At 60.3% G+C, this 45,437-nt stretch carries 43 protein-coding genes and 3 tRNA genes (1 of these 46 only partly in view); 19 read left to right on the forward strand and 27 right to left on the reverse strand.

What is annotated here, in order from left to right:
- Positions 1-118: the start of a 3-hydroxyacyl-CoA dehydrogenase family protein gene (locus tag I6E42_RS05460; RefSeq protein WP_235370920.1), read on the reverse strand. 866 nt of this gene lie to the left of the window's left edge; 118 of the gene's 984 nt are visible here — the first part of the coding sequence; the start codon lies at positions 116-118; its stop codon lies off the left edge, out of view.
- Positions 119-476: 358 nt separating this feature from the next.
- On the opposite strand from I6E42_RS05460, the gene I6E42_RS05465 reads away from it, so the two are divergent.
- The gene (locus I6E42_RS05465; protein ID WP_412761286.1) at positions 477-1,298 is read left to right on the forward strand and encodes a carbon-nitrogen hydrolase family protein; all 822 of its coding nucleotides are present in this window, start codon (positions 477-479) and stop codon (positions 1,296-1,298) included.
- Between the two features lie 39 nt (positions 1,299-1,337).
- Complete coding sequence (locus tag I6E42_RS05470) at positions 1,338-2,024, forward strand: D-lyxose/D-mannose family sugar isomerase (RefSeq protein ID WP_235370922.1); 687 nt, start codon at positions 1,338-1,340, stop codon at positions 2,022-2,024.
- A gap of 82 nt (positions 2,025-2,106) precedes the next feature.
- Here I6E42_RS05470 and I6E42_RS05475 read toward each other — a convergent pair whose 3' ends face one another.
- The 9 genes from I6E42_RS05475 to I6E42_RS05515 form a co-directional block, all read right to left on the reverse strand.
- Positions 2,107-2,556: a NanQ anomerase/TabA/YiaL family protein gene (locus tag I6E42_RS05475; protein WP_235370923.1), complete on the reverse strand. Its 450-nt coding sequence runs from the start codon at positions 2,554-2,556 to the stop codon at positions 2,107-2,109.
- A gap of 46 nt (positions 2,557-2,602) precedes the next feature.
- Positions 2,603-3,712: a Gfo/Idh/MocA family protein gene (locus tag I6E42_RS05480; RefSeq protein WP_235370924.1), complete on the reverse strand. Its 1,110-nt coding sequence runs from the start codon at positions 3,710-3,712 to the stop codon at positions 2,603-2,605.
- On the reverse strand, positions 3,700-5,346 hold the full coding sequence (locus I6E42_RS05485; RefSeq protein WP_235370925.1) for an FAD-dependent oxidoreductase: 1,647 nt from the start codon (positions 5,344-5,346) through the stop codon (positions 3,700-3,702). Before I6E42_RS05485 ends, I6E42_RS05480 begins: the two co-directional genes overlap by 13 nt.
- 15 nt (positions 5,347-5,361) lie before the next feature.
- Positions 5,362-6,405 (reverse strand): ABC transporter ATP-binding protein, encoded by a 1,044-nt coding sequence (locus I6E42_RS05490; RefSeq protein ID WP_235370926.1) that lies wholly within the window; start codon positions 6,403-6,405, stop codon positions 5,362-5,364.
- Position 6,406: 1 nt separating this feature from the next.
- Positions 6,407-7,471 carry an ABC transporter ATP-binding protein gene (locus I6E42_RS05495; protein WP_235370927.1) on the reverse strand — a complete coding sequence of 355 codons (1,065 nt, stop codon included), beginning with the start codon at positions 7,469-7,471 and terminating at the stop codon, positions 6,407-6,409.
- A 14-nt stretch (positions 7,472-7,485) separates the two neighbouring features.
- Positions 7,486-8,379, reverse strand: a complete 894-nt coding sequence (locus tag I6E42_RS05500) for an ABC transporter permease (protein ID WP_235370928.1) — start codon at positions 8,377-8,379, stop codon at positions 7,486-7,488.
- 18 nt (positions 8,380-8,397) lie between these two features.
- Positions 8,398-9,357 (reverse strand): ABC transporter permease, encoded by a 960-nt coding sequence (locus I6E42_RS05505; RefSeq protein WP_268841892.1) that lies wholly within the window; start codon positions 9,355-9,357, stop codon positions 8,398-8,400.
- A 158-nt stretch (positions 9,358-9,515) separates the two neighbouring features.
- Positions 9,516-11,129: an ABC transporter substrate-binding protein gene (locus I6E42_RS05510; protein ID WP_235370930.1), complete on the reverse strand. Its 1,614-nt coding sequence runs from the start codon at positions 11,127-11,129 to the stop codon at positions 9,516-9,518.
- Positions 11,130-11,748: 619 nt separating this feature from the next.
- A complete protein-coding gene (locus I6E42_RS05515) occupies positions 11,749-12,213 on the reverse strand; it encodes a helix-turn-helix domain-containing protein (protein WP_235370931.1) in 465 nt (154 codons plus the stop codon).
- 162 nt (positions 12,214-12,375) lie between these two features.
- On the opposite strand from I6E42_RS05515, the gene I6E42_RS05520 reads away from it, so the two are divergent.
- The 3 genes from I6E42_RS05520 to I6E42_RS05530 are packed head-to-tail and all read left to right on the forward strand — an operon-like array spanning position 12,376 to position 13,342.
- Positions 12,376-12,696 (forward strand): hypothetical protein, encoded by a 321-nt coding sequence (locus tag I6E42_RS05520; RefSeq protein WP_235370932.1) that lies wholly within the window; start codon positions 12,376-12,378, stop codon positions 12,694-12,696.
- Between the two features lie 38 nt (positions 12,697-12,734).
- Complete coding sequence (locus tag I6E42_RS05525; protein ID WP_235370933.1) at positions 12,735-13,022, forward strand: phage holin family protein; 288 nt, start codon at positions 12,735-12,737, stop codon at positions 13,020-13,022.
- A complete protein-coding gene (locus I6E42_RS05530) occupies positions 13,019-13,342 on the forward strand; it encodes a hypothetical protein (RefSeq protein WP_235370934.1) in 324 nt (107 codons plus the stop codon). Before I6E42_RS05525 ends, I6E42_RS05530 begins: the two co-directional genes overlap by 4 nt.
- A gap of 142 nt (positions 13,343-13,484) precedes the next feature.
- Here the strand turns inward: I6E42_RS05530 and I6E42_RS05535 are convergent, their stop codons facing one another.
- The 7 genes from I6E42_RS05535 to I6E42_RS05565 all read right to left on the reverse strand — a co-directional run bounded on the left by I6E42_RS05535 (position 13,485) and on the right by I6E42_RS05565 (position 21,680).
- Positions 13,485-14,240 carry an MBL fold metallo-hydrolase gene (locus I6E42_RS05535; RefSeq protein ID WP_235370935.1) on the reverse strand — a complete coding sequence of 252 codons (756 nt, stop codon included), beginning with the start codon at positions 14,238-14,240 and terminating at the stop codon, positions 13,485-13,487.
- 475 nt (positions 14,241-14,715) lie between these two features.
- Positions 14,716-15,651 (reverse strand): aldehyde dehydrogenase family protein, encoded by a 936-nt coding sequence (locus I6E42_RS05540; protein ID WP_235370936.1) that lies wholly within the window; start codon positions 15,649-15,651, stop codon positions 14,716-14,718.
- Between the two features lie 171 nt (positions 15,652-15,822).
- A complete protein-coding gene (locus I6E42_RS05545; RefSeq protein WP_235370937.1) occupies positions 15,823-18,813 on the reverse strand; it encodes a diguanylate cyclase domain-containing protein in 2,991 nt (996 codons plus the stop codon).
- Between the two features lie 87 nt (positions 18,814-18,900).
- Entirely contained in the window at positions 18,901-19,350 is a 450-nt protein-coding gene (locus tag I6E42_RS05550) for a hypothetical protein (protein ID WP_235370938.1), read from the reverse strand.
- A 110-nt stretch (positions 19,351-19,460) separates the two neighbouring features.
- Positions 19,461-20,213: an aspartate dehydrogenase domain-containing protein gene (locus I6E42_RS05555; RefSeq protein ID WP_235370939.1), complete on the reverse strand. Its 753-nt coding sequence runs from the start codon at positions 20,211-20,213 to the stop codon at positions 19,461-19,463.
- Positions 20,214-20,231: 18 nt separating this feature from the next.
- On the reverse strand, positions 20,232-21,443 hold the full coding sequence (locus tag I6E42_RS05560) for a pyridoxal phosphate-dependent aminotransferase (protein ID WP_235370940.1): 1,212 nt from the start codon (positions 21,441-21,443) through the stop codon (positions 20,232-20,234).
- 161 nt (positions 21,444-21,604) lie between these two features.
- A tRNA-Val gene (locus tag I6E42_RS05565) sits at positions 21,605-21,680 on the reverse strand.
- Between the two features lie 179 nt (positions 21,681-21,859).
- Here I6E42_RS05565 and I6E42_RS05570 point away from each other — a divergent pair.
- Both I6E42_RS05570 and I6E42_RS05575 read left to right on the forward strand, forming a co-directional pair.
- On the forward strand, positions 21,860-23,185 hold the full coding sequence (locus tag I6E42_RS05570; protein WP_235370941.1) for a glucose-6-phosphate isomerase: 1,326 nt from the start codon (positions 21,860-21,862) through the stop codon (positions 23,183-23,185).
- 166 nt (positions 23,186-23,351) lie between these two features.
- Complete coding sequence (locus tag I6E42_RS05575) at positions 23,352-23,762, forward strand: hypothetical protein (RefSeq protein ID WP_235370942.1); 411 nt, start codon at positions 23,352-23,354, stop codon at positions 23,760-23,762.
- 631 nt (positions 23,763-24,393) lie between these two features.
- Here I6E42_RS05575 and I6E42_RS05580 read toward each other — a convergent pair.
- Both I6E42_RS05580 and I6E42_RS05585 read right to left on the reverse strand, forming a co-directional pair.
- Positions 24,394-24,478 (reverse strand) — tRNA-Tyr (locus tag I6E42_RS05580).
- A gap of 13 nt (positions 24,479-24,491) precedes the next feature.
- Positions 24,492-24,567: transfer RNA gene (locus I6E42_RS05585), tRNA-Thr, on the reverse strand.
- Positions 24,568-24,855: 288 nt separating this feature from the next.
- Between I6E42_RS05585 and I6E42_RS05590 the strand changes: the two genes are divergently transcribed.
- Positions 24,856-25,089: a hypothetical protein gene (locus tag I6E42_RS05590; RefSeq protein WP_235370943.1), complete on the forward strand. Its 234-nt coding sequence runs from the start codon at positions 24,856-24,858 to the stop codon at positions 25,087-25,089.
- Positions 25,070-25,393, forward strand: a complete 324-nt coding sequence (locus I6E42_RS05595; protein WP_235370944.1) for a sigma-70 family RNA polymerase sigma factor — start codon at positions 25,070-25,072, stop codon at positions 25,391-25,393. The genes I6E42_RS05590 and I6E42_RS05595 overlap by 20 nt, the downstream gene beginning before the upstream one ends.
- A 3-nt stretch (positions 25,394-25,396) precedes the next feature.
- Here I6E42_RS05595 and I6E42_RS05600 read toward each other — a convergent pair whose 3' ends face one another.
- From I6E42_RS05600 to proS, 3 genes are all read right to left on the reverse strand, one after another.
- Positions 25,397-25,996, reverse strand: coding sequence for a LysE family transporter (locus I6E42_RS05600; RefSeq protein ID WP_235370945.1), 600 nt, complete (start codon positions 25,994-25,996; stop codon positions 25,397-25,399).
- A 110-nt stretch (positions 25,997-26,106) separates the two neighbouring features.
- Positions 26,107-26,961 (reverse strand): DegV family protein, encoded by an 855-nt coding sequence (locus I6E42_RS05605; protein WP_235370946.1) that lies wholly within the window; start codon positions 26,959-26,961, stop codon positions 26,107-26,109.
- A gap of 235 nt (positions 26,962-27,196) precedes the next feature.
- Entirely contained in the window at positions 27,197-28,642 is a 1,446-nt protein-coding gene (gene proS / locus I6E42_RS05610) for a proline--tRNA ligase (protein ID WP_235370947.1), read from the reverse strand.
- Between the two features lie 192 nt (positions 28,643-28,834).
- On the opposite strand from proS, the gene I6E42_RS05615 reads away from it, so the two are divergent.
- From I6E42_RS05615 to rpsR, 5 genes are all read left to right on the forward strand, one after another.
- Positions 28,835-29,347 carry a transcription repressor NadR gene (locus I6E42_RS05615; protein ID WP_235370948.1) on the forward strand — a complete coding sequence of 171 codons (513 nt, stop codon included), beginning with the start codon at positions 28,835-28,837 and terminating at the stop codon, positions 29,345-29,347.
- Between the two features lie 114 nt (positions 29,348-29,461).
- Positions 29,462-30,532, forward strand: coding sequence for a PTS transporter subunit IIC (locus tag I6E42_RS05620; protein WP_235370949.1), 1,071 nt, complete (start codon positions 29,462-29,464; stop codon positions 30,530-30,532).
- A gap of 189 nt (positions 30,533-30,721) precedes the next feature.
- Positions 30,722-31,018, forward strand: a complete 297-nt coding sequence (gene rpsF, locus I6E42_RS05625; RefSeq protein WP_235370950.1) for a 30S ribosomal protein S6 — start codon at positions 30,722-30,724, stop codon at positions 31,016-31,018.
- Positions 31,019-31,030: 12 nt separating this feature from the next.
- Positions 31,031-31,528, forward strand: coding sequence for a single-stranded DNA-binding protein (locus I6E42_RS05630; RefSeq protein ID WP_235370951.1), 498 nt, complete (start codon positions 31,031-31,033; stop codon positions 31,526-31,528).
- Between the two features lie 58 nt (positions 31,529-31,586).
- Positions 31,587-31,826: a 30S ribosomal protein S18 gene (gene rpsR, locus I6E42_RS05635; protein ID WP_412761287.1), complete on the forward strand. Its 240-nt coding sequence runs from the start codon at positions 31,587-31,589 to the stop codon at positions 31,824-31,826.
- A gap of 208 nt (positions 31,827-32,034) precedes the next feature.
- Here the strand turns inward: rpsR and I6E42_RS05640 are convergent, their stop codons facing one another.
- Positions 32,035-32,244, reverse strand: coding sequence for a helix-turn-helix domain-containing protein (locus I6E42_RS05640; RefSeq protein WP_235370953.1), 210 nt, complete (start codon positions 32,242-32,244; stop codon positions 32,035-32,037).
- A 91-nt stretch (positions 32,245-32,335) separates the two neighbouring features.
- On the opposite strand from I6E42_RS05640, the gene I6E42_RS05645 reads away from it, so the two are divergent.
- On the forward strand, positions 32,336-32,518 hold the full coding sequence (locus tag I6E42_RS05645) for a hypothetical protein (RefSeq protein WP_235370954.1): 183 nt from the start codon (positions 32,336-32,338) through the stop codon (positions 32,516-32,518).
- Between the two features lie 45 nt (positions 32,519-32,563).
- On the opposite strand, the gene I6E42_RS05650 is transcribed toward I6E42_RS05645, so the two are convergent.
- The 4 genes from I6E42_RS05650 to gpr form a co-directional block, all read right to left on the reverse strand.
- Positions 32,564-33,973 carry an MATE family efflux transporter gene (locus I6E42_RS05650; RefSeq protein WP_235370955.1) on the reverse strand — a complete coding sequence of 470 codons (1,410 nt, stop codon included), beginning with the start codon at positions 33,971-33,973 and terminating at the stop codon, positions 32,564-32,566.
- A gap of 242 nt (positions 33,974-34,215) precedes the next feature.
- Positions 34,216-36,063 carry an asparagine synthase (glutamine-hydrolyzing) gene (gene asnB / locus I6E42_RS05655; RefSeq protein ID WP_235370956.1) on the reverse strand — a complete coding sequence of 616 codons (1,848 nt, stop codon included), beginning with the start codon at positions 36,061-36,063 and terminating at the stop codon, positions 34,216-34,218.
- A gap of 158 nt (positions 36,064-36,221) precedes the next feature.
- The gene (locus I6E42_RS05660) at positions 36,222-36,497 is read right to left on the reverse strand and encodes a translation initiation factor 2 (RefSeq protein WP_235370957.1); all 276 of its coding nucleotides are present in this window, start codon (positions 36,495-36,497) and stop codon (positions 36,222-36,224) included.
- Between the two features lie 247 nt (positions 36,498-36,744).
- On the reverse strand, positions 36,745-37,635 hold the full coding sequence (gene gpr / locus I6E42_RS05665; RefSeq protein WP_235370958.1) for a GPR endopeptidase: 891 nt from the start codon (positions 37,633-37,635) through the stop codon (positions 36,745-36,747).
- Positions 37,636-37,830: 195 nt separating this feature from the next.
- Here gpr and rpsT point away from each other — a divergent pair, with 195 nt between their 5' ends.
- From rpsT to I6E42_RS05685, 4 genes are all read left to right on the forward strand, one after another.
- Entirely contained in the window at positions 37,831-38,094 is a 264-nt protein-coding gene (gene rpsT, locus I6E42_RS05670) for a 30S ribosomal protein S20 (RefSeq protein ID WP_087397759.1), read from the forward strand.
- Between the two features lie 106 nt (positions 38,095-38,200).
- Positions 38,201-39,046, forward strand: a complete 846-nt coding sequence (locus I6E42_RS05675) for a YihY/virulence factor BrkB family protein (protein ID WP_235370959.1) — start codon at positions 38,201-38,203, stop codon at positions 39,044-39,046.
- Between the two features lie 139 nt (positions 39,047-39,185).
- On the forward strand, positions 39,186-43,976 hold the full coding sequence (locus tag I6E42_RS05680) for a nicotinate-nicotinamide nucleotide adenylyltransferase (protein WP_235370960.1): 4,791 nt from the start codon (positions 39,186-39,188) through the stop codon (positions 43,974-43,976).
- A gap of 71 nt (positions 43,977-44,047) precedes the next feature.
- Positions 44,048-45,286, forward strand: a complete 1,239-nt coding sequence (locus I6E42_RS05685; protein WP_235370961.1) for a lactate dehydrogenase — start codon at positions 44,048-44,050, stop codon at positions 45,284-45,286.
- Positions 45,287-45,437 lie beyond the last annotated feature (151 nt).

The raw sequence follows: 45,437 nt of genomic DNA on the forward strand, positions 1-45,437 counted from the left end.
AGGTCTCCTCCGTACGGGAGTACAGGCAGACGGGAAACCCGTATGCCCCATAGGTTGCGGCCATACCGGCTCCCATGGTCCCGGCACCTAACACCGCAATTTTCTGATCCTTCTTCATAATTCCCTCCATTGAACAGATGGTTTGTCCATGCCTGCCGTTTCTGGGGTCGACCCTCCAAGAACCGTTCTCCTCTTCCTGTCTTGTCTTGGTATAAGCATACTTGAAATACTGCTATAAATCAAGGATTTGCCCCTCCGGTTTCTGCGGATTCTGCCTGTCCCAGCCGGTCCACCGCACACATGGCCCGCGTCCCGCAGCTGTCACCGCAAAATTCCCATCCGTCTCCACAGGAGCTTCCCAGAAGGCCTCCTCCCGGAAGGCCCGTTCCCGCTCCGCCCCGTCCAGGCGCTCATTCCAATTCCCGGTTGCGGATTTCTCCCAATGTGCTATACTGAAATAGACAAAAATCAAGGTGGTGGAATGGATGCGCCTTGCCATGATCCAGATGAACGTGGTGCACAACAAAGAGCAGAATTTGACCCACGCCCGGGAGCTGCTGACCCAGGCGGCCCGGAAGGGCACCGACCTGGCCGTGCTGCCGGAGATGTTCTGCTGCCCCTACTCCAACCGTTTTTTCCGCGCCTACGGCGAGGAGGAGGGCGGCCCCGCCTGGTCCCTTCTGTCCCGGATGGCCCGGGAGCTTCGCATCTATCTGGTGGGCGGCTCCATGCCCGAGCTCTCCGGCGGAAAGGTCTACAATACTTCCTATGTCTTCGACCGGGAGGGTCGGCAGATCGCCAAGCACCGAAAGGCCCACTTGTTCGATATTGACGTGGAGGGAGGCCAGCGGTTCCGGGAGTCGGAGACCCTCACCCCGGGGGATCAGGTCACGGTCTTTGAGACGGAATTTGGCAGGATGGGGCTGTGCATCTGCTTTGATTTCCGCTTTCAGGAGCTGGCCAAAGCCATGGCTGACCAGGGCGCCCAGCTGATCCTGGTCCCCGCGGCCTTCAACATGACCACCGGCCCCGCCCACTGGGAGCTGCTCTTCCGCCAGCGTGCGGTGGACAACCAGATCTTCACTCTGGGGACTGCTCCCGCCCGAAACGAGACGGAAGAATACGTCTCCTACGGAAATTCCATTTTGGTGGACCCCTGGGGCACAGTCCTGGCCCGGGCTGGAGCCGGGGAGGAGATTCTGCTGTCTGAGGTCGACTTTGCCCGCGTTCCGTCCATCCGCCGGCAGCTTCCCATCCGATCTGCCCGGCGCCCCGGCTTATACCGCCCCGTTCTCTGAGTTTTCGTCCAAACGCAGCACAAAAGGAGCTGATTGCAGATGAAACGTTCTCAAATCAACAGCGCCATCCGCCGCATGGAACACCTGGCCAAACAAAACGGCTTTGTTCTTCCCCCCTTCTGCCGCTGGACACCGGCGGATTGGACCGGAAAGGGCCATGAATATGACGAGATCCGGGACAATATGCTGGGCTGGGACGTGACCGACTACGGACTGGGTGAATTTGAAAAGACCGGCTTCACCCTCATCACCCTGCGCAACGGAAATGTGAAGCAGCCGGACCGCTACCCCAAGCCCTACGCCGAAAAACTGCTGATGCTGGAGGAGGGACAGTACTCCCCCATGCACTTCCACTGGCACAAGATGGAGGATATTATCAACCGGGGAGGCGGCTCCATCCTGATTCGGGTATACAACGCCGCCCCGGACGAGACCTTTGCGGACACCAACGTCCGGGTCTGTAAGGATGGCTGCTCCTACTGGGTGGAGGCAGGCAGTCAGGTCCGCCTGGATCCCGGCGAGAGCATCACCATCTACCCCTACCTGTACCACGACTTTGAAGTGGTTCCGGGCACAGGTCCGGTCCTGCTGGGGGAGGTCTCCATGTGCAACGATGATCAGAACGACAACCGGTTCTATCAGCCCATGGGCCGCTTCCCGGAGATCGACGAGGATGAACCCCCTTACCGCCTTCTGTGCACCGAATATCCCCCCGCAGGAGAATAGGCGGCTCCGTTTCCCGGCATAGAAAAAGGCCCGTCTGGAATTCCAGACGGGCCTTTTTTACCAAATGATCCCGGTCAGTTGGTCATACCTTGACCTTGAACACGGCCTTTTTGACCAGGCAGGGGCCGCTGCGCTGCACCTTCACCATGTGGACATCCTCGGGATACACGATCAGGATGTCTCCGGGACGCATGGTGACCCAGGCGTCCACCGGTCCCTCGTAGGGGATGAAATCTCCCGCCTCGTCGTAGTCCCCGGCGGTGAGGGCGGCCGCGTCGGTGACGCCGATACGCTCCTCGCCCTCCAGCACCACATGGATGTCGGCGTAATACTTGTGGCCCTCCCAGGCCGCCTGCTCCTCCGGCATGGTGGTGTAATCAAAGCGGTTGATGAACACGTTGTCGCCGTCCACCTCGTTGCGGCCCATTTCCAGCTTGGTCAGGTCGGCGGAAGCCAGAAACCGGAGCGCCGTATCCAAGTTGGGAGAGAGGTGCTCATACCGGGACATTTGATGGAAATTTGTATAGATCACGATCTCGCCTTCTTTGCCTTATTTTATCCGTTTATTCCAGTCAGAATTACTGTATTTTTTGCCGGAAGCAGTTGTCAAATTCGGCCTCGTCCGGCGGGAGGGCACAGGCCTTCTGCGTCCAGTGGGAGAGATAAGTCCCCTGAATGATCTCCAGCGACCGGACTCCCTGGTCAAACGGGCAGGCCAGCGTCTGCGCCCCCGCTACCGCGCCCGCGAAGTTTTCCAGCATCGCCGCCTGCTGGATCTTATTGTCGCTGTCATCAAAGGTCAGGGTCTCCTGGGTGAACGGTACCTTTTCAAAGGGATTGGGACACTGGCGCGCGAACTCCCGCTCATCCTGTGCCAGACGCAGCACCTGGACCTCCCGGTCTTCCACCACAGTGATCCGCCCCCGGGTGCCACAAATCTCCAGCCGGTTGCTCCCGGGGCACTCGTGAGCCGAGGCAATGAAGTGGCCATGGGCGCCGTTGGCGTATTCCAGAAAGAGCTCGGCCTCGTTCTCGACCTGAATATCCCGGTCCACCGTGGCGCAGCGCGCCATCACTTTGACAGGCATTCCGCAGATCCACTGCATCAGATCCAATTGATGGGAAGCCTGTGTCATCAGAAGGCCGCCGCCCTCGCTGGCCCAAGTGCCGCGCCAGGGGCTGGAGCCATAGTAGGCGCATGTGCGGTAGAGATTGGTGATGAGCCAGGTCGCCCGAACCAGTTCTCCCACGGCACCCTGCTCCATCAGTTCCTTGACCTTCCGATAGGCTCCGGACATGCGGCGGTTATACATGACGCCGCAAACCAGGTCCGGATGCTGCTTCAAAAGATCTTCCACCTGATGAACTTCGGGCATATGGATGCCGACCGGCTTTTCCACCAACACATGGAGTCCCTGCTCCAGGGCAGCCTTCGCCATGGCAGGATGCTGTCCGTGGGGCGTACAGATCATCACCGCGTCAATCTCACCTGAGGCCAGCATCTCCTGATAATCGGTAAATTGCTTCGCCCCGGCCAGCGACGGATACGCGCACACCGCCCGGTTCATGCCGGCCGGTGTGCGTCCGCTCATGGCGGTCACTTTCACAGACGGGACCCGTCCATCACAAATCAGTCCCAGATAATCCATGGCAATGGTGCCAATACCGGCAAAGCCTAGTCGCAGCATAGATGGTTCCTCTTTTCTTCACAGAATGGCGCCGCAAAATGGACGCTCAGATTCTCGTGATCTCCGCAAATTTGAATTTGCCGCTCTTGCGCAGGGTCCATTTCCGGGAAATCTTCACGATAATGCGATCCACGGCTCTCTCTGCGCAGCAAAGCCGCCTGCAGCACGCAGCGGGCAGTGACCAGTCGGCACTCCAGCCGCCGTGCCTTGGCTACTTCCAGAGGCTGAAGGGACGGCTGGCCATGCAGTTTTCCTTCCAGTTCTTCCACGGTTCCCAAGGCTCTTCGAAGTCCAGACTCGCAGCGCAGTACCATGGCGTCCCGGAACATCGCTTCCTGGAGCGTCCGGGTCATGGCCGCTTCATCCGGACAGGTCCAGCCCTGGAATTCACATTCCGCCGGAGCATTCGGAGCGTCCTGACACGCCGCCGCGGCCGCACGCCCCGCCTTTCCGCCAAAGGTCAGTCCATTGGCGGTGGACAGTCCGCCGATCCGGTCTGCCCCGTGCATGCCGCCGGTCACTTCGCCGCAGGCAAACAGTCCCGGGACTCCGGTGGAGGTATCCGGCGCGATCTTCACGCCTCCGTTCGCCGCGTGGGCAAAGATCCCGACGTGGATTGGGTCGTCGGCTGTCAGCCCCTTGGCTTGGGCCAACCAATCAAAATATGTGGTGATAAACTCCGGTGGATTCTCCCGCATCTCCTGAGAATATGTGACCTCCACGCCCCGCTGGTCCTCTTGGAACGCCCGGAACAGCGCAATGTCCACCTGCTTAGAATCCAACCGTGAGGTGAAGGGGCCGTGGGTGGACCTGAGGTCTAACAGGCGCTGTGTTTCCCCGTCCTCCGGCAGCAGCGGCCTACCGTCCGCCCGGCGCAGGTTTGTAAAGCGGAAGGTTTTTTCATTAAAAATAGTCTTGGGCGCAGGGTTCAGGTAGCCCGGCATCATCTGCATGAATTCCATGTTTACCAGCGTGCAGCCTGCCTCCAGCGCCATGGCCTGTCCTATTCCAGACACGTCCTCCGTGCACAGGTGATACCGGAAAATACTGCCGTATCCGCCGGTGGCCAGTACCAACGCCCGGCAGCCAAAATAGCAAAGCCCGCCCCGGTACAGCATCACAGCGCCGCACACCCGGTTTTTGGCACGGACCAATTGGAGCGCCTCACAGTGTTCCAATATTTGAACGCCCAGGGCTTCCAAACGGCCTCCGAATACCTGCCGGGCACTGTCAAACTCGATCCCGTTCCAATCCCGGGTCTTGTGGTCGAAGCAGGGAATAAATTCCCGCTGATCCTTTTGGGCCGCCCGCCGCAGTTTCACGCCCATCCCCCGCACCTTTTCGATGGCAGGATGGATCCCCGCAGCAAACGTCTCCACCAGGGGCCGGCTGGCCATCCCGCAGCCCACCTTCTGAATGGTGCGGGCCAGGTCCGGCAAGTCCGTCTCATCTTCGGGCCCGATCAATCCCAGGCCCCAAGTGCCGGGGTAAAAGCTGGAACCGGAAAACAGTCCTCCGCCAGCCGCCAAAGCAACGGAACAGCCGGCCTCCGCCGCCTCCAGGGCGGCGGTAATGCCGGCAATTCCGCTGCCCACCACCAGCACATCAAAGCTATGTGTTAATGGAAGGGTCATACCATTCCTCCTGAATCAGACGGTCTGCTCCGCCGCCTGCTCGGGCTGTGTTTTTTCCTGTGCCTGGGCATAGAGATGGCAGGCCACCATGTGGCCGTTTTCGGTGTTCTGGACCGCCAGCTCCGGGTCCACCTGCTTGCAGATCTCCATGCAATGGGGACACCGGTTGTGGAACGCGCAGCCGGAAGGCTTGTGGATGGGGCTGGGCACCTCGCCCTCCAACACCTGGCGCTTCTTGGTGTTGTGGATGTCGGGCACGGGGATGGCGGACAACAGGGCGCGGGTATAGGGGTGCAGAGGCTCGTCATACAGGGCCCGGGAGTCGGCCACCTCCACGATCTTGCCCAGATACATGACCACGATGCGGTCAGACATGTACTGCACCACGCTCAGGTCGTGGGCGATGAACAGGTAGGTCAGGTTCAGCTCCTTCTGGATGTCCTTCATCAGGTTCAGCACCTGGGCCTGGATGGACACGTCCAGGGCGGAAACGGGCTCGTCGCAGATCAGCACCTCGGGCATGACCTCCAGAGCCCGGGCGATACACAGGCGCTGGCGCTGACCGCCGGAGAACTCGTGGGGATACCGCATCAGGTAGTCCGGCTGGATGTTGACCATCTTCAGCACTTCCTGCATCCGTGCCTCCCGCTGGGCCTGGTCCTTCATGCCATGGACGATCAGGGGCTCCTCAAAGGAGGTATAGATCTTCTTCTGGGGGTTCAGGGCGGAGTAGGGGTCCTGGAAGACCATCTGGACCTTCTTGCGGAACTCGAACATCTCGTCCTTATTGAACTTGGTGATGTCCCGGAATTCGCCGTCATAGTTGAACAGCACCTGGCCGCCGGTGGCCTTCTCCAGCATCATCAGGGTCTTGCCGAAGGTGGACTTGCCGCAGCCGGACTCGCCCACGATGCCCAGCGTCTCGCCCTTATAGACCTCCAGGCTGACATTGTCCACAGCCTTGACATGGCCCACCACCTTCTTGAACGCGCCTTTGGTGATAGGGAACCAGGTACGGAGGTTTTCTACCTTAAAGATGATTTCCTTGTTTTCACTCATTTTACTGCACCTCCGCAACTTCGCCTTGGACCTCGCCGCCCTCGGCCACGGGGTAATCCTGATACTTCAGGCAACGCACCCGGTGTCCGGGAGACAGCTGGAACATGGGGATGTCCTTTTCGCGGCAGGCGTCGGTACAGAAGGGGCAGCGGTCGGCAAACTCGCAGCCGCCCTTCAGGTCGGCGGGGTTGGGGGTGGCGCCGGGGATGGTCTCCAGCTTCTGTCCGTCAGCCAGGCCCAGCACAGGCACGCTGCGCAGCAGGGCCTGGGTATAGGGGTGGCTGGTACGGTCGAACACATCCTCCAGAGAGCCGAACTCCACCACACGGCCCATGTACATGACGCACACCTCGTCGGCCATCTCAGCCACCAGGCCCATGTTATGGGTGATGAGGATGATGCTCTTGCCGTCCTTGACCTGCATCTCCTTCAGCAGCTCCATGATCTGGGCCTGGATGGTCACGTCCAGAGCGGTGGTGGGCTCGTCACAGATGATGAGCTCAGGGTTGCAGATCATGGCGATGGCGATGACCACGCGCTGCTTCATGCCGCCGGAGAACTGGTGGGGGTAGCAGTCGATGCGCTCCTCGGGGTCGGGGATGCCCAGCTTGCGGAACATCTCCAGCACCTTTTCCCGGGCCTGGGCCTTGGTCATGCCCTTGTTGTGCTGCAGTAGGCCCTCGGCCACCTGGTCGCCCACCTTATAGACGGGGTTCAGGCTGGACATGGGGTCCTGGAACACCATGGACATCTCGGGGCCGCGGAGGGCGCGCATCTCGGGGCCGTGGGGCTTTTCGATCTGTTCCAGCCGGTGTTCCGTGACCTTGCCGTCCCGCAGAGCGTTGTACTGGATCTTATCCGCCTCGATGATGGCGTTACGTCCCAGGAAACGCATGATGGAATTCATGGTCACGCTCTTGCCGCAGCCGGACTCGCCTACCACGGCCAGGGCGGAGCCCCGCTTGAGCTGGAACGAGACGTTCTTCACGATCCGGATTTTTTTCCGGTCGGAAATGAAGGTGGTATTCAGATTTTCTACGTCCAGAATAATATCCTTACTATCCATACTGGCCTACCTCCTTACTGCTGCTTGGCGTCCAGCACATCGCGCAAACCATCGCCCAAAAAGTTGATGGCCAGCACGAACAGGCTGATGGCAAGACCGGGGAACACCCAGATCCACCACTGATTCTGGACCACCTGAAGGTTCTTCGCCGCATTGAGGATGTTCCCCCAGGTGGGAGTGGAATCGGCCACGCCCAGGCCGATGAAGCTCAGGGATGCCTCCTGGAGGATGAAGTAAGCCACGTTGGTGGTGGTGGACACGATGATGGGGGTCATGACGTTGGGCAGGATCTGCTTGAACATCACGTTGGACTTGGACATGCCGAAGGCCTCGCAAACCTTGACGTAGGTCTCGCCCTTCAGGCTCATAAACTCGTTGCGGACCATACGGAAGGTGGTCATCCAGCCGGTAATCACAAAAATCAACAGCAGGTTGCCCAGGCCGCGCGTCTTCAGCATGGCCACCAGCATCATGACCAGGACCAGCTGGGGGAAGGCCTGGAACAATTCGGACAAACGCACCAACAGTGCGTCAATCTTTCCTCCGAAATAGCCGGCAATCGCTCCCAGAACAGCACCCAGGACATTGCTGGCCACTGCGCAGAACACGCCAATGAAAATAGAATAGCATCCGCCTACCAGCACGCGGGCCAACAGGTCGCGGCCAATGGTATCTGTCCCGAACATGTGGGCAGAATTGGGCGCAGCACGCATATTCGCCATATCAGGGGTGCGGAAATCGATCCCACCGATAAAAGCAACCACACACGCAATGGTCATCAGTGCCACGACCACCAGGCCAAACACAGCCAGTTTGTTGCGCAGGAACTTTCGGATGTTTTTCTTCATCAGAGAAGTGGCGGCGCCTTTGTTCTGTTCCTTGATGCTCATCGTTTTCGCTTCACTCACAGCCTGCTCCTCCTCTCATCAGCCGTCCAGCCGGACACGGGGATCCAGCAGCGCGTTAAATACGTCTACCATGAAAGAACAGATCAGCATGGTAGCGGCAATAATCAAAGTTGTCACCAGAACCACGGGGTAATCGCCGCTGGTAATGGCGTTGGTCATGGTGATGCCGATGCCGGGATAGGAGAACACCGTCTCGATGACCACGGAACCGCCGATCAGGGCGGGGATACGGAACATCAGAATGACCAGAACCGGCTTCATCGCGTTGCGGAAGCCGTGCTTCAGGTACACCTTCCACTCGGGGATACCCTTGGAGCGGGCGGTCTTAATGTAGTCGCTGTTGAGCACGTCCAGCATGGTGTTGCGGGCGTAGCGCATCAGCACGGCCACCATGCCGATGGTCAGAGTCAGCACCGGCAGGAACAGGTGCATAAAGGCGTCCACAAAGGCGTTGGTGGCATCGGGGCTGACACGGTTGGCAGCGGGGAACCATCCCAGTTTGATGGCAAAGATCCAGATCAAAAGGATGCCCACCAGGAACTGGGGAACAGCCTGTCCCAGCACCGCCAGCACGCGGCCGATGTAGTCCACGATGCCATTCTGCCGGATGGCGCTGATGATACCGATCCCGATGCCGATCACGGCGCTGAACAGCATGGCATAGGCAGACAACTCCAGCGTATAGGGCAAACGGGTAGCGACCGTCTGCAGGATGGGGGTACCGTCCAGAGAATAGCCCAGGTTGCCCCGCAGCAGATCGCCCAGCCAACGGCCATACTGGACAATCAGGGGATCATTGAGGCCCAGACTCTCCCGCAGCGCCTCAATATTGTCCGGATTTGCCGCAATCACGTCTGGGCTGACCAGGAAGTTGATGGGATCTACGCCGGTGGAGCGCAGACCCATGTAAACAATGAAGCTGATAATCAGCAGCATTGGAATCATCATAAGTAATTTCTTTAGGATATACTTAAGCATAGCATTACTTCACTCCAATCCAATCATCGGCAAGGGTGCGGCTTTGGAACGCGGGAGGTACGCTTGGTAAGGAAGGGGAGAGGCGCAGGTGCGGAAGCGCCTCTCCCCCGTTTTACAGTTTATCGCGGGAATATGCTAAGAAATGACAGGAATCGGAATCAGGCCAACTCCCAGTTGGCAAAGTCAAGATCGCAGGAGTAGAAGGGGTTGCAGAAGGACACGCCGTCGGGCAGCTTCACGTGGTCGCTGACAAAGACATAGGTGCCGACGATAAACATGGGGACCTTGTAAACCAGCTCCTGCTCCAGATTCTGGAGGGCGGTCAGAGCGGCCTTGCGGCTGGCGCTGTCAGTAGCGGCCATCAGGTCAGCGACCAGGGCGTCGAAGGAGGCATCGCCGCCGTAGATGTTGGAGAACAGGCCGTCGGTGCTCAGATACTCGGTGTACCACTCGTTCATGGCAAAAGCGCTCTTGCCCTTGAAGCCGATGTCGTAGTCACGGGTGGTGAACAGGTCGGTGGTGCCGTCGTTGGACAGGGTGGCTTCGACCTTCAGGCCCAGCTGCTCCAGATAGTAGACCACGGTATTGATCAGGTCCACAGAGGTCTGGTCATTGTTGTAGTAGCAGATGCGCAGGGTGCGGTTCATGTCGTAGCCGGAAGCGGCCAGGTCGGCCTTGGCCTGATCCAGATCATACTTCCACTCAAAGCCGTTATAGGCCTCGTCCGTGTTGGGCACGCCGCCGTTCAGGACGGAGGCGGAGGGGTAGAGGTTGGCCAGAGCCGCGCGGTCGATCGCTTCCATCAGGGCCTTACGGACCAGAACGTTCTGCATTGCCGGGTTCTCCTTGCCGTCCACGCCCTTCATGTTGAAGATGAAATACTTGTAGAACAGCTGGTCGATCTGATAACCGGTGTAGTTATCCATGCCGTTCAGCGTATTGACCAGGTTGGCGTCGTTGCCGTACACATAGTCGGCAATGCCGGACTGGGCAGCGGTAACATAGTCAGAAACGAAGGAAACCTGGATCTTCTGGATCTTGGGGGCGGCGCCCTCATAGTGCTCGTTGACCTTCATGGTGAAATAGTTGCCCACGTTCAGCTCATCCACACAGTACATGCCGGAGCACACGGGCTTGGCCCAATAGGGATCAGACTCGATGCTCAGAGGATCGGCCTTCTCCAGGCAGTGCTTGGGCAGGATCGCGAACTGAGCCAGCACGTCCATCATGGCGGAATAGGGGCTGGTGAGCACCATAGTGATCACGTTGCCCTCGGCGGACAGGCTGCTGATGTAACTGAAGGCGGTGGAGTAGTTGGGGTTGACCTGAGCGGCCTTCTTGGCGGTCTCAATGGACCACACCACATCATCCACAGTCAGCGCCTCACCGTCAGACCACTTGAGGCCGTCCTTGAGGGTAATGGTGTAAGTAAGGCCGTCATCGCTGATGGTGCAGCTCTCAGCCAGATCGGGGCTGGTCTTGGTCAAAGTGCTGTCGGCCACAAACAGGCTGCGGAACATCAGGTTCGCAGCAAAGGTACGGTTATACCAGGGAGTGGGGATCTTGTCATCCGTGGATTGTCCGTCACCGGTGGTGACCGCCAGCTTCAGCACATCGGCGGAAGCCCCGGCCGAACTCCCCGCGGCGCTGGAGGCGCCGGCAGAAGCAGTGCCGGAACTGCTGGAAGTCTTGCCGCCGCAGCCGGCCAGCATAGCAGCCAGCATAGAGACGGACAGCAGCATCGCAAGTGCACGAGACAGTTTTTTCTTCATGAAATCGTCGCTCCTTTTCGTTCGTTGTGACTGGCAACGTTTCCGCTGCCGCAGGAATCCCCCCGCCGTCCCCGCTTTTTTCCGCCTGGACGCGGCCCGGACCGGTTTCCCCTCACAGGTCAAGGGCCAGAGGCGAATTACACAAAAAGCCGGTGGCATCTCGGGGATTTTTTATATCGTACCACAATTACGCTTAATTAGCAATCCCAAACCACGAAAAAACCGCTCCATTTTCTGTCAGTCCTGTCAGTTGAAAGAACTTTTTATCTCGTTTTATTGTCAATTTCGCTGTTTTCCCCTTTGAATCTTTTCATTTTTCCTCAAATCGTGTAAATTCCCCAATTTTTCTGCCCCGCCGCCGTTTTTCTCTCGAAACGCCGCTGAAAATATTCCGGGCGGACGCCGGTCCTTCCGGGTTCGACCCATCCGTTCCATTTTCGTCTTTCCGCCGCAGCCGATGTCCAAAGCACAATTTGCGCCCGGTCTCCCGCTTCCCGCGGTACCGGTTCCGGTTTCTCAGAGTGATGTGTTTTTCTTCATACCCCTGCCTCCCCCCGTCTCCGGATACAAAAACAGCGGGAGGCTCCCGGCCTCCCACTGTTTTGCATGCTATTTTTGATTACCGCTGCCGGTCCAGTTCCTTTCGGACCGTCCGCTCCAGGAGCTCCTGTCCCTCCCGGGAACGCAGCACCTCCAACACAGTGGCCCGCACCATGTCCTGAAATGCCTTGCTGCCCAGCAGGGCGTCAAACACCGTATTCTGCTCCTGGCCGGACCGGACAGACTGGGCCGCGGGCCGGGAAGCCCGCCGGGGCGCGGAGACAGAAGCAGACTCCTCCTCCTTATAAGCCGCGTCCATCCAGGTCTCCTGGCTGGTCCGGTCGCTGCTCTCCCCCTTCAGATAGAATATGGACACCCCAAAATAGGACGCCATTTTCTCCTGCTGCTCCCGGGTAGGGGTCGCCCTCCCCGTCTCAAACTTCTCCACCGCGTTCTTGGGGAATCCCAGCGCGGCAGACAGGGCCGGACGGCTCAGTCCCCGCTCGCCGCGCAGCTCCTCTATGCGCTGTGCCATGGTGACCATAAGGAAAACCTCCTTTGAAAGTTGTTTTCCATTATAATGCTTGCGAAACAAAGCATCAAGTCTTAAAACTCATGATCCGCAAAGCGCAGGCATTTTTTGTTCGGTGTATTCCACCGGGCACCTTTTCCCCCGGTTCCGGCTATATACGAGGAGGGGTCTCCCATGCTGGATACAATTCTGAAATACTGGGTCCAATGGGCCTGCGGACTGGGGGCCGCCGCGCTCAGCGCCGGGATGCGTCTTTTATACCGGCGCCAGAAACGGGCCGACCTGCGCCAGCAGGCCACAGAGCGGGGCATTCAGGCCCTGCTCCGGGACCGCATCGTACAGTCCTACTACCACAACGCGGAACGGGGCTGGATCACGCTCCACGGGCTGGAAAACGTAGAGGCCCTCTACCGGGAGTACCACGCCCTGGGGGGCAACGGCACCGTGACCAAACTGGTGGAGGACCTGCGGGAACTGGAGGTCCGGGATGGGTGACCTGGGCCTCCAGCTCTGGACCGGAAGGAGGTGATCTTATGGAATTTGGAATCGCTTCCGTAGCAGCCATCACCGTTATCTGCTACCTGGCCGGTCTGACAGTCAAGGCCGTCCCCTGGCTCAGCGACCGCTGTATTCCCATCCTGTGCGGCCTTTGCGGCGGCGTCCTGGGTTTGGCCGGACTGTACCTGGCTGTGGACGGCTTCCCCGCCGGCGATCCTTTGACGGCTCTGGCAGTGGGTATCGTCTCCGGTCTGGCCGCTACCGGCGCCGACCAGGCAAAAAAACAACTCAACGAGAAAAACGAAAAGGAGCTCACCGAATGAACACATATCTTTACGACATTTTTCAGACCTCCGCGAAAAACAGCTGTTCCGACCTGACCGTCGCCCTGGCCATGTTCCTGTCCGACGCCCGGGAGGGCAGACAGCAGTATGGTCCCGACGGTCTGGACTACGCCGCCCTTCACCAGGATTATCCCCAGCTGGACCGGGAGGAGGCCCAGATCCGCCGCTTCATCGGCCGTCACTACGAGGCTCTGACCAAGGCCTATCAGACCCGGGACCGCGCCCTGTTTGACCAGACCGCCGCCCAGTGTCAGGCCGACGATCTGGCCCTTGCCCAGGCAGAGGAGACGAAGGCGTAAACCTCCGCATCCGGCAGCCACTGGACACTTCAACCGAAACATTCTAAAAAACGGGGCGTCATCTTCAGATGGCGCCCCGTTTTTCCTATATCATTTACTAGGGCTGCCGCGGCAGCCCTTTTCCACATATCCCGCTCCGGTTTCACTTTGCCCAATCCGGCGCCGCTCCGTCCAGCCAGCTCATCTGCTCCATGATCTCCGGCCGCACGGTCCCAAAAACCCGGTCCCGGCACACTTGCCGTGCCAGCGTCCAGTAGCCGCACCAATCGTCCGCCGGAGCAGGGAGATGGGTCAGAAGCAGCCGTCTCATGGAAATGTGCCGGTAAAATTCGCATTTTCTATGGGTGGCCAGCTGCAAGGGGTTGCTGAATACCGCATCCAGCGTCCCAAACTCCTCCACCGCTTCTGCCTCTTTCCCACCCAGCACAGCGTCCCCGGTCAGCAGGAACCTCTCCTCCCCTGTCTCCAGCAGCAGCATGCAGTTTGGCAGGCCGAACAGAGCCTTGTCACAGTTTCCGCCCGCCTGCTCGTGGACCGTATCCAGAACCGTCACGGTGAAGGGGCCGGTTTTCAGCCTCGGACGGTCCCTTTCCCCTTCCAACATCTCCCATGTGTTCCCCCGCATCCCATATCCATATACAGGCAGCTCCGGCCTCGTGATCCGCAGGTAGTACAGCTGGTCCGGGTCGCAGTGGTCCCCGTGGTCATGGGTAAACAGCAGACCGTTCAGATGGGCGAACAGTCCTGTGCCCTCTCTCATCTGCCGGTGCAGCTGCTCCGGGAAGGGAGAAAAGCACTGATACGGTCCCTGGCCATACAGCCCGTCGATCAGCAGCCCCGTTCCCTGACAGTACAGATACAATCCGCTGTTGGTCATATCATAGAAATATGTGCGCAATGTCCTTCTCCTCCTCCGCAAACGCCTTGTTATCCGGCCCAAGTCCGTGCTTTCCCGGGAACCGCCGCGTCCCTCTCCAGCTACCCTTCGGGGAGATCCCCAAATGTCCCAACAGCGAGCTGAGCGGCTTCTTTTCGAAGCCGCTCAGCTCTGAGGAAGTAAGTAAAGAATATATCATCAAACCACATTTGGTTTGTCATACCCATGGACCACACCCGCTGTCTGAGAGAGATACCATATCCAAATGATTAATATGCCCGGCAGGCGTCGCTAATCTCCGGACGGATCCGCATAGTTCGTCTTGATTTAATCCCTGCGCACGTTCTCCGCCAATTTTGTGTCCACGGAAACAGCCGGTTTTCCACAGCCGGGATTCCTTTCCGCGCGGATACTCGCTACCAGGATACCATGATAAGCCTTTCTTACCATGTCATGTATTTTCGATCTATGCGTTGCTCCCAGTCATGCGGGCATTTCACGGGACCATGGACATACGCCTGAGTTGGAAATACTCCTCCAGGCTCCAGCGTGATTGGTCACAACCGATGCCCGACTGCTTCATTCCGATATGAGGCGTATGGGCGCCGCCGTTTCCTCCGTTCACAAACACGTCCCCTGTTTCCAGCGTTTCAAATGCCTTGGCAATGTCCCGGGCGTCATGGCCGAAGAAGTACGAGGCCAACCCCATATCAGTATCATTCGCCTTTTCCAATGCTTCGTCCAGGCTACTGAACTTTCTCACGGCGATAATCGGCCCAAATATTTCCTCCCGGCTGACCCGCATATCTTCGGTCACGTCACGCAGCAAGGTGAGCTCCATAAAGTTTCCGGCCTCTAATCCTTTGGGTACCGTACCGCCGCACAGCACAGACGCACCCTTTTCAACGGCGTCCTCAACGAGTTCAAACATACGGTCGCGGGCGTGGCGGGTAATCATAGGACCCATAACCATTCCCTCATCGTGTTTGGCTCCGCATTTTACTGCTTTTACAGCCTGTGTCACCTTTTCCAGATAAGTTTCGTAAATATCCTCATGCACATAGATTCGGTTGTAGTTGCAGCAGTCCTGTCCGGCGTTCCACATCTTCATATTGACCGTATTGTCTACCGCCAGGTCCAAATCCGCATCAGGCATGATGATGACCGGAGCGTTTCCTCCCAGTTCCATAGAGAACCGTTTGACCGAAGTGGAGGACGCCTCATTCATTGCCCGGCGGCCTGTATCGCTGGAACCGATCAGGGTGATCATGCTGGGGATCGTGCTGGTGTTGAGGGTTTTCGCCGCTACGTTGGATGGGCCGCAAACGATATTCATGACGCCCTTGGGAAGGCCGATTCGTTTGCAAATCTCGCCCACATAAAGGGTAGAGAGAGGGGTGTCACTAGCCGGCTTAATGCCGGCTGACCTCATTCAGCCGGAGTCTGCAAACAAATTTGCGCATAACTCTTGACGGCACCGGCGGCAGACCGAACCCGCGCATTTGCGCGTGAGTTCAGAATACAGGGACGTGCCCACATAAAAACAACCACCAGCTTCGAAGCTGGTGGTTGTTTTCATTCTACAGACTTTGGAAATCCCGGCTTACAAAACAGACAGTCTTCCCCGGCCGCGATCCTTCGCATGGTAAAGGGCTTTATCCGCCGCTTCATACAGCTGGTTGAACGTCGTTTCCGATTCTGCGATGACCATACCCATGGAGATCCCTGTTCCGCCTTCTACCGCTTTCAGCGTAATATTGACCTTATCAAAAATCTGCTGCGCACGTTCCCGCAATTGTGCGTCAGGCGTGTCCTTATCAAAAAAGAGTGCCGCTGCGAACTCGTCTCCGCCCATGCGGCAGGCGCGGTCCTCTTTCCGCAAAGACGTCATCAGTGTCTGCGCGGCTAAAATCAGGAACTTATCGCCGTTATGATGCCCGAATGTATCGTTGTACTCCTTAAACCGGTCCACATCGACCATCAGCATCATGACTTTGGATCTACCCTCCAGGATCTTCAATTCCACATCGCTGCGGAATGCCGCGTGATTCAACAGCCCCGTGAGAGAATCCCTTCGGTACGTGCGTTCCCAGTATCTCAACCGGACCTGCGCCTTATTTTGTTCCGCGGCCATCAGCATCTTCATGGAATAGGTGTTGGTCACGTCAGCGATGATGATCTCCGAGCGTTCGGCGCGCACGGCTGAATCATAATATATTCTGCCGCAGCAAAACACATAAATGTCAGAGCCGTCCTTTCGCCGAATCTTATGTTCCTGAAACACCAGCGGATTCTTGGCAAGGCTGGCGTTGGTCTGACACAGATATTCTATGCGGTCCTCGTCGGGGATCAGATCCGCCTGGCGTATGGGCGTCTGCCGGATATCTTCCGCTGTATACCCTGTCATCCGCTCGAAATTCTCATCCACAGACACGATATACATGGAATCATCCAGCAAATACCGGCTATATGGCACCAGATGGACATTATGCCGTTTTTCCGCGCTCTCACTGCCGGTGCTTTCTTTCTCGTCCTGAGGAGTATCTCCGGACGCTTCCGACAGCACCCGGTTTTCTTCCGCTTCCGGCGGATTTTCCTTCAGGCTTTCGAGAAACTCCGATACGATATATGGGTCAAATTGGGTACCCGCGCACCGTTTCAATTCTTCCATGGCCTTTGCAACCGGCACAGCCCGCCTATAAGACCGGTCATTGACCATGGCGTCATACGCGTCCACCACGGCGATCACTCTGGACAGGAGCGGAATACTCTCTCCGCTCAGACCGTCCGGATACCCCGTACCGTCCCAGCGCTCGTGATGGTGCAGGATATCCTCCGCGATCCCCTTCAACTCGGTATTGCTGTTGGCAATATCGTAGCCTTTTTGCGTATGAGAGCGCAGGATCTTCCATTCTTCTTCGGAAAGCTTCCCCGGCTTATTCAGTATTTCCAGCGGAATTCCGATTTTGCCGATGTCATGCAGCAGGCAGAGCAGGGATAGATTGCTCTGCTGGATGTCTGTCAGCTCGATCCGCTTTCCAAGCGTTTCTCCCATCAGCTGTGTGCGCCGTACATGGTGTTCCGTGTCGCTGTCACATTCCTGAAGGGCCCGAACCAGGGACGTCAGCATTTCAGAATGGATCGACTCCCGGTCCAAGAGCTTCTTTGCGCGCATTGCTTGTGATGCCGCGTAGACGGTCTGAACGATATCCGGTGATTCCTTTGTAAACATGCTGACCGCGTACTGTATCTTACCGGAGAAGTTTTGTTTGACCCGCTCCATGCAGTCCTGCATCTCGGCCTCACTGCTGTGGCTGCACAGGGCGATGAGATGCGCTTCCAAACCACGCACATAATAGGCGTGCTTTGGAAAATATTGACGCATGGTATCCGCGAGCAGTCTGATTTTTTGGTCCCCCACATGGTTTCCCATGGTGCTGTTGATGACCGACAAACTGTTGATGTCGCAAATGGCCACCGCTGTGGGACAGGGGAATGTGTTTGGCTGATCCCGGACAAACATTCGGAAGCTCTCCAAGTTTTGAAAGCCGGTCAGCAGGTCAGTCTCAAGCGCCGCGTCCGAAAACACAAACAACTGCCCAAGCCTTTGCTCCTTTTCGTTTTTCAGACTGCGGATATCACACCGAAGCGGCCTGATTTCCTCCTCTTTCTTGATATAGCATTGGAGGGAAAAGCTGTCATTTTCCGTTTCAGAATTCAGAGACAGGCCGTAGCAGTTCAGAAAATCCTTCAATTCCGCGCACTGTTCCATCTGGATGCCGCCCAGAAGATCATCCGCTCTTTTGTTATGGAGGATCAGGTGGTCATGATAGTCAAACAAGACGATTCCCTGGCCGATATTTTCAAAAATACTGGTTTTCAGACAGTTCAGCATGCCGTGGGTCGAGTATTCGAAACAGCTCCAATAAAGCAAAAAGGCCGTTAAACTGTACCCACAGATGGAATAGTCCAGGAGGTTATAGATACTCACGCCCGGCCAGTAGAGAAACACACCGTTCACTGCAACGATCGTCACGATCCCGAGGATCACATAGCGGTACTGGGAACGGTACTCCTGAGGAATCCTCCGCAGCTTCCGGATCAGCAGGATCAGGATCACCGCCACCAGAGTGTATGTAAAAAGGAGATGCATCCAATACAGCGGCTTCATTTGATAGCTGTACTTCGCAATGTATGTATCTCTCCGGACGTAATGGACGGCAATTTCGCAAAAGGGATTAATGGTAAAAATCACGGCCTCAAATATTGCATACAGAACGCTTAAGCCGATCGCCCTTTTTCCGAGCGTTGTAAATTTCCCTTTTGTAAAATAAACGGTGAAAATGAGAAGGCAGATCAGCATGATGTCGATATTGACAAAATAGATGCTGGACATGACCGAGACGCAGAGATAATCGTTGTTCAGGATGCTGATCAGGTAACTGATATCCACCACAGCCGCACCGGCGCAGGCAAATCCCAAGTACCTCCCTGTGGTCTTGTTCTTCAGAATGGATTTGATAGCCAGGACCCCGTCAGTCAAGGCGATCAGGATGGAAATCTTGATATAACAATCCAAAAACAATGCGTGCATACTGGATTCCCCGTCCTTCTCAGGGTAATATTTCCCGGTTTTAAGCGCATCTTTCGATTACATTTATACACTATTTCCCTATAAACATCAATACTTCGCAGGAATTTTGCCTGAGCTATACCGCCAAATGAGCGGGGCCGTTGCAGAATGCATCGTCTCCAATTTCTGCGTGATGCCGCGCACAAAGAGCAGCCCTGAGGACGCAGGGGAACACTGCGGCACGGGACGGCTTTCGCCTTGTTTGCGCTTACGCGCTGCTGCGGGTCCCTTCCCAAGAAGGTGTGCCGTCTGCGACCGCTTCAAGCGGATCATGGGCAAGCTCGGCTCCCCGTCCCCCGGTTTCACCGCCTCATACACCCGCATGTCCAGCACACGGCAAAAAAATATATCCATAAAAAGCAGAACGCCCAAACTGTCAAAGGTGCTTGATAGTTTGAGCCTCTGCGTTTCAGATTCATTCTGAGCCAGAATTTTTACGAAAAGCTCATCTGAATCGACCTTTTTACCTTCTTTGAAAGGGACCTGCGTCACGATCACTGTGTCGTTCTCAAAGAAATCAATTTTTTCTCTCGCTGTTCCGTGTTCGCGTCGTTGCTCGCACGTAATCCATACTAATTTTACTTCTTACCTGCCGCCTTGGCTGTGCATCAAACGAACTGGAAGCCTGCGCCGCCCAGCACACGGTCCAGACTGCCGCAGGCGGACAGCGGCGTATACTTTCCGGTTACACCGCCTTCGGAGAAGCTGGAGACACGAATGGTAAAGTCAATTCCTTTGCCAACCAGATGGATGAGGTGGGTGTTGGTGTGGACGGAGGGATCGGCGATGATCTTGGACCGGGTCTTGTCAAAGCCGATACCGGCCAGGGCGATGGCCGCGTGAACATTGACGTTGCGGGGGTAGAGTTCGGCGGCCTTACGGGTGGGGCCCTCATACAGGACCGTATACTCCGTGTCAGCGCGTCCCAGGCTGGCGGGGCTCTTGATGGTCTCCACCGTGACCTCGGTCAGCTCGCTGCGTCCGTCAAAAATGCCGTCCAGGCCCAAAATGGCGCCGTGGGGCAGATAGACCATGTGGCCGTGTTCCTTAGCGGCGGCCTCAGCCCCGGCCCGCAGGCCGTCATCCCGGAAAGCGGTCATGGAGAAGGGCATGAAGTCGGTGTATTTCAAAACCCTGACCATGAACTGGGCGACCACGTCGGCGTTGGCGCACTCCACCACCAGGTCCAGCCCCTCCAACATTTCGTCCGTCACTTCTTTGACCACAGGGATGCCGTTGAGATCGTTTTCCTTCAGGAAGGGATCGTAGACGAAGGCCACCTCAGCCTTGCCGTTCTCCTGAACATGCTTCATCATATTGCGGCCAATCTTTCCGCCGCCCAAAAACGCGATTTTTTTCATAGTATTCCCTCCATTCCATCAATGTTTGCGGTAGAGTTCCAGAATGGCCAGCAGCCGCTCCATGGCTGCCACGGCCTTCTCCTTATCCTGGGAGAAATTGATGCGGAACTGGTGGAGATATTGGGGACCGAATTCAGTGCCGGGCGTCACGGTGACCCCTGCCAGCTGGCGCAGGATGCGGATGAACTGGTGCAGGCTCACGTCCAGCTCCGGGATGGTGACAAACAGGTAGCTGCCGCCCTCGGTGGGCCGGGCGGAGACGCCGGGCACCCCTTCCAGCTTGGCCATGATGGCGTCCCGGATCTCCCGGTGAGCCGCCACACGGGCTTCCATCCAGCCCTCCGGCTCGTTGAACCAGGTTTTGAACACCGCCTGGTTGTAGCCGCTGCAGCGCAGGGCCATGACAGCCTGTAGCTTCTCCATGCGCTCGATGATCTCCGCGGTGCCGAAGGCCACACCCAAGCGGTAGCCGCTGAGAGACTCCGTCTTGGAGGGACCGATAATGGTGATGAGATTTTCAGGGATCTCTTTCTGAGCGCAGAGGTGGGTGTACTGGACGCCGGGGTAGAGCTGGCGGGAGTACAGTTCGTCCACCAGCAGGGTGGCGTTATACTGCTTCGCCATCGCCGCGATGGAGACAATCTCGTCATAGGAGTACACACAGCCCACCGGGTTATTTGGATTGGAGAACAGGAACAGCTTTGCGCCCTGGCGGAAGGCCTGTTCCAGGGCCGCCAGGGCGATGCCTGCTCCGGTCTGGACCCTATCATATGCCATGGGTACGGCCACCATCTGGCCGCCGAAAAACTCCACCATCTTCCGGTTGGCAAAATAGTCCGGCTCCACGATGGCCACTTTGTCCCCGGGCATGATATTGGCTCCCATGGCCAGGAACAGGGCGCCCTGGGTACCCGGGGTCAGGATCACGTTCTGAGCGGGGTCGACGGCGGCTCCGGTGAATTTGGACAGGCTGCTTGCCACGTGCTCCAGGATCTCCTTGCGGCCGCGGTAGGGGGTATAGGCCTGGGCTCCCCCCTCCTCCACACCGGCGGCAAATACCTCAAAGCTGCCGGGGGTGGGGATGTGGGCGTCCACATCTCCGTGAGAGAAGTCCACAGGCGCGCCCTCCAGCTTCCCGCAGCGCAGCTCCAGCGCCTGAGACTTTTGAAGGGTCTCCTGGCCGGGGGCATTATCGATCCCCAGTTTTGCAAATTTTTCCTGAATGGTCATGTAAAATACCTCCTTAGTCCGCGATCCGGCCCCCTCCGCTTGGGCGCCAGTTCCTTCTGATCCCATTATACCATCGGGAGGCATTCCGGTCCAATATACGATTGAGCATAACCGGATAAAAATAAAAACCCTTGAAGCCTTACAGCTTCAAGGGTTTGTTCTGGTGGACGATACAGGACTCGAACCTGTGACCTCCCGCACGTCAAGCGGATGCTCTACCAGCTGAGCTAATCATCCGAACAGCATGGATTATTATACCCGCTCTTATTTATTTTGTCAACACCTTTTTCGCATCTCTCCCGAAAAAAAGATTTTTTCCCGCTGCACTCCATTTTCTTTTATATTTTCAATGAAACCTTTGGCAAACTATGATATAATGAATATAGCTAACCCCATTCTCTAAAGGAGGATTGTATATGTTAAAACTCGATTGCTCTAAGCTGTCTGGTTTCCTTTCTCAGGACTATGTGTCCAGCCGTCAGGCCGGTCTGGAGAAGGCCGCCGCCATGCTGGCCAACCACGACGGCCCCGGCGGCGACTTCACCGGCTGGGTGACCCTGCCCCGGGACTACGACAAGGAGGAGTTCGCCCGGATCAAGGCTGCCGCCCAGAAGATCCAACAGCAGTCCCAGGTGCTGGTCGTCATCGGCATCGGCGGCTCTTACTTGGGCGCCCGGGCTGTCATCGAGCTGCTGGCCTCCCCCAATTACAACCTGAAGAAGAAAGACACCCCTGACATCTACTTTGCCGGCAACGGCCTGTCCACCGACGCTCTGCTGGAGCTCATCTCCCTCATCGGCGACCGGGACTTCTCCGTCAACGTCATCTCCAAGTCCGGCACCACCACTGAGCCCGCCGTGGCCTTCCGCATTTTCAAGGGCATGCTGGAGGAGAAGTACGGCAAGGAGGGCGCACGGGAACGCATTTACGCCACCACCGACAAGGCCCGGGGCGCCCTGAAGGGCCTGGCCGACGGCGAGGGCTATGAGGAGTTCGTGGTGCCCGATGACGTGGGTGGCCGCTATTCCGTCCTTACCGCCGTGGGCCTGCTGCCCATCGCCGCCGCCGGCATTGACATCGAGGCGCTGATGGCCGGCGCCGCTCAGGCCATGACCGAGCTGGCCGTTCCCGGACTGGACAACCCCGCCTGGCAGTATGCCGCCGCCCGCCACGCCCTGTACCAGAGCGGCAAGAAGGTGGAGCTGCTGGCCTGCTATGAGCCCCCCTTCCGCTTCTTTGCCGAGTGGTGGAAGCAGCTGTACGGCGAGAGCGAGGGCAAGGACGGCAAGGGCATCTTCCCCGCCAGCGTGGAATTCACCGCCGACCTGCACTCCATGGGCCAGTATATCCAGGAAGGCGAGCGCCTCATGTTCGAGACGGTGGTCAAGTTCGCCCCCAAGGGTGAGTTCATCATCCCCACCGACCCCGACAACGCGGACGGCCTGAACTTCCTGGCCGGCAAGCCCCTGTCCTTTGTGGCTGAAAAGGCCATGCGGGGCGTGATCTTGGCCCATGTGGACGGCGGCGTGCCCAACATCCTGCTGGAGCTGCCCGCCATCAGCGAGAGCAGCGTGGGCTGGCTGATCTATTTCTTCGAGTATGTCTGCGGCCTGTCCGGCTATCTGTTGGAGGTCAACCCCTTCAACCAGCCCGGCGTGGAGGCCTACAAGAAGAACATGTTCGCCCTTCTGGGCAAGCCCGGCTACGAGGAGCTGAAGGCCGAGCTGGAGGCCCGTCTCTAAGCCGTTTGCAGTCTAGATTTCTCCAGGGGAACGGAACTTTTTCTCCCGTTCCGCCCCTCCGCAAAAAATTCACAATAATTCAGTTGAAAAAGCCCCCCCAATATGGTACAGTGTTAACAAGCAAAGGGAACCATTCCCTACGGCAATTCGTTAAGGAGTGATACACATGATTCGAGTCATCATGGGCAAGAAGGGCTCCGGTAAGACCAAGCAGATGATCGATATGATCAACAGCGCTGTCCAGACCGAGCACGGCAACGTGGTTTGCATTGAGAAGGGCAATAAGCTGACCTTCGACATTCACTATCAGATTCGCCTGGTGGAAGCCAGTCAGTATGATATTGCCAACTACACCGCCCTGAAGGGCTTCGTCAGCGGCCTGTATGCCGGCAACTACGACATTACCCATATCTTTATTGACAGCCTGACCAAGATCGTCGGCAGCGAGTGCGACAATGAGACGGAGAAGTTCCTGGATTGGCTGAACAACTTCGGTGAGAAGCACAACATCAAGTTCACCATCACCATCAGCGACGACGAGTCTCTGGCCCCCGAGGGTGTTAAGAAGTATTTCTGATCTCTTCTGCCCATGCCTGAAACAACATAAAAAATGGCCGCTGTCTTAAGACAGCGGCCATTTTTTATATACGCCGACGAGAACTCCGCCGGCCGGCTCCTTGGTCCCGGCAGACCCAGGGCATGTTTCAAAGTCCCTTATCCCGGTCTGCGGCGGAAAAAAGGTCCTCTTCCGGAGGTTGACAGAACACAGAATTAGGAGTATCCTAAGGGCAGGTATAGAACATTAGTTCTATACCTGCCCTTAGCTTTCAAGCAGAACCGCCGGAAAATGCGCAGGCACTCTTTCCGTGCCGCAGGGCCGCTGCCCCATCTGTGCTCAAACAGGAAAAACGGCGATCCCTGTCGGGATCACTGTCTTTCTGTTGGGTGACTTCCATTCCGGATAGTTTCGTTCACAGCCCGAATCGAAGCCCGGCGCAGCGGGTTCGATTCGGAAGCGGGGAGCAGCGGAATGAGCGCACGATGGGTTTTGGTGCGGAGCATAAAAACGGCAGCCAAAACCGCCCGCAGGGCGGTCACCAAACCACAACCCAACAAAGTGGTTGTGGTTTGGAAAGGAGGAGCAGCGGAATGAGCGCACGACGATTTTATAAAAAATCGTCGCAAGCGATATGTAGCTTGCGACGACGTGGTGGAGGAGGGTGGATTCGAACCACCGAAGCGAAACGCAACAGATTTACAGTCTGCCCCCTTTGGCCACTCGGGAACTCCTCCAAATATGAAGTTGTGGAGCTGGTGGACGGATTCGAACCCCCGACCTGCTGATTACAAATCAGCTGCTCTACCGGCTGAGCTACACCAGCACATCAGTGTCTGTCCAACAGCAAGGGATATTATACTAAAAGGCGGTTGGATTGTCAAGCACATTTTCAAAATTCTTTCCTGTTTTTTCGTCAGGGCAGAAGGGAGAGAGGGGACACGCGGAGGCTGAAACCGCCCCTGGAGGACAGCCAGCAGGAACCCTGCGCCTGTCTGTGCGCCCTGTGCGGAGGGGAGCAATACCACTGGGACCGGACCGGGCTCTGGCGGGGACGGACCGTCTGCGCCGTCTGCCTGTCCCGGTTGGAACAAGAGGAGGAGAACGAACTGTTATGACCTTGCAAGAACTTTCTGTGGAATACCGGGCCCACGCCCGGGCGCTGGACCTGCGCATCTGCCAGCTCCAATTCCGGATGGAGAGGACCGAGGACCCGGAGGAGAGCAGCCAGCTCCAGGACCGCATCCGAATGCTGTCCACCATGCTGCGGGAAGCCCAGGAGCTGGCCGTCCTCACCGAACGCTACTACGACAGGGGGTACCGGCGGAATGCCAAATACACGATATAGGCGGGGCAAGGCGTATGCCGCCGATATGGCGGTGTATACCCGGCAGATGGCGGAGGACAACAGCAGGGAAGTCAACCGGCTGAAACGCAACTTGATCCGGGCCCTGCAGGAGGACGTGACCCCCCGGCAGCGCCAGGCGCTGACCATGTACTACGCGGAGGGCCTGAACATGCGGGAGATTGGAGCGCGGCTGGGCGTGGACAAATCCACCATCTCCCGGACCATCAAGCGGGGGGAGCGGCGGCTCCAGCGCTGCCTGCGCTACGGGGCGGAAAACTACCTGCGGAACATGGACAAGCCTTAGCCCTCAATGGGGCCACACCAAACTCAGGGCACACAGGGCCAGGGAGACGGCCATGACCACATCCACCGTCTTGCGGTGGTCCTGAAAGATCTTTTGGAGGGACGCGCCCGCAAACAGCCACACCAAATTGGCCACAGGGCCGGTAAAGGGCAGGAACAGGCCCACCGCCAGCAGCCATGGGAGGGACTGCCGGTAGGGCAGCACATAGCCGGACAGGGCGGTCAGGCAGAATATGATCACTTTTACATTGGTCAGCTGGAGCAGCAGCCCGTTTCGGAAGGAGGGGTAGGACGGGTCGGACTCCGCCGCCGTCACCCCCGCTGAGCGGAGCATGTGCCACGCCATCCACAGCAGGTAGGCGGCCCCCATCCATGCCAGCCAACCCACATATCCGCTGAGCAGGGTGCCCAGGCAATAGGTGACCGCCACCGCCCCCATGGACACCAGAAAGAAGCCCACGAACAGTCCCCGCCACTGCTTCAGGGCGGGGCCCCGTCCGTACCGAAGGGCGGCGGACAGGGAACACAGGTTGGCCGGGCCAGGCGTAATGCCCCCCACAAAGCAGTAGATCAGAAAGGCGGGGATCAGGGAAACCGGCATCATGGCACGACCTTTCTTTTTCCTATGGAACAAAGCCGGGGACCGCTTCAAACCGGTCCCCGGCTTTTCCTTTGATTTCCAGTGGCGGGGAGGAAGTTCCTTCCTGTGTTCCCCTACTCCTCATACTCCGCACAGCCCAGGGCGATGGCGCCGGGACCGGTGTGGCAGCAGATGTTCAGGGCCAGGGGATCGATGCGGACGAACCGTTCCCCATAGTGGGCCTCCATCTGGGCCTTCCAATTTTCACCCACCGACTCCTCCCCGGAGTAGGCGGCAAAGACCCGGGTCTTTTTCCCGGCGAACCGGGTGGCCAGGTCCTGGTCCAGGGCGGAGAACATCTTTTCCACCGCCTGCTTCATGCCACGGACTTTGGCGAAGGCGTCCACGCCGCCGCCCTGGATCTGGAGCACCGGCTTGACATTGAGCACTGTGCCGATGGCGGCGGCTGCGGGGGTGATGCGGCCGCCTTTTTTCAAATACTCCAGGGTGACCGGGGTGATGTAGATGCTGGAGCACAGGGCCTTTTCCTCCAGCCGGCGGCAGATCTGCTCCAGGGGCATGTCCCGGCGGGCCAGGGTCAGGGCGTCCTGGACCATCTGCCACAGGGGCACGGAGATACGCCGGGTGTCCGCCACAGCCACCCGGCCCTCATAGAAGCCGGCTAGGGTAGCGGCGGTGGTGTAGGAGCTGCTCAGACCGCTGGTCATGGGCAGGTACAGGACCCCCTCCCGCTCCTGCAGCAGCTTGTCCCACAGGTCCGCGAGGGCCCCGGGGGCGGGCTGGGAGGTAGTGATATCGGCCCCCTCCGCCTGGCTGCGGAAAAAGAAGGCCCGGTCCAGGTCAACAGTCTCCAGATATTCCTGCCCGTTGATGGTCATGGGCATGGGCAGCAGCTCCACTCCCAGCTCCCGGGCCTCCTGAGGGGTCAGGCCGCTGGTGGTATCGGTGACGATCGCAATGTTTGTCATGTTGTTCCTCTCTCCGTCCGGCGGGACGGAACGCCGCCCGCCGCTCACTCCATACAGGTCCGGCCAGCCCTCCCGCCGGACGGATGGCCGAACAGGGGCCGGCTGTGCCGGCCCCTGCTTCTGGTGATTTGATCTTTTCCGCGGTATGCCGGCAGCCGCGCTGCTGACGACGCCTCCGCGCTCCTCGTTGTCACGCTGCGGCTGTTCGCGGCGCAGTCATAAGTCCCTTCGCTTCTCAGTACGCCACGCCCCAGTAGATCATGTGCTTGGCGGGCTTGCCGCAGCACACGCAGATGTCAGACACCTGCTCCTGGACCAGCGGCATGCACCGGGAGGAGACGCCGGCCTCCTCCTTCATCTTCAGCTCGCACTCCAGATCGCCGCACCACATGGTCTTGGCAAAGCCGCCCTCGGTCTCCATGAATTCCTTGACCTCTTCCAGGGTCATGCACACCTTGGTGTGCTCCTCCAGGTTCTTCTTGGCCCGCTCAAACAGGCTCTGGTGCACCTCATCCAGCAGACGCTTAACAGTGTCCTCCAGCTGGGCCAGGGGCACAAACACCTTTTCCCCGGAATCCCGGCGGCAGACGCAGCACTGGTCCTTCTCCATATCCTTGGGGCCGATCTCCACCCGCAGGGGCACGCCCTTCATCTCGTACTCAGCGGCCTTCCAGCCCATGGACTGGTCGGAGTCGTCCATCTTGGCCCGGATGCCGGCAGCCTGGAGCCGCTCCAGCAGCTTGGACGCGGCCTCCAGCACGCCCTCCTTGTGCTGGGCCACGGGGATGACCATGGCCTGGACGGGGGCGATGCGGGGGGGCAGCACCAGGCCGTTATTGTCGCCATGGGTCATGATGATGCCGCCGATCATCCGGGTGGACACGCCCCAGCTGGTCTGATGGGGGTTGTGGAGCTGGTTGTCCTTGCCGGTGAAGGTGATGTCGAAGGCCTTGGCGAAGCCGTCGCCGAAGTAGTGGCTGGTGCCGGCCTGGAGCGCCTTCCGGTCGTGCATCATGCACTCCACAGTGTAGGTCTCCTCGGCGCCGTTGAACTTCTCCTTGTCGGTCTTGCGGCCCTTGACCACGGGCATGGCCAGCACGTTCTCCATGAAGTCGGCGTAGATGTTCAGCATCCGCTGGGTCTCCTCCCGGGCCTCCTCCTCGGTGGCGTGCATGGTGTGGCCCTCCTGCCACAGGAACTCCCGGTGGCGCAGGAAGGGGCGGCTGGTCTTCTCCCAGCGCAGGACGGAGCACCACTGGTTGTACTTCTTGGGCAGGTCCCGGTGGGAGTGGATGATGTTCTTGAAATGCTCACAGAACAGGGTCTCAGAGGTGGGCCGGATGCAGTAGCGCTCCTCCAGCTTCTCGCCGCCTCCGTAGGTGACCCAGGCGCACTCGGGAGCGAAGCCCTCCACGTGGTCCTTCTCCTTCTGGAGCAGGGACTCGGGGATCAGCATGGGCATGGCCACGTTCTCATGGCCGGTCTCCTTGAACTTCTTGTCCAGCTCCTTCTGGATGTTCTCCCAGATAGCATACCCGTAAGGGCGGTAGATAAACATACCCTTGATGGAGGAGTAGTCGATGAGCTCCGCCTTCTTGCACACGTCGGTGTACCACTGGGCGAAGTCCACCTCCATATCGGTGATCTCGGTCACCTGCTTCTTGTTGGGATTCTGAGCCATATCGTTTCAGTCCTTTGTCTATAAAATGGATTGGAAAACTCGTATTACCTATAATATGAATTCCCTGGGGAAAAGTCAAGGTTTCCGGCCAAAGTCCTGGAAAAAAGCCGTTCTCCCGCCGTTGCGGTTTTCCCATTCCCATGGTATACTACCGTCAAGACATCACACTTGACACAAAGGAGGGGCTGTTCCATGGACGCCCAAGAGAGAAGACAGGCCATCGCCCAGCGTCTGGCCCAGGCGGAGGGCCCGGTGAGCGCCGCCGCCCTGGCCAGAGAATTTTTCGTCAGCCGCCAGATCATCGTAGGGGACGTGGCCCTGCTGCGGGCGGGGGGCATGGACATCGCCGCCACCCCCCGGGGCTATGTGCTTCCCCGGGAGAGCGGCGGACTGGTCCGTACTCTGGCCTGCCGCCACACCGGAGAACAGATGGAGGCGGAGCTCAACGCCATCGTGGACCAGGGCTGCACCGTCATCGACGTCATTGTGGATCACCCCATTTACGGCCAGCTCACCGGCCCCCTCCAGCTGTCCAGCCGGTACGACGTGGGCCAGTTTGTGGCCCGGTGCCGGAAGGAGTCCGCCGCCCCCCTGTCCCTGCTCACCGAGGGCATCCACCTGCACACCGTTTCCTGCCCCGACGAGGACGCCTTCCTGCGGGTCCGGACGGCCCTCAAGGCCCAGGGCGTCCTGCTGGAGGAGTAAACCCTCCTGTCCGAAGAAAAAGGGCTTGACAAATCCACACTTTTGATTAGAATGAGGTTTACATGTGTCTTGACACCTGTGAACCTCATTTTCTGCATAAGAGGGTGTGTCCTTATGAAAGAATTCCTGAAACGGAAAAACATCGTCATCTCCGCCAAGCGGTACGGCATCGACGCCCTGGGGGCCATGGCCCAGGGCCTGTTCTGCTCCCTGCTCATCGGCACCATCATCAAGACCCTGGGTCAGCAGCTGTCCCTGGAGTTCCTGGTGGAAATGGGCGGCTTTGCCAGCGCCATGGCCGCTCCGGCCATGGCCGTGGCCATCGGCTACGCGTTAAAGGCGGACCCCCTGGTCCTGTTCTCCTTGGCAGCCGTGGGCCAGGCCGCCAACGCCAAGGGCGGCGCGGGCGGACCGCTGGCCGTCCTGTTCATCGCCATCATCGCCGCCGAAGTGGGCAAGGCCGTGTCCAAGGAGACAAAGGTGGATATCCTGGTCACCCCCTTCGTCACCATCTTCACCGGCGTGGTCCTGTCCTACATCATCGCGCCCCCCATCGGCGCGGTGGCCAACGCCTTCGGTGCCCTCATCAACAAGACCACCGAGCTCCAGCCCTTCTGGATGGGTATCGCCGTCTCTGTCCTGGTGGGCATCGCCCTGACCCTGCCCATCTCCTCCGCCGCCATCTGCCACACCCTGGGTCTGGTGGGTCTGGCCGGAGGCGCCGCCGTGGCGGGCTGCTGCGCCCAGATGGTGGGCTTCGCCGTCATGTCCTTCAAAGAGAACCGCTGGGGCGGTCTGGTGTCTCAGGGCCTGGGCACCTCCATGCTCCAGATGCCCAACATCGTGAAAAACCCCCGCATCTGGATTCCCCCCACCCTGGCCTCCGCCATCACCGGCCCCATCGCCACCTGCTTCTTCCGCCTGCAGATGAACGGCGCTCCGGTGAACTCCGGCATGGGCACCTGCGGCCTGTGCGGCCAGATCGGCGTGTGGACCGGCTGGCTGGCTCCCAGCGAAAAGGCCGTGGAGATGGTCAACGCCGTGACCATCACTCCCACCGCTTTCCACTGGCTGGGCCTGATCCTCATCTGCTTCGTCCTCCCCGCCGTCCTCTCCTGGGCCTTCTGCCAGGTCCTGCGGAAGATGGGCTGGATCAAAGAGGGGGACCTGACCCTGCCCCAGTAAAACAAGTTTGCTCCAAAAATCCCGTCCGGACGCTCCGGGCGGGATTTTTTCGAGAAATTTTGGAATTTTCCTTGACATTTTCCCTGTTTCCGGTATAATAATTAAGCCTGTCTCCATGGCGAGGCAGTGACATCCTTGCTCCCGGCGCGATGGCCGGGGGCCATACGTCCATAAGGAGGTGCAAGAAATATGGCAAAGATCAATGCGAACTATGAGGCGGTCTACATTCTGGATCCCGCTCTGAGCGAGGAGCAGATTGCCGCCCTGGTGGCGAAGTTCAAGGCCGTGGTCGAGGCCAACGGTACCGTCTCCGAGATCGACGAGTGGGGCAAGCGCCGTCTGGCTTATCCCATCAACGACCTGATGGAGGGCTACTACGTCCTGATGACCTTCACCGCTGCCGCCGCTATCCCCGCTGAGCTGGACCGTATCTTCCGTATTACCGACGGCGTGATGCGTTCCCTGATCGTCTGCAAGGACCAGTAAGGGGGAGCAGCTATGCTCAACAGAATCATTATCATGGGCCGCCTGGCCCGTGACCCCGAGCTCCGGCGCACCCAGACCGGGACCCCTGTGGCCTCCTTCCGTCTGGCGGTGGACCGGGACTTCAAGGACAAGTCCACCGGCGAGCGGTCCACCGACTGGATCGACGTGGTGGCTTGGCGGGCCACCGCCGAGTTTGTCAGCCGCTACTTCACCAAGGGCCGCATGGCTGTGGTGGAGGGCCGGCTCCAAATGCGGGACTGGACCGACAAGGACGGCAACAAGCGCACCAGCGCCGAGGTGGTTGCCGACAACGTCTATTTCGGCGATTCCAAGCGGGACGGCGAAGGCGGAGGCTACTCCGCCGGATACAGCCAGGGCGGCTACGCCCAGGGCGGTTACAGCCAAGGCGGTTATTCCGCGCCCGCCGCACCCTCCGGCTATGGGACCCCTCCCGCGGACGGGGACCAGTTTGCCGAGCTTTCTGATGACGACGGCGAGCTGCCCTTCTGAGGCCGCGCCGTGATACTTTGACCGTATATGGTCGTAAAAGGAGGTTAAATCCATGGCTATGGAACGTGATAACAGAGCTCCCCGCGGCCGCAAGCGCCGCAAGGTCTGCGCCTTCTGCGTGGACAAGGTCGAGCAGATCGATTACAAGGACGCCGCCAAGCTGCGCCGGTTCACTTCCGAGCGGGCCAAGATCCTGCCCCGCCGCACCACCGGCACCTGCGCCATGCATCAGCGCCAGCTGACCGAGGCCATCAAGCGTGCCCGTCAGATCGCCCTGCTGCCCTATGTGACCGACTGATTTGAAATCAAAAGAACCCCCGGACCTCGATCGAGGTTCGGGGGTTCTTCTGTCCTCTCCCGCTTTGAAATCGGAAGGTCCGCATTCTTCTCCCTTCGCCGCCCATTTCCGGCGGCGGGGGCAAGCCCCCGCCCTACCGGGCGGCTTGCGCAGACGCAGCAGTCAATCACCCGTAGGGCCCGATGCCCCCATCGGGCCGTGCGCTGCATCATCGCTGCATTTCGTCGCTCCGGCCCACCAGATAATCCAGCGTAACGTCATAAAAATCCGCTATTTTAATCAGCATTTCAACGGGGACATTGATTTTTCCCAGTTCATATTTGGAATATGTTGTCTGCCGGACACCTAACATTTCGGCCAGAGTCTCCTGATTTAAGTCCCGGTCCTCTCTCAAGTCCCGAATTCTCGAAAATGTCATAAATCATCACCCCATTTATCATACAATAGTCGTATCAAGACTGTTTACTTATAGTCGTATTGCGACTATAATAATTTTTGAGGTGATGACAATGTCCCGCGGACGCTATCAGCGAGAGGAATTCTGCGGCGGATGCCGGTATTTCCGGCTCCACTACATCAAGTCGGGCGACTGCTATTATCCCACCCATCTGGGCCACTGTGTCCATCCCATGGTCAAAGACCGGCGGGTGGACGAACACTGTCCCCGCTGGGCTCCGGCGGAACAGGCATAAAAAAGCTGCCGGCCCGCAGGGCCGGCAGTTCTTGTTCTCCTTGTGTCACTGTCCCGCTCCCGCCCTGGCAGGGACGGCGGCGGTCACGGTCCGGGGCTCATCGGGCCGTGAGGGATACAGCTTCCGCAGCCGCCTGATGCAGGCGGCGCAGGCCGGGATCAGGAACAGATCCGCGCACACCCAGGCAGCGGGGGATGCGAAGCAGGCGGCGGTGTAGCCGAACATGGGCACCAGCACGCCGCCCACCACAGTGCGGGCAACCATCTCCAGCACGCCGGCCAGGATGGCGAAGGTACTGTAGCCCATGCCCTGGATGGAGAACCGGACGATGTTCACCAGGGCCAGGGTGAAGAAGAAGGCCGTCAACGTGACGATATACTGCCGGGTCAGGTCCACCAGCCGGACAAGTTCCATCTCTCCGGAGTCCAAAAACAGCATGGCGCACTGGGGGGCGAAGGCCAGCATGGCCAGAAACGCGATGATGGCATAGATCAGGCCCATGAGGGCGCAGGAACGGACGCCTTTGCCCAGGCGGTCCAGTTTGCAAGCCCCCACGTTCTGGCCGCAGTAGGTGGCCATGGCGGACCCCATGGCGTCATAGGGACAGGCCAGCAGCTGAAACAGCTTGGCCCCCGCCGCCACCGCCGCCACATAGGTGCTGCCCAGGGTGTTCACCGCCGACTGGAGCACGATGGAGCCGATGGCGGTGATGGAATACTGCAGGCCCATGGGCACGCCCATCATACACAGCATCCCGCAGTGGCGGCCGCTGGGCCGGCACTCCTCCCGAGTCATGCGGAGGATGGGGTAACGCTTCGTCATGTAGAGCAGGCAGGCCAACCCGGACACGCCCTGGGACACCACTGTGGCGATGGCCGCTCCAGCCACCCCCGCGTGGAACCAGAGGATCAGAGCGAAGTCCAGAAAAATGTTCAGGAAGGAGGACAGGGCCAGGAAATACACCGGGGTCTTGCTGTCCCCCAGGGACCGGATGATGCCCGCCAGCAGGTTGTAGAGGATGGTGGCAGGGATGCCCATGAAGATGATGAAGATGTAAGTGTAGGAGTTTTCAAAAATATCCGCCGGGGTCCGCATCAACGTCAGGATGTCCCGGCAGAGCAGCCCGGTGGCCGCGGTCAGCACCAGGGCGAAGGCCGCCGCCAGATAGGCGGCGTTGGCCACGAACCGGCGCATCTCCGAAAACTCCCGCGCCCCCATCCGCTGGGCCACAGGGATGGCGAAGCCGCTGCACAGGCCCATGCAGAAGCCGATCACAAAAAAGTTGATGGAGCCGGTGGCCCCCACCGCAGCCAGCGCCCCGGCTCCCAGTAGCTTGCCCACGATCATGGTATCCACCAGATTGTAAAACTGCTGGAACAGCATCCCGAACAGAATCGGCATAGTAAAGGAAAAGATCAGCCGCATGGGGCTGCCTGTTGTCAGGTCCTTGGTCATAAAGTAACGTTCCTCCTTGGGCAATCAGCGTTCCTTTTTGGTACCGCACTATTATAATCACCCCAGGGAGACCTGCATAGCGGTGTTTTTCACAATCTTAATTTGTTTTTCCGCCCAAATTGCCGCAAGAATGGAGAATCCGGCCCAGCGCTCCGCCAAACCGTCCGTAAATCCATTCCAACATAAGAAGCGCCCCGGCGGACAAAGCCGCTGGGGCGCCAGATAAGGAGGAATAGAAGAAATCAAATGGAAAGATGGAACCGCTCCATCCAGGCGTTGAGCTGGACCAGATAGGCCATCATCTGGGGTCCGGCCATGAGCTGGCCGAACCAGGGCCGCCCGTAGTCCCCGACGCTGGTCATCAGGCCCTCCCGCAGGGCTTTTTCATCCACCAGAGGGCGGATGGGGGCGTTGGGATCGTCCAGGACCCGGGCCAGTCTGGCCCGGACCAGCTGCTCATACAAGGGGGCGTGGGTCTTGGGGTAGGGGGACTTGGGCCGGTTCCGCACCGCCTCGGGCAGCAGGCCATAGGCCGCGTCCCGGAGCACCTGCTTGCGCTGGCCGTTCATGGCCTTCATGGCCCAGGGGATATTCCATACATATTCCACCAAATGGTGGTCGCAGAAGGGCACCCGCACCTCCAGGCCGGAGGCCATGCTCATCCGGTCCTTCCGTTCCAGCAGGCAGGCCATGAACCAGTTCAGGGACAGCCAGCCCACCTCCCGGCGGCGGGCCTCCCCCGCCTTCTCCCCCTCCAGCCGGGGACAGGCGGCCAGGGACTGGCGGTAGCGGGTCTGGACGTAATCCTCCACCTCCAGTTCCCGCCACACGCCCCGGTCCAGAATCTGCCGCCGGGGGGACAGGTCGGGACACCATGGGAAGGTGTCCGCCGAGAGCATCTCCTCCCGCTCAAACCAGGGGTAGCCCCCGAACACCTCGTCGGCACACTCCCCGGACAGGGCCACCACATGGTCCCGGGCCACCTGGCGGCAAAAGTAGAGCAGGGAGGAGTCCACATCGGCCATGCCCGGCAGGTCCCGGGCCGCCATGGCCTCCTCCAGCAGGTTTGCCAGGGAGGGGATGTCACACTCCAGCACCCGGTGGCGGGTGTGGAACGCCCCGGCCATCATTCTGGCATAGGGGGCGTCATCCCCGGGCTGGAAAGCGGAGGCGCGGAAAAAGGCCTGATTGCCCACATAGTCAAAGGAGTAGGTCTCCAGGGGCGGCCTTCCCTCCCGGGTATAGGTCTGGGCCGCCACGGCGGTGATGATGGAGGAATCCAGCCCCCCAGACAGGAAGGTGCACAGGGGCACGTCGCTGACCAGTTGGCGCTGAATGGCTCCGGTGAGCAGGTCCCGCACCCGCTCCACCGTGGTCTCGTAGCTGTCCCCGTGGGGACGGCTGACCAGCTTCCAGTAGGGCCGCGCCCTGGGCCCTTCCCGGTCCAGCACCAGCTGGTGGGCGGGGAGCAGCTCCTCCACCCCCTCAAACACCCCCACCCCGGCGGTACGGGCTGGGCTGATCCCCAGCACCTCCCGCAGTCCCTCCGGGCCCAGCCGGGGCTCCAGCCCCGGGTATTCAAACAGGGCCTTGAGCTCGGAGGCAAAGACAAGGGTCCCGTCCACCCAGGCGTAGAAGAAGGGCTTCACCCCGAACCGGTCCCGGCCGCAGAGCAGCCGCCCGGTCCGCCCGTCCCAGAAGGCATAGGCGAAGATGCCCTCCAGCCGCTCCGCCGCCCCCTCGCCCCACAGGATCAAGGCCCACAGCAGAACCTCGGTGTCGCACTGTGTATCGAAAACGGCCCCTTCCCTGGCCAGTTCCTCCCGCAGCTGGGGGGCGTTGTACAGCTCTCCGTTGTACACCAGGACGCAGGGTTTGCCGTCCACGGTGCGCTCCATGGGCTGACGGCCCCGCTGGGGGTCCATCACCGCCAGCCGGCGGTGGACCAGCACGCAGTCCTCCCCCTGCCACAGCCCCTTGTCGTCCGGCCCCCGGTGGTTGAGCTGCTCCCCCATCCGGTGGCCCGTCTCGCGCCAGGCCAACGTGCCGTTGCTCCGGCGAAAATCACAAAATCCGCAGATCCCACACATAAGTACAAAACTCCTCCAACGATCACGTTTCCGCCCCTTGGGGCGGTGAAACAGCAAAGGCAGGGACGCCGGGAGCGCCGCCCCGTCCCGGCGCCAGGGAGGGAAGGAGCGCCAGGGCCCCTTCCCTCTCCCTATCTTATGCCGGGCTCTCCGCCCTGTTACAGCAGAAACAGCCAGAGCGCCCAGCCCAGCGAGGCCAGGACCGCCCCCGCCGCCCCCCAGGCGGGGCCGGGCAGCCGTTCCAGCCGCCGGTTCCAGGCCCGGCCCTGCTTCAGATAGCCGTCGGCGGCCTGCCGGGCCTCCTTCAGGACCTGGTCGGCGCTGACGCCCTCCCGGGCCAGGGCCTCCTCCTTGACAATAAAAATGGCCTCCTCAAACAGCTTGGGATCGGGAGACTTGACCAGGATGACCTGGCGGGTGATTCCCTTCACCATCTATGTCACATCCTTTCAGGGATCTTGTTGTTCCCAGTATTTACCCCTAGTCTGTCCCCATTTTCCCCGGTATATTCCCCCTTGTCCCGCCCGTACACTATTTCCACGGGATCAAGGGGGAGGGCTTCTGATTGGAGAAACGGCGGCTGGCCGAACTGGCGGTGCTGTATGTGGTCAATATTCTGATCATTCTGGCGGCACAGAGGCTGAGATAGGGCCGGTCCGCGGGCGGATCGTCCGTGGCCCATCAGCCCAGCAGCAGATCCAGGTCCTCCACCGTCATACCCGGCTGGAGGGCCAGGCTGATGCCGTAGCCCACGATTTTGGACAGGTCGGCCACCTGGCTGTCAATGTCCTTGGGGGTGACCAGCAGGTTCCGCTCCGGGGCCGGCTCCGGAAGCCGGTCGGCGCCCAGCAGGTCGGCGGCCAGGGTGGCCCCCTCCACCACCGTGGGGACCCCGACGGCCAGGACAGGCACCCCCAAACTGTCCCGGTCCAGGGCCATGCGGTGGTTCCCCGCCCCGGAGCCTGGGGCGATCCCCGTATCCGCCAGCTGGACCGTCCGGCACAGCCGCTCCAGAGACCGGGAGGCCAGGGCGTCCACCGCGATGACGCAGGCAGGCCGCAGCTTCCGGCAGACCGCCTCCACCACCTCGCCGCTCTCCACCCCCGTGTTTCCCAGCACCTCCGCCGCCAGGGAGGCCACGGGCCGCAGGTGGCCGAAGTGCTCCGGCATCTGCGCCACCAAGTGCCGGGTGACCAGGACATGCTCATGGACCTTGGGGCCGATGGCGTCCGGCGTGATGGACCGGTTGCCCAGCCCCGCCACCAGCACCAGTCCCTCCGGAGCCGCCTGCTCCAGCAGGGGAGCCAGCTCCCCCGCCACCGCCCGGACCGACCGTCCGAAGATGCCCTCCGCCCGGTTGGCCACGCCCTCCAGGGTCAGGGTCACGTAGGTCCCCCGGGGCTTGCCCAGCGCCCGCTCTCCCTCCCGGTCCAGAATGCGCACCATGGTCACCGGGATGCCCTCCCGCTCCCCGTCCCGGGCCTCCACGCCGGACAGCTTGGTGGTCTCTCCCGCGCTCTCCTGCCACAGCTCCCGGGCCTCCACCGCCAGGTCGGTTCTTCTCTGCTTCATACCGTGCCTCCGCCCCCATATCTTGTATGGATTTCTCCCTTTTTCCCTAGTCTTTGCGTCCGGGGGAGAACTATCCAATTTTCTTGAAAAAATTTAAAAAAACAGTTGATTTTTCTGAGGACCGATGGTAAAATACATATCTGCACAGGCGTACTGTGTCTAAATTAACGATGTAAATCGGAGGAGGTGTTTGGTTTGCCGAATATCAAGTCTGCCAAGAAGCGCGTGCTGGTATCCCAGACCAAAGCTGCGCAGAACAAGGCCGCGAAGTCCGCGCTGAAGACCGAGCTGAAGAAGTTTGACGCCGCCGTGGCGGAAGGCAACCGCAGCGAGGCCGATGTCGCTTACAAGGTGGCTGTCAAGGCGGTGGATAAGGCCGCTGCCAAGGGGCTGCTGCATAAGAACAATGCTGCCAACAAGAAGAGCAGCATGACCATCAAGCTGAACAAGCTGGCCTGAGGTCCGCAACGTCGAAAGCCGTCTGAACATCAGACGGCTTTTTTCGTTTTTCTGCCCATGTCCAGCCGGGAAGGAGTGACTCACCATACTGAACAAGATCCGCTCGATGCCGCCGGTATCCTTCTGCCTGGAAGCGGCGGAAGCCTATGACCGGGCGGGCGTGGCCCGCTCCGCCGCCGCCCTGTCCTACTTTCTCATTCTCACCTTGTTCCCCTTGCTCATGTGCGTCAACTACTTCATCGGCCTGTTTCACCTGGACCTGGAGCAATTTCTCCTGGGCATGAGCCAGTTCCTGCCCGGCGGCGTCTTGTCCGTCCTGCTGGATTATCTGACCTACGTGGCGGGCAGCCAGTCCCAGGGCCTGCTGGCGGCCAGCCTGTTCACCCTTGTGGTATCCGCCTCGGCGGGGCTGCGCACCCTGTTTGCCACCATGGACCAGCTCTTTGGGGTGACCGACCGCCGCCCCGGCAGCCTGCTTTTCGCCAGCGTCCTGCTGTCCGTTCTGCTGCTGCTCACCATCTACCTGTCGGTGGTGGTCATTTTCACCGGCGACTGGTTCTTCTGGTTTCTGGAGGGGCACCTGCCCCGGCTGCTGACAGAACTGCTCCCCCTGCCCGCCCTGTCCCAGCTGTGGAAGTGGATCCGCTACCTGCTGCTGTTCTGCTTTGTGCTGGTCCTGCTCCTGCTCATCTACCGGGCGGGAATCCCCCGCTGGCTGCTGTCCAATCGGGCTGTGCTGGCCGTCTCCTGCTTCACCGCTCTGGCCATGGTGGCCTGCTCGGTGCTCTTCTCCTGGTTCATCGGCATGTCCTCCCGGTACGCTCTGGTATACGGCTCCCTGGCCTCTCTGATCATCCTGCTGGTGTGGCTGTACTTCTGCGGCAACATCCTCCTGTTGGGCGCGGTGGTGGGCCGGGTCTGGCAGCAGCGCCCCAGGCGCTCCTCCCGCTGATTTTCTCCCCGGCATGCTCCCATGCCGGGGTTTTCTCACCCCTTCCTCTCTTTTCTTCCGGGTAAAAATATGGTACACTTCAACTGTCTCCAAACTATGATCCTTCTTTGCCCATGGGCATGAGAAAGGTGGTCTTTTTATGAACGACAAACTGATCCGCCAGATCGACCGGGAGATCGCCGAGGCCCTCACCGCCCGCCGGCTGGCCGCCCTCCCCAACCGGAAGGCCGCCCTGGCCCTGCTGAAGGACCCCCACTGGCAGGAGGGGCTGGCCGCCCTGTTCCCCATTCGGGAGCGGCTGACCTGTACCCGGGTCCTGGAGCTGTGCGCCCCCCTGATGGCCCAACTGTGCGCCGATGCCCCGGAGGAGGGCTGGGGGCCCTTCTGCTATCAATATGTCTGCCGCCTCATGTTCCCCTCCGTGGGCCCCATCCCCACCGGACCCCGGGGCGAGGCCGCCAAATTCTATCTCACCGTCCTCCAGGTCCTGCTGGACCACGAGCGTGCCGCCCTCCCCTTCGACCCCATGCTGGATTTCCAGTTCCTCCCCGAGGAGGAGTACGCCCAGTGTGACAACAGCAAGGAGTACCGCCGCCTGATGGCCGCTTGGCGGGAAGAGTACATCTATGAGCTCATGCGCCTGGGGCTGGAGTACACCCCCTTCAAGACCCTGAGCCACATCGCCGGCGTCCACTACATCGCCATGACCGCCGCCCGGGGGCTGAAGGAGGCGGGGGTGGAGGTGGACCTGTCCCTCATCTCCGCCGCGGCCGCCTCCCATGACTTCGGCAAATTCGGCTGCCGGCCCGGGGAGCGGGTGCCCTACCTCCACTACTACTACACCGACCAATACCTGCTGGCCCGGAAGATGGACAACATCAGCCATATCGCTTCCAACCACTCCACCTGGGACCTGGAGCTGGAATCCCTGTCGGTGGAGTCCCTGCTGCTGATCTACGCCGACTTCCGCTCCAAGCAGGACCGGGACGCGGCGGGCAATGAGATCACCGTCCTCTATCCCCTGGACCAGTCCTTCCAGGTCATTCTCTCCAAACTGGACAACGTGGACCGGAACAAACGCCGTCGGTACGAGTTCGTCTACGGCAAGCTCCACGATTTCGAGGACTACATGCGCTCCCTGGGGGTGGACGTGGACCTGACCGGCCAGCCCCAGCCTCCGGCCCCCCACAAGGACCCGGCCCTCATGGACCCGGAGGAGACGCTGAACAGCCTGATCCTGCTGTCGGTGGAGCACAACCTCCGCCTGATGCACATGCTGTCCAACGAGCAGAAGTTCGGCAACATCATCGAGGCCGCCCGCTCCGCCAAGAGCTGGCAGCAGCTGCGGGCCTATCTGAACGTCTTTGAGGAGTACTTCACCTACCTGTCCGTCCGCCAGAAGACCCAGGCCCTGTCCTTCCTCTACGAACTGCTGGTCCACCGTGAAGGCGACATCCGCCGCCAGGCCGGCGGACTCATCGGCCAGTTGATCGCCCGCTTCCACCTGGTCTACCGGAAGGAGGTCCCCGCCGACGCCCAGAGCGACCCGGCGGAGGAGGTCCCCTTCACCCTGTGGGAGCAGTATCTGGACATGATCATCTTCCCCGACCACAAGACCACCCCCCAGCAGCGCTCCCACATCAGCTACACCCTGAAACTGGTGGTGGGCTCCATGCTGGAGCACGCCCGCCCCGGGGACATCCCCCGCTTTTTGGGCGCTCTGCTGAAATACTATGAGAAGCCGGAGGAGCTGTCCTCCGACACCGCCTTCACCCTGTTGGACGCCATCCGCTACCTGCCCTCCCAATACTACGGGCCGGAGGTCCGGGGCCGGCTCATTGAGTTCGCCGCATATTTTACTGTCTCCGACGAGCTGCGCCTGTCCACCGCCGCCCTGGAATTTCTGCGTGAGGCCCAGCGGGCCCTGACCCAGGACCATCCCCTGATGCGCCGCATCGTCCAGATCGTCCGCCAAGTGGAGGACAGCCAGCTGACCACCATCTTCTTGAAGTGCAAGATCCTCCGCCGGGCCGGAGAGGACGTGACCGTCCTGGAGCAGACCCTGTACCAGATGGACATCACCAGCGAGGTCTTTTTGGACAACCTGAAGATCGCCACCCCCTGGGTGGTGAAGGTGGCCGGCGTGGAGCTGCTGTGGGACCAGGTGGAACGCGGGCTCAAGACCCACACCCTCCACATCGCCACTCACTTCTCCAACCTGGTCAAGGTGTCCGAGCGGGTGGTGGTCCGCCACACCGCCGGCCGCGCCCTGGTCCGCACCCTGTCCGTTCTGCGCCGGGACCAGCGCAACGAGGTGGTGGTGGAGCTGGGCAAGGGCCTGGAAATGGGCCAGTACGAGATCTCCAAGTATATCCCCCAGTATCTGGGCCAGGCCACCCTGTACCTCCACCCCAGCGAGCTGGACGAACAGGTGCTGTGGCTCAAATCCCTGCTGGGCTCCCCCAACGACTCCGCCGTGTCCGGCGCCCTGAACACCATCGGCGTGCTGCTCCAGTACTACCCCGCCTACCGGGACCGCTTTCCCGAGCCCGCCGCCGCCTACGAGAACCGGCGGCAGGAGCTGCTGGGCCTTCTTCTCCAGGGGCTGGCCCACTACCGGGAGGCGGTGCGGCAGGAGGCCATGCTGGTCATCGGCAAGCTGCTTTTCGAGTCCCCCGTCCTGAACATGGTGGAAAAGGGCCGGCTGTTCGCCCTGTGCTACCGCAAGCTCCTCTTCCTGATCCAGGAGGCCCCCCGCCAGGACGGCCTGACCTTCTTCTACCGGGCCGCCGCCCTGGCCCACATCAACCGCTTCATCGCCCTGCGGCGGCTGGACCACGGCCCCTTCACCTTTGAAAAGCCCCGGAAGATCGCCTTCTTCCCCGGCACCTTCGACCCCTTCACTCTGTCCCACAAGGGCATCGTCCACGCCATCCGGGACCTGGGCTTTGAGGTCTACCTGGCGGTGGATGAGTTCTCCTGGTCCAAGAAGGCCCAGCCCCACCTGATCCGCCGGCAGATCGTCAACCTCTCGGTGGCGGGGGACTTCCACGTCCACCTGTTCCCCGACGACATCCCGGTGAACATCGCCAATCCCGCCGACCTGAAGCGGCTGCTGGACCTGTTCCCCGGCCAGCGGGTGTATCTGGTGGCCGGCAGCGATGTGGTGGCCAACGCCTCCTCCTACAAGGCCCCGCCCCAGCCCTATTCCATCCACGGGATGAACCACGTCATCTTCCGCCGGGCGGGCGAAAAGGAACTGCCCAAGCCCCTGCCCATCACAGGCGAGGTCATCCAGCTCCAGCTGCCCCCCCATTTGGAGGACATCAGCTCCACCCGTATCCGGGAAAATGTGGACCTGAACCGGGACATCTCCAACTTCATCGACCCGGTGATCCAGGATTTCATCTATCAGAACGGCCTGTATCTCCGGGACACCCAGGACAAGCCCCTGCTCTACGCCGGGGATCTGGAGTTCCAGTGGGAGAACGACCCCTCCCCCGAGCTGCTGGCCCTGCTGACCGAGGGACAGCCCGAGCTGGAGCCCGTCCGCGCCGCCATTGCCCGCCAGGACGACCGGCTGCTGATCCTGCGCCGCACCACCGGACCCAGGACCCTGGGCTTCGTCAGCTACCGGCTCCTGTCCGCCTCCCAGCTCTTCGGCGCCCTGGGGGACAACGAGCTGGCCAACCGCATCCGCCTGCGCTCGGCGGGCAACGTGCTGCTTATCACCGCCTTGTCCGCCGACACCTCGGACAAGCACAAGGACTACGCCCAGCTTCTGCTGTGCGAGCTGATCGCCCGGGCGCTGGAGGAGGAGTATGTCTACGCCGTCTTCCGCCCCCACAACGGCCAGCTGCCCCCCTGGCTGGAGGACAATCTGACCCGGCTGGGCTTTACCGCCAAGGAGGGGGACACCCCCATTCTGGAGGCGGACATGCACGCCCCCACGGTGCTCATCCAGAATCTGGAGACCACCATTCAGGAGCCTCTGTGCCGCAATCCCCGGGTGCTGTCCGCCATCCGCCGGGGCCATGAGAAGCTCCAGCGGGCCTTGACCGGCCTGTATCCCGGCTCCCTGGTCCTCACTCTCTCCTCCGACATCATCCACCACCGGCTGCTGGAAAAGATCACCGCCTACAACGAGGTACCTGCCACCCCCACTGTCCCCCGGGTGCTGGGCGAGTGTATGTGCGTTCCCTTCGGCAAGATGCTCCGGGGCAAGATCGTCCCCAACACCGTCACCAAGACCCTGCACACCGACAAGGTCTACACCCCCGACCTGTCGGAGAGCACCCTGGAGGCCTTCCCCTATTACGCCCCCATCCCCAGCCAGATCCGCACCATCAAATCCTTCAACCGCCCGGTGATCCTGGTGGACGACCTGATGCACCCCGGCTTCCGCCTGAGCTTCCTGGACCCCATCCTGCGCCAGGTGGACGTACCCATCCGCATGGTGCTGGTGGGCGTGCTGTCCGGCTACGGCAAAGACCTGATGCGGTCCTGGGACCGCCCGGTGGACAGCGTCTACTTCCTGCCCCGGCTGCGCCAGTGGTTCGTGGAGTCCACCCTCTACCCCTTTGTCGGCGGCAACACCGTCCGCCGGCCCACCTCTCCGGTGCCCGGCCTGCTCCCCGGCATCAACCACATCCTGCCCTACGCCGTCCCCGCCTATCAGAACGAGTGCGGCCGCGAGGCGGTGTTCCAGCTGTCCCGCACCTGCCTGGAGGCCTCCCTGGACGTGATGCTCACCCTGGAGCGGGAGTACCGGGTCCTCTACGGACGGAACCTGACCCTGTCCCGGCTGCCTGAGGCGGTCATTCTCCCCCTGTGCCCCGATAAGGGCACCTGCCTGCGCTACGATCCCAATCTGTCCGCCTCCGTCTACCTGGAGAACGATTTGGAGCAGCTGCTGCGCCAAAACCAGTGAGATACTATCGCAGAGCCGCCGGGGATGTCGACCCTGTGCGCTTGATTTCTAACTCGAAAAAGGGTGATCTTATGTATTACTACCACTATAACGGCGCCAACCTGGTGTCCCTCCAACCTCTGGATGGCTTCGGCCCTGAAACCGCTCCCGTCACGGAAGGGCGGCTCTTCGCCCCGGTGGCCGGGGACCCGGTACTGGGCCGGGGCTCCTTCCGGGTGAGCCACCCCGGCCAGTTGGCCGCTCCCCACGGACTGGAGACGCTGGACGCCTCCCGCCTGCCCTCTGTCCAAATCGATGAGGCCGCTGCCGCCGTCATCGCCGAGGGCCGCCTCACCGCCGTCAACATGGACCGCCCCGGCTGGGAGGCCCTGCTCACCGCCGCCCCCAAAGCCGGGAAGAAGCGGGTCCACATCCTGGCCATCGGGGACGTGGGGTCCACGCTGCTGACCGGCCTGAAGCTGCTGGGGGGCGACGTCATCTCCTCCATCGGCATCTGTGACCTCAGCGACCAGATCACCGCCCGGTGGGAGTTTGAGATGGGGCAGATCGCCCTGCCCTGGCAGTACGACGCCTTCCCCGAGGTGGAGGTCATCCCCCCGGAGCGGCTATTCGACTGCGACATGTTCGTCTTCGTGGCCTCCAAGGGCATCCCCCCTGTGGGCTCCGGGGTGAAGGACGTGCGGATGTACCAGTTTGAAAACAACGCCAAGATTGTGAAACACTATGCCAAAATGGCCCGTCAGGCCCATTTCCAGGGGCTGTGGTGCGCCGTGTCCGACCCGGTGGACCCCCTGGCCAAGACCGCCTATCTGGAGAGCAACCGGGATGACGACGGCAACTGGGACGGCCAGGGTCTGCGGCCCGAGCAGGTCCAGGGCTTCGGCCTGGGGGTCATGAACGCCCGGGCGGCCTACTACGCCAAGCGGGACAGCCGTTTCGCCTCCTTCCTGTCCGAGGGCCGGTCCTTCGGCCCCCACGGCACCGGACTGACCATCGCCAACTCCATTGAGCACTATGACGACGCCCTGTCCCAGGAGCTGACAGACCTCACCGTCACCGCCAACCTGAAAATGCGGGAGATCGGCTTCAAGCCCTATGTGGCCCCCGCCCTGTCCTCCGGGGCCCTGTCCTTGCTGCTCACCCTCCGGGGGGAGTGGCACTGCGGATCTGTCTTCCTGGACGGCATCTATATGGGCGTGAGGAACCGCTACACCCCCGCCGGCATCGAGACCGAGGTGCTTCCCCACATCCCTGACGCCCTGTTTGGCCATATCCGGGACGCTGCGGAGCATTTGAAAGAAGTGCTGTGAATTTTCGTTTATCGGCCCACGGGGCCGGAAGCCTGTGTCATGTAGGGCAAGGGCTCTGCCATTGCCTTTGACGACCGTTATGCTGCGCTCAGGTAGGGCGGCCCCTTGGGGCCGCCGCAGCCGAGCGTCGCAGAGTTTACAATTCCGCCTG

The organism is Pseudoflavonifractor phocaeensis (genome assembly GCF_021531815.1).
Lineage (GTDB): Bacteria > Bacillota > Clostridia > Oscillospirales > Oscillospiraceae > Lawsonibacter > Lawsonibacter phocaeensis_A.

Coding starts and splice junctions, on each gene's coding strand:
- I6E42_RS05470 (WP_235370922.1), top strand. CDS start 1,338: ATGAAACGTTCTCAAATCAACAGCGCCATCCGCCGCATGGAACACCTG.
- I6E42_RS05480 (WP_235370924.1), bottom strand. CDS start 3,712: ATGCTGCGACTAGGCTTTGCCGGTATTGGCACCATTGCCATGGATTAT.
- I6E42_RS05485 (WP_235370925.1), bottom strand. CDS start 5,346: ATGACCCTTCCATTAACACATAGCTTTGATGTGCTGGTGGTGGGCAGC.
- I6E42_RS05490 (WP_235370926.1), bottom strand. CDS start 6,405: ATGAGTGAAAACAAGGAAATCATCTTTAAGGTAGAAAACCTCCGTACC.
- I6E42_RS05495 (WP_235370927.1), bottom strand. CDS start 7,471: ATGGATAGTAAGGATATTATTCTGGACGTAGAAAATCTGAATACCACC.
- I6E42_RS05505 (WP_268841892.1), bottom strand. CDS start 9,357: ATGCTTAAGTATATCCTAAAGAAATTACTTATGATGATTCCAATGCTG.
- I6E42_RS05510 (WP_235370930.1), bottom strand. CDS start 11,129: ATGAAGAAAAAACTGTCTCGTGCACTTGCGATGCTGCTGTCCGTCTCT.
- I6E42_RS05515 (WP_235370931.1), bottom strand. CDS start 12,213: ATGGTCACCATGGCACAGCGCATAGAGGAGCTGCGCGGCGAGCGGGGA.
- I6E42_RS05520 (WP_235370932.1), top strand. CDS start 12,376: ATGCTGGATACAATTCTGAAATACTGGGTCCAATGGGCCTGCGGACTG.
- I6E42_RS05525 (WP_235370933.1), top strand. CDS start 12,735: ATGGAATTTGGAATCGCTTCCGTAGCAGCCATCACCGTTATCTGCTAC.
- I6E42_RS05530 (WP_235370934.1), top strand. CDS start 13,019: ATGAACACATATCTTTACGACATTTTTCAGACCTCCGCGAAAAACAGC.
- I6E42_RS05540 (WP_235370936.1), bottom strand. CDS start 15,651: ATGAGGTCAGCCGGCATTAAGCCGGCTAGTGACACCCCTCTCTCTACC.
- I6E42_RS05545 (WP_235370937.1), bottom strand. CDS start 18,813: ATGCACGCATTGTTTTTGGATTGTTATATCAAGATTTCCATCCTGATC.
- I6E42_RS05555 (WP_235370939.1), bottom strand. CDS start 20,213: ATGAAAAAAATCGCGTTTTTGGGCGGCGGAAAGATTGGCCGCAATATG.
- I6E42_RS05560 (WP_235370940.1), bottom strand. CDS start 21,443: ATGACCATTCAGGAAAAATTTGCAAAACTGGGGATCGATAATGCCCCC.
- I6E42_RS05570 (WP_235370941.1), top strand. CDS start 21,860: ATGTTAAAACTCGATTGCTCTAAGCTGTCTGGTTTCCTTTCTCAGGAC.
- I6E42_RS05575 (WP_235370942.1), top strand. CDS start 23,352: ATGATTCGAGTCATCATGGGCAAGAAGGGCTCCGGTAAGACCAAGCAG.
- I6E42_RS05590 (WP_235370943.1), top strand. CDS start 24,856: ATGACCTTGCAAGAACTTTCTGTGGAATACCGGGCCCACGCCCGGGCG.
- I6E42_RS05595 (WP_235370944.1), top strand. CDS start 25,070: ATGCCAAATACACGATATAGGCGGGGCAAGGCGTATGCCGCCGATATG.
- I6E42_RS05600 (WP_235370945.1), bottom strand. CDS start 25,996: ATGATGCCGGTTTCCCTGATCCCCGCCTTTCTGATCTACTGCTTTGTG.
- I6E42_RS05605 (WP_235370946.1), bottom strand. CDS start 26,961: ATGACAAACATTGCGATCGTCACCGATACCACCAGCGGCCTGACCCCT.
- proS (WP_235370947.1), bottom strand. CDS start 28,642: ATGGCTCAGAATCCCAACAAGAAGCAGGTGACCGAGATCACCGATATG.
- I6E42_RS05615 (WP_235370948.1), top strand. CDS start 28,835: ATGGACGCCCAAGAGAGAAGACAGGCCATCGCCCAGCGTCTGGCCCAG.
- I6E42_RS05620 (WP_235370949.1), top strand. CDS start 29,462: ATGAAAGAATTCCTGAAACGGAAAAACATCGTCATCTCCGCCAAGCGG.
- rpsF (WP_235370950.1), top strand. CDS start 30,722: ATGGCAAAGATCAATGCGAACTATGAGGCGGTCTACATTCTGGATCCC.
- I6E42_RS05630 (WP_235370951.1), top strand. CDS start 31,031: ATGCTCAACAGAATCATTATCATGGGCCGCCTGGCCCGTGACCCCGAG.
- rpsR (WP_412761287.1), top strand. CDS start 31,587: ATGGAACGTGATAACAGAGCTCCCCGCGGCCGCAAGCGCCGCAAGGTC.
- I6E42_RS05640 (WP_235370953.1), bottom strand. CDS start 32,244: ATGACATTTTCGAGAATTCGGGACTTGAGAGAGGACCGGGACTTAAAT.
- I6E42_RS05645 (WP_235370954.1), top strand. CDS start 32,336: ATGTCCCGCGGACGCTATCAGCGAGAGGAATTCTGCGGCGGATGCCGG.
- I6E42_RS05650 (WP_235370955.1), bottom strand. CDS start 33,973: ATGACCAAGGACCTGACAACAGGCAGCCCCATGCGGCTGATCTTTTCC.
- asnB (WP_235370956.1), bottom strand. CDS start 36,063: ATGTGTGGGATCTGCGGATTTTGTGATTTTCGCCGGAGCAACGGCACG.
- I6E42_RS05660 (WP_235370957.1), bottom strand. CDS start 36,497: ATGGTGAAGGGAATCACCCGCCAGGTCATCCTGGTCAAGTCTCCCGAT.
- gpr (WP_235370958.1), bottom strand. CDS start 37,635: ATGAAGCAGAGAAGAACCGACCTGGCGGTGGAGGCCCGGGAGCTGTGG.
- I6E42_RS05675 (WP_235370959.1), top strand. CDS start 38,201: ATGCCGCCGGTATCCTTCTGCCTGGAAGCGGCGGAAGCCTATGACCGG.
- I6E42_RS05680 (WP_235370960.1), top strand. CDS start 39,186: ATGAACGACAAACTGATCCGCCAGATCGACCGGGAGATCGCCGAGGCC.
- I6E42_RS05685 (WP_235370961.1), top strand. CDS start 44,048: ATGTATTACTACCACTATAACGGCGCCAACCTGGTGTCCCTCCAACCT.